Origin of the sequence: Rhodococcus sp. RS1C4, assembly GCF_002258225.1 — a bacterium.
Classification (GTDB): Bacteria; Actinomycetota; Actinomycetes; order Mycobacteriales; family Mycobacteriaceae; genus Rhodococcoides; species Rhodococcoides fascians_E.
The window spans coordinates 1-56398 of the sequence record NZ_NOXZ01000010.1; the positions used below are offsets into that span (position 1 = coordinate 1).

A 56398-nucleotide genomic window follows, 5' to 3' on the forward strand; every position below is an offset into this window, starting at 1 on the left:
GCCCTGCACTCCGTGGACCCCGACATCGCCGTGAACATCGAACACGAGGACACCGCCTACGGCCCCCTCGAAGGGCTACAGATCGCCGTCGACACCCTCAACAAAGCCAAAGCGAACCTCTGATCGCACTGTCCCGTGTACTACCCGCTCGATTTGAAAAGCCCTCCCGGAGAATGTCTCCGGGAGGGCTTTTCAAGTGGTCACCATGGAAGTCGCGCCACTGCGTTACCTATAGCACTGTCTCGAACTCTTCTCCTCTTCATGCAAATCCTGGTCGAGGCTGTGTCCTTCGACGCCTCCGCTCGGGCACGATCACCGCGAGGATTGGTGAACACTCGATTGCCGCAGCGGCGATGCTCTCCCACTGTGTGTGAAGTGCACGTGGATGCGCCAAGGCTATTGGGGGCGCGACGGCAGGAATACTGCTGCGATGACGGCGCCGATTGCTGTGACAGTTGCTGCGACGTAGGAGCCTGCGGTGAGGCCGTCGAGAAATGCGGTGTTGGCAGCGGTGGTGATTGCGTCCGCTGTGGACGAATCGCCCGCTGCGCGTATCTGTTCGGAGGCGATGACGGCGCCGCCTATGGAGTCTTGTACGGCGGATGTGGCGTCGTCGGACAGGTTCGATGCGGTGTCGGATGTGGTCAGTCCGGAGGTGTACAGCGAGGCGTAGACGCTGCCGATGACAGCGACGCCGAGGGTGCCGCCCACTTCTCTGGTGGCGTCGTTCATGCCGGAGCCGATGCCTGCTTTCTCTTTCGGGACGGCGCCCATGATGGCTTCGGTTGCCGGTGCCGATGTCAGGCCTAGTCCGAGTCCGAGGGGAATCATCTGACCGGCGATTTCGAGGTAGCTGGTGGCGGTGCTGAGCGTGGAGATCCATGCGAACGCCGAGGTGAACAGGATCAGGCCGACGGAGACGACGATTTTGTTGCCGATGCGCACTGCCAGGACTGTGCCGAGGACGGAGCCGACAGCGATCGATGCTGCGACGGGTATGAACTTCAGGCCCGTCTCCAGTGGACCGTATCCGCGTACGAGTTGGAAGTACTGCGATATGAGGAATATGAAGCCGAACAACGCGAAGTAGGCGAAGGTGACCGACGCGCTTGCGGCGGTGAATCGCATGTTGGCGAAGAGGGTGACGTCGATCATCGGGTCGTTGTGATTGCGTTCCCACAACACGAGAGCGACGAAGAGCGCGGCTGCGAGGGTGAATCCTGCCAATGAGGCGATACTGGCCCAGCCGTGTTCGGGGGCTTCGATGACGGTGTAGACGAGGGTGCCGACGGCGAGCACGGACAGGACGAGGCCGCCGACGTCGATGCGCGGTGTGCTCGGGTCACGAGAGGTCGTCACGATGACGAGCACTGCGGTGATGGCTCCGAGGGCTGCAACGGCAAGCGCCAGGAAGACGCTGCCCCACCAGTAGTGTTCGAGTAGCCAGCCGCCGAGGATCGGTCCACCTGCGACGCCGACTCCGGTTGTTGCGCCCCAGATTCCGATCGCTTTCGCTTTTGCTGCTCGTTCGGTGAAGACGTTCGAGAGGATGGACAGGGTCGTCGGGTAGACGAATGCGGCACCGAGGCCCATCAGAGCTTGCCAGGCGATCAACTGTGCGGCGCTGTCGGCGAACGAGGCCCCTACTGCTCCGCCGCCGAAGATCGACAGGCCGAGGATGAGGGCGCCTTTGCGGCCGTAGCGGTCACTGAGGCTGCCGAATGCGAGGACGAAAGTCGCGAACAGGAGATTGTAGGCATCGACGATCCATTGGAGCTGTCGGTTGTCGGCGCGCAGTTCGAGCGCCAGAGAGGGGAGCGCGACGTTGATGGCGGTTGTGGCGAGGCTGATGGCCAGCGTCGCCGAGCACAGCACGATCAGTACCGGTAGGCGGGAGGGGGCTCGCAGTTGCAGTGGGGAGGTCACCGCTTGATTATTTCAAGTACAAGGTTCAGAAAGTCAAGTGTAAGCTTCGATCGTGAAGTCCTACGGTGAATTCTGTGCACTCGCTCGCGGTCTCGATGTGGTCGGTGATCGATGGACGATGTTGGTGGTGCGGGAGTTGCTGATCGGGCCGAGCAGATATTCGGACTTGCATCGGTCCCTGCCTGGTATTGCCACGAATCTGCTGGTTCAGCGGCTTCGCAGTTTGGAGGAAGCGGGAATTGTGGTGTCCACCGAGGAGGCGGCGCCGGTGTCGTCGCGGGTCTACTCGTTGACCGAGTGGGGTAGAGGTTTGCAGGCGCCGTTGGTCGAACTCGCCAGGTGGGCGTCGCCGCTCATGTCCGCCGGTGCAGGCGCGGATCACAGCCGCGGTCGGTGGCTGGTGTTCTCGGTCATGGCGCTGTTTCCGAAGCCCGAAGCCCTCCCTGCGAAGAAGCGGTTTCCGACGGTCACTGCGCGCATCGACGCTGACGGTGAAAGCGTGCTTGTGACGTCGGACATGTCGGGAGTGAACGCGACCGTCACGTGTTCTGGTGCACCTGCTGATGTCACCGTGACCGGAACGTCGGAACAGGTTTTCGCGACGCTGTCGGGTTCGACCGCGCGGCGCCCGCAGGCTGTGGTGTCTGGACCGGACACCAAAGTCGGACTGCTACGTCAGCTGACGGCGCTCGCTCTGACGGCATAGCCTGCGTTACCGCGTCGCGTCTCGCGCGGTGAGCGTGCCTCGGTCGCTCGAGCTTGATCTCGGCGCGTTGTGCCGGGCTTCATGACGGTGCTGCGTGCGAGGCGAGTTCTACTGCTCGCGGGATCACATTGTGGCGAAACCCGATTCGGTCGGTGATGGGACGGATGAGTCCGGGTATGCGGGCGGCGAGGGCGTTCGAGCGGGTGGGGACGATCATGTCGGATCGATTCTCGATTCCTGTCACCGCGGCGGCGACGACGGTGTCCAGTGGGATCATCTTGAACAGGCCCGCGCGGTTGCCGCCCCACAACGTGGTGGCCACTGGGTCCGTTTGCACGGCGTCCATCATCGGTGTCTGGAAGAACGTCGGGTGAAGGCTTCCGACCCCGACGCCACGGTGACGCAGTTCAAGGCGAGTCGCGTCGCACAGCGCCCAGACGCCCGCTTTGCTTGCGACGTACGGGCCGTTCAGTGGCGAGTGGACGAAGGCGGCCATCGAGGAGATCGCCAGCAGATATCCGCGCCGCTCGACGACGTGGGGCAGCGATGCTTTGAACGTTCGCCAGACTCCACTGAGGTTGACGTCGATGATTCGTTCCCACAGGGCAGGGTCCATCGATTCGAGCGGTTGCACAGCGGCGATGCCCGCGTTGGCAATCACAACATCGACTCGCCCGAAATGTCGGGCCGCCGAGCCGACCGCCGACTGGATGCTGTCGAGGTCGGTGACGTCCACGGCCCACCCCCGGGCAACGGCCGCCGGGCCGAGAGTGCGAGCTTGTAGGGCTGCCGCGTCGCCGTCCAGGTCGAGAAGGGCCAGATTGGCGCCGCGCGAGCGCAGTGCTGTCGCCAGGGCGGAACCGAGTCCGCCGGTGGATCCTGTGATGACGACTGTGCGGCCGGCAAGGTTGTAGTCGATCACGCTCGTGTGCCTTTCGTTTCGGTGTCATTCTTTTCGGTGACGGGAACGTGCCGACCCAGGAAGTCGAGTTGGTCGGCGATGTTGCGCTCGAAATCGGCACCGACGTAGATGTCGAAGTGGCCGGCGTCGTAGAGCTTTATCTCCGCGCGTGGAGAGCGTGCGGCGTACCGCTGGGTCGGGATCGGCGGTGCAACGCTGTCGCGCTCGCAGATGGCGTAGAAAATCGGGCACTTCACTTTGCTCGCACTGCGTCCCGGGAAATGGCGGACGATGTCGAGTCCGAATCGAGCTGCGACGTCTCGGCGTACGTCCATGCCCGGTGGGATCAGCGCAGTGATACCGGCAGCGCTGTCCGGACTGGTCATGAGCGAGGTCGACCCAGGCGGGCCGTAGGTGTCGATCATCACCGGCGGTCGGCCGAACTTGGCCCCGACGGCATCACGCACCGCGCGGCCGGTCACTTTCGCGGCGACAGGGAGGGGGATGGCTCGTGCTGCGGCGAGGCCGTCGGTGAACGGGCACTGAGTGATCACTGCGGCGACATCGGGGTTGCGTGCGGCGGTGACGATGACGTGTCCGCCGCCGAAGGAGGTTCCCCACAACACGATGCGGGCGGGGTCGACGGTGTCCAGGGTGCGCGCGTGGGCGATTGCGGCGTTCCAGTCGCCGAGTTGCGTATCGATGTCGAGAAGTTGCCGCGGCTCGCCGGTGCTTTCACCGAAGTGGCGGTAGTCGAACACGAGGCACAGGTAGCCCATGGCGGTGAACCGTCGAGCGAAAGCGTCGAGTCCCATCTCCTTGATTCCCCCGAGGCCGTGGCCCATCACGATGATCGGACGGCTTCTGCCGCCCTGGTGGGGCTCGTCGGTCGGTGTGTACAGCCAGGCGGCGCACTGGCCGTCGCCGGACGGGAATCGGTCGTCGGTGCGTGTCATAGGCACACAATATGTAAGAGGTTCCAAAAATGGAAGTAGTTACATGAATTGAATGGGCTACAGTTACGCGGTGATGGCCGAAACAGGAACGACGCGCACTCAACGGCGCGCAGCTGCCAACCGCCGGTCGGTGCTCGAGGCCGCACGCAGCATCATCGCTGCTCATGGCGTCGGGGCGCTCACCCTCGAGGCGGTAGCCGAGCAGGCGGATGTCGCTGTACAGACCATCTACAACCGTGTCGGGGGCCGCTCGGCGCTACTCACCGCAGTAGCGGAGGAGGCGCTCGACGAAAGTCGCGTCTACATGGACGCTGCGTACGAATCGGAAGGGACGGTGGAGGAACGCCTCCTGCTTGTCGCCGCCGCCTACGCACGGTTCGCGCGAGAACGTCCTCACGAATTCCGGATTCTGGTCGAACCGCCCGATGAATCCGACGCGGTCGAGCGGATCGCAGCGCTCACCCAGGCTCAGAACGCCCGCCTCGCAGAGGTTCTGAGGGAGGGCGCCCGCTCCGGATCGGTCAGAGCCGACTTGGATCCGGACGACCTCGCCACCACCCTGTGGGCGGCGTTGAACGGTCTGCTCTCGCTCGCCTGGCGACCGGGAAACCTGGGAGCCGATCCCGCGACGATCGACAGGCTCCTCGCCGTCTACCTCATGGCCGTTCGCGACGGGCTACGGGACCACGACCCGAGCTAGCAAAGTCCCGACGCACGATCCATTGCGGCGGCTGTGGCATACGTGCGCGCCCTACCGGTGTCGAGGGCGGGGCAGTAGCGCGAACGCATTTTCGGCGATCGATGTCATCCGGGCGGGGCTGTGGCCATGTGCGCCAACCACATCGAGTCCGCGGACGATGCTGATCAGAAGGTAGGCGAGGTCGTCGGGGTCCGCGTCGGCGTCGATGTCGCCGTGGCGTTGGGCGGCGCGCACGCATTCGGATACCGCGGTCACCATCGTCGAGAAGCAGGCGTTGGCAACGCGTTCCAACTCGGGGTCGGAGCTGCCCAGCTCGAGGGCTATTTTGGCGGCGAAGCACGCCGCCGCTGCTCGGTCGGGCGCGGGCGGAACGTCGGCAGCGAGAGGGACGCCGTTGACGGCGCGCAGCAGGAATTGGTGCAGCCGTTCTAGAGCACCGTCGTCCGGTCCGGCGAGCGCCTTGGGGACGAAATGCGCCAGCCGAGCGGAGTATCCGGACAGGGCTTGAAGCAACACGCCGTGCTTGCCGTCGAACGCGGCGTACAAGCTGCCGCGGCCCAGGCCGGTAGCGGCGCTGATGTCGTCGACACTCGTGCCGTTGTAGCCGGTGGTGCGGAACTGACGCTCCGCGGCATTGAGGACGTGTTCTCGGTCGAACGTTCGTGGTCGTGCCATGCCTCGAAGGTAGGCCGCGCCCGAGTAATTGACAAGTCAGTACAGAACCGCCTACGTTATGGAACATTGAGTACATAACCGAACGGGACCGACTCGCCCCTGGTTTGGGTCCACGGTCCGGCCGACCGCATCGGCCGCTGCACCGGTTCGCGCCCTCATGTGATTCGACCCCCGATACGCACTGTCAACCGACTGGCCCGCAGATTCGGACCCTTCTATCTCAGGAGTAACTGATGCCTTTACTTGCGAGAACACCCGTCACAGATATGTCGACTCCCTACCCGCGGCGGTGGTGGGCTCTGCTGGTGCTGTGTCTTAGTCTGCTGATCACGGTCATGGCGAACACGTCGCTGATCGTCGCCGCCCCCGATCTGACTGCGGATCTGGGCTTGAGCAGTAGCGATCTGCAGTGGGTCGTCGATGGATACACCGTCCCGTACGCGGCGCTCATGCTGGTGCTGGGCTCGATCGGTGACAAATACAGTCGACGTGGTGCGCTGATCCTGGGGCTGTCGCTGTTCGCCGGTGGTTCGATTATCGGCAGCATGGTCGACGAGACCACGATGCTGATCGCAGCCCGGGCAATCATGGGTATCGGAGCCGCTGTCGTGATGCCGGCCACGCTGTCACTGCTGGTAGCGACGTTTCCCCGCGACGAACGAGGCAAGGCCGTCACCGCATGGGCCGCAACATCCGGGGTGGCGGTTGCTGTTGGACCCCTGGTCTCGGGCTGGTTGCTGGAGGACCACGGTTGGGGTTCGACGTTCTTGATCAACGTCCCGATCGCGGCCCTCGCCGTCGTTGCAGCGCTCGTTCTGGTTCCGCCGTCGAAGGCCGAGAACATGGGCCGCATCGACTACGTGGGTGGTCTGCTGTCCATCGTCACCCTCGGTTCCTTGATCTACGGCGCCATCGAGGGTCCGCATTCGGGTTGGGACGCAGGCCCCGTCGCGGCCATCGTCGTTGCCGCTGTCGGTCTGGCGGGGTTCGTTGCCTGGGAGTTGCGTCATCCGCATCCGATGCTGAACGTCCGTAAATTCGCGCTGCGGCCGTTCACCGGTTCGATGCTCGCGGTGCTGGTCTTTTTCTTCGGAATGTTCGCGGTGCTCTACTATTCGACGCAATTTCTGCAGTTCGTCCTCGGTTACGACGCTCTCGCTACGGGCGTACGCCTGCTGCCGTTGGGCGCCGCTGTTTTTCTCGGATCTGCGATCACCGGGAAGTTCACTCCACAGTTGGGGGTCAGGGCGATGGTCGTCGGCGGATTGATCATCGGAACGGCAGGGATGTTCCTGCTCACCAGGATCGACGATGGCTCGACGTATATCGACTTCCTCACTCCGTTGCTGATGCTGGGCTTGGCTCTTGGCGTGAGCATCGCGCCGGCGACCGACACGATCATGGGGACCTTCCCAGAATCCGAGTTGGGCGTCGCAGGAGGTGCCAACGACACAGCGCTCGAACTGGGCGGGGCGCTGGGCATCGCAGTGCTGGGATCGGTGCTGGGCACCGCATATCGCGACGAACTGACCGACCTGGCGGCAGATCGGCTTCCTGCCGAAGCGATGCAGATCGCCAAGGACTCGGTCGGTGGTGGATTGGCGGTCGCAGAGCAGGTCGCGCAGAGTTCCGCTGCCGGACCCGAGACTGCCCGAGCAATCGTCGAGGCCGTCCAACAGTCCTTCGCCTACGCTGTCTCCCACACCAGCCTCATCGGTGGCATCGTCATGGCCACCGGAACAATGATCGTCCTCGCTGCTCTACCGGGCCGACGAACCCTCACGCCCACGAGCGTCGAGCCTCCCGTCGAGAGCTCTGTGACCGCTCGCCCAACCGACCCGACGCCCACCACACCAGTCAGAGGGTGACCCTGGATATGTCGAACAACCGGAGGCAGGAAACCATGACCGCTACGACACCGACTTACCAGAGTGATGCCGTTGCCGAGGAAATCGTCGATGTGGTGGTGATCGGCGGAGGCGCCGCGGGGCTCAACGGAGCACTGATACTCGCTCGTTCCCGGCGCTCGGTCGTCGTGATCGACAGCGGATCCCCGCGCAATGCACCTGCAGCGTCGATGCACGGGTTCATCGTCCTGGACGGAATGGCGCCGCAGGAGATTCTCCGCCGGGGCCGAGAGCAGGTGCGCCAGTACGGCGGCCTCGTCGTCGACGCCGAGGTGATGGCAGCCGAGCCTGCGCCCCCGTCCGCGCGCGGGGACCTGCGGTTCACTGTGACTCTCGCCGACGGTCGAACCATCACTTCCCGTCGCATTCTGATCGCCACCGGACTCACCGACGTGTTGCCGGAATTGCCCGGGCTGGTCGAACACTGGGGCGATAGTGTGCTGCACTGTCCGTACTGCCACGGATGGGAGGTGCGCGATCAGCCCATCGGCATCCTCGCCACCGGTCCGGTATCGATCGTTCACACGTTTCTGTTCCGCCAGCTGACCGAGGACCTGATCTATTTCACCCAGGGCACCGACCTCGACGACGACGACCGTGATCGTTTCGCAGCCCGCGGTATTCGCATCGTCGACACTCCTGTCACCGAGATCGTCGACGACGACAATGGTGCGCTCGCCGGGCTGCGACTGGCCGACGGACAGATCGTGGCCCGGAGTGTGGTGGCCGTACTCGCACAACTGCGAGCCCGCATCCAGGGACTGGAAGGTCTGGGCCTGCCGGTGCATGAACCGCCGAACATAGGTGTCGGTTTCGCCTCCGGCATCGCCGGCGCTACCGAAGTGCCGGGTGTGTGGGTGGCGGGGAACGCCACCGATCTGACTGCCCAGGTCGGTCCCTCGGCGGCGGCCGGTGCACTGGCCGGCGCGGACATCAACAGAATGTTGGCCATCGCCGACACCGATGCTGCCCTGCACGAGAAACGCCGGGAAGCTTGACGACTCGAATGCTGTCTACAGCTTCTCACGGCACAGTTCGACGCAGTTGTGGCGGGATGTGCTCCAACTCTGGTCGAGGTTGAGTTGGACCGGGTGGGGTATGTGTCGGCATGGACGATTACCCCGAAACACATGCGGACGGTGATTCCGGGGCCGATCAATCCACCCCGGTGTTTCAGCCGCCTCGACTTCGAACCAAGGACGATCGTGCCGCAACGCGGCTGGAGCTGTTCTTCGATCTCGCTTATGTGCTGGTTGTTCATCAGCTCGCGATCGGCTTGAAAGACGACCTGGGGTGGCACGGGGTAGCGGTGTTCACCGGACTGTTCGCTGTCACCTGGTGGTCGTGGGTGACGACTACGTTGTACGCCAACAGATTCGACACGAACGACGTTCTCTATCGGGTGCTCAAACTGGCCGCGACGTTCGCGGTCGCGGTGATGGCGGCGAGTGCGACCACGGCCATCGGTGGTAGCGGCACCGTCGCGTTCGGCATCGGATACATCGCGACCCGGGTGCTTCTCGCCGGGCTCTACTTCCGTGCGTGGCGGCATATCGCCGACGTACGGGCCACCATCGATCTCTATCTCGCGGCGACGGTCATCAGCATCGTGATCTGGACGATTTCGCTGTTCGTTCCGTCGCCGCTCACCTACGTCCTGTGGGCGGTAGGCATCGCTGTCGAGGCGGCTGCTCCGTTCGCGGCGACCCGGTGGGGTCAGAACGTGCCGCTTCACCTCGACCATCTTCCGGAACGCTTCGGACTCTTCGTCATTCTCGTCCTGGGTGAATCGGTTTCGGCCGTCGTGCTCGGGATGCGTGACACTTCGTGGGCCTGGTCGTCATTGTCGGTGGCAGCACTGGGATTCACCATTGCGGCTGCCGTGTGGTGGATGTACTTCGACATCGCCGGTGCGGAAGCCAAGTTCGAGATCCAGGACGACGATCGGGCGGTGGAAAGCGGTCGCGCCGATGGGTATGTCTACGGCCATCTTCCTGTTGCTCTGGGGGTCGCGCTGCTCGGTGTGGGGATTCAGCAGTATGTTCTGCATCCCGTCGGAGAGCTGACCGACGCGGGCCGTTGGATCCTGTGCGGCGGGGTCGTGCTGTTCGTCGTCGGGATCTGTTCCATCCTCGGGTGGAGCTCGGGTGATTGGAAGACTGTGATGCCATGGCCGGGGCTGGCGATCCCCGCCGTCCTTGCGGTGGGCGCCGTGGACGGCGCACTCCCGTTCGCATCGGCCGTCGTGCTCGCTGTCGGTGCCATCATCGCCGTGGTCACGGGGATCGTCCGGCGCCAGCGAAGTCCGATCGAGACAACGGAAACCTGACGCGCCGGTAGCGACACGCGACGTCCCGTCGCACACCCCTCGATGGTGACGATCATCTCTGACCGGAATACCTGACTGTTCTCCGACGGTTAGCCGATGTAAGTATCGCCCCCGTCTGGAAAGAGTCGAATCAGTGAAGTTGTTTTCTCCGTTGACGCTAGGTGCCCTCGACCTCGAGAACAGGCTTGTGATGGCTCCGCTCACGCGGGTGCGGTCCGGGCGTGACGGAGTTCCCGGCCCGCTGGTGGTCGAGCACTACCGTCAGCGTTCCTCGCTCGGTCTGATCGTCACCGAAGGCACTTATCCGTCGCACGCGGGTCAGGGATTCCCCGGCCAACCCGGCCTCGTCACGCCCGAGCAGATCGACGGCTGGAAGAATGTCGCCGACGCCGTGCACGCCGAGGGTGGTCTGATCGTTGCTCAGGTCATGCACGCAGGCCGTGTCACGCACGAGGCGACAACAGGCGGCTACGAGGTCGTCGCCCCGAGCGCGATCGCCATCGACGGTGAGACACGGACCTACGACGGGAAGAAGCCGTACCCCGTGCCTCGCGCCCTGACGACCGACGAACTTCCTTCGGTGATCGAGGAATTCGTCCAAGGAGCCAAGAACGCCATCGCAGCAGGATTGGACGGCGTCGAGATTCACTCCGCCAACGGTTACCTGCTGCACGAGTTCCTTTCGCCCGCATCGAATCAGCGTGACGATGCCTACGGCGGCACACCCGAGAACCGCGCGAAGTTCGTCGTGGAGGTCGCACAAGCGGTCGCCGACGCCATCGGAGCCGACCGCGTCGGAATCCGAATCTCGCCCGAGCACAACATTCAGGATGCGCTCGAAACCGACCGCGACGACGTACACGCGACTTACGCCGCCCTGGTGAAGGGGATCGCTCCGCTGGGTCTGGCGTTCCTGAGTGTGCTGCACAAGGATCCGTCGGGTGAGCTCGTCCAGGATCTGCGCCGCACCTTCGGCGGTCCTGTTCTCGTCAACAGTGGATTCGGCGAAATCACCAGCAGGGACGAAGCTCTGTCGCTGGTCGACGACGGATTCGGTGACGCTGTCGTGGTAGGCCGTCCCGCCATCGCCAACCCGGATCTGGCCCGCCGATGGAAGGAAGACCTTCCACTGAACACTCCGGACCAAAGCACCTTCTACTCGGACGGTGCAGAGGGATACACCGACTACCCGGCACTACAACACTGAAACGACCTGGGGGGAGGAGCACCCGTTCCTCCTCCCAGGTTTGCACTGGGACTGGACGTGCCTTGCAACGGATGTGTCGCAAGGTATTCGGGTGCCGTCGCGCCGCTAGGACAGCTCGCGTCGCACGAGGTCGGTCCCGGCGGCGAGCGTGCGCATCTTTTCTCGCGCGACCCGTCGATCGAGAGGCGCCATACCGCAATTGGTGCTCGAATACAGTTTGTCCGCGTCGACGAACGGGAGGGCGCGTCGAAGGGTGGCGGCGACTTCCTCGGGCGTCTCGATGGTGCTACTCGCAACATCGATCGCTCCCAGCATGACTTTCTTGCCCCGAAGCAATTCGATCACGTCGACCGGTACCCGCGAATTGTGGCTCTCCAGCGACACGATGTCGATCGAAGACTGTCGCAGCAGTGGAAACGACTGCTCGTATTGACGCCACTCTGCCCCGAGCGTCGCCTTCCAATCGGTGTTGGCCTTGATGCCGTACCCGTAGCAGATGTGCACGGCAGTCTCGCAGCTCAACCCGTCCGTGGCACGCTCGAGCATCGCCACGCCCCAGTCCTTCAGTTCATCGAAGAACACGTTGAACGCAGGCTCGTCGATCTGGATGATGTCCACGCCTGCCGCTTCCAGGTCCTTCGCTTCCTGATTCAGCGCCGTCGCGAACTCCCACGCAAGCTTTTCGCGGCTCTTGTAGTGGTCGTCGTAGAGTGTGTCGACCATTGTCATCGGACCGGGCAGGGCCCACTTGATCGGCTGGTCGGTTGTCGCTCTGAGGCGGGCGGCGTCGTCGGCGAACACAGGCCTTTCGCGGCTGACTTCGCCGATTACCGTTGGAACACTTGCGTCGTAGCGGTCTCGAATTCGTACGGTCTCGCGTCGATCGAAGTCGACGCCGCTGAGGTGCTCGATGAACGTGGTCACAAAGTGTTGACGGGTCTGTTCACCGTCGCTGACTATGTCGAGCCCGGCTTGCTTTTGCTCGTGCGCCGCAAGGGCTTGGGCGTCGAGTTTCCCTTCGCGCAGTTCGTCCTCTCGCAACTTCCATGGGGACCACAGCTTTCCGGGCTCGGAAAGCCAGGAGGGCTTGGGCAGGCTACCGACGATCGAGGTGGGTAGGAGGGTGTTCATCTCTGGTACCTTTCGGTTCTGCGGGCTCAGGCCGTCTGCGCGAAAGCCCACCGTTCGAGAACGGCGCCGTACGGTTCGATGAGATTTACCTCGGTGAACTTTCCTTGGGTGGTTGCGAGGCCGGTGCGCTCGACACGGTCGTAACTCACCTGTGGCAGTGAGTAGTTGCCGTTGTCGAGGCTGGGCCGATATACGTGCGCCGCTGCGGTATTCGAATTGTAGATTTCGGGGCGGTAGATCTTCTGAAACGTTTCCATCGTCGCGATCGTTCCTGCAAGCGCGAGTAACGAGTAGTCGTTGAGCAAGTCGCCGCGGTGGTAGAAGGCAAGTGGAGCGGCGGAACCGCGAGGCATGAAGTATCGCGCGCGGAGCCCCATCTTCTCGAAGTACCGGTGGGTGAGCGACTGCTCGTCCGCCACGTACTCCACCCCGAGAATCGGATGGTGATTGGAAAGTCGGCGGTACGTCATGGACGTCGAGACACTGATGCAGATGACCGGCGGCTGCGAGAATCGTTCGCGATACTCGTCGGACTCGACGAAACGCTGGAAGACCTGCCCGTGCAGGTCGCCGAAGTCGCTGGGGATTCCCGTCGCCCGGTGCCCCGGGAGCCGAACACTGAAATCGTAATCACGAATGTACGACGAGAAGTTGTTCCCGACGATTCCCTCGGTGCGGGATCCGGTCTCGATGTCGACGATGTCGACATCGAGCACTTCGATCACCGGGAATGCGGATCCATCCCCGGCCGACGCGAGATGCAGGTCTACGGAAACGATGTCGAGGTCGAGCCTGTAGCGGTCACCACGGGGGTTGTCCCAGTGCACCAACTCGTTGACACGGGTATTCATCATCGTCACCGCATTGCGCAGATTCTGTCGGCGACCCTCGCCCCGTGCGAGATTCGCGAAATTCGTCGTACTGCGCGAGCTGGTCGACGGTGTGTAGTCCTCGTCGAAGCGTGTCGTATCGATGCTGAAGGCACAGTCGTTCGTCATTGTGGAGAGTTGCCCCGATCATGTGCGGTAACTACAGCGACGAGGGCGTCGCCGCACGGCTGATTGCTTGGTTCTGTGCAGCACTTCGGCCCACCGCATCCTCTTGCCCCAGATGGACTCTCGGGCCGAGATACTCGAAGATCGGGGGCGCAAAGTGACGCGAAAATGAGTGTAGACAGACCGACCGTCATAGGCTAATTGCTTCGAACGATAGCTGGATATAGCGAATGGCTATCCCAGAAGATCGACTCCGAATCCTGAGACGACGTCGCGCATCTCCAGCACGAATCGCCGGGCCTGAGCGGTCAAGGACACCGAGGCATGACCGATCCAACCGATCTCGATTCGTTCGTCCACGTCCAAAGGTACGGCGACGATGGACGGATCGAGATCGTCCGAGACGATGCCGGTAGAGATCGTGTATCCAGCCAGACTGATCATGAGGTTGAAGATGGTCGCCCGATCACTCACCCGGATGTCCTGCTTCGACGAACGGGTGGAGAGGATCTCTTCAGCCAGGTAAAAGGAGTTGTTGGCGCCCTGGTCGAAGGTGAGCCGGGGCAGATCCTCCAGATCACTCAGCGTCACGCTCGTTCGTTCTGCGAGCGGATTCGTGCGGGCGACGAAAATGTGCGGCGACGCCAGAAACAGCGGCGTGAACACCAGTCCGGCTTCGCGAATCAACTTGTCGATCACGTTTGCGTTGAACTCGTTGCGATACAGCACACCGAGCTCACTTCGCAGTGTGCGAACGTCCTCGATGATGTCCCACGTACGGGTCTCGCGAAGAGTGAACGCATATTCTGCCGCTTCGGATGCCTTCACCATCCGGGCAAAGGCGTCGACGACGAACGAGTAGTGCTGAGTCGACACGGCCAGCAGCCGCCGGGAGGGTCCGCGGCCCAGATAGCGTTGTTCCAGGAGCTCTGCTTGCTCGACCACTTGACGCGCATAGCCTAGGAATTCCGCCCCGTCCTCGGTGAGCGTCACGCCGCGGGTCGAGCGAAGGAAGAGCGTACGCCCTACGCGATTCTCGATGTCTTTCAATGCGGACGACAGGGTCGGTTGCGCGACGTAGAGAAGGTCGGCCGCGGCACTGATGGATCCCTCGGCGGCCACTTCCACGAAGTACCGCAACTGCTGAAGGGTGATTCCCCGCGCCGTCCCTGCGATGCCACGCGCCATAGCGAGAACTTATCGCATTGGTACACGACGCGGACGCTGGTGCTGGAGTCACGCTGTGTTCGTGTCCGCGGGTTCTCGAAGGCGTCCATCTCGATTGCGATACGCCGCGCGAGTAAGGGGTGGACTCGGCAAGTCGAACCTCGCCCGACGACACCGCTGCGAACCCAAACGGCCGACTCATCCTCGGCGTTCTGTGTGCACTGCCCAACGTCCGAGCGCGTCGATCGCTGTGCGCAGGGCATGTCCGCGTTCGGTGAGTGCGTAGGCTCTTGTGTTGTGCTTCAACGGAAGACGGGTCAACACGCCTGCGGCTTCGAGTTCGCGCAGACGGGTCGCGAGCATGTTCGTCGGCGTTCCGAGATCGCGCTGGAGATCGCCGTAGCGTTGCGGCCCGTCGAGCAGTCGCTCCACGATCAGTAAAGCCCACCGAGCGCCGACGACGTCGAGCGCTGCGGCGAGGTCGCTCATGCGGGCGTGTCGACGTCCGGCTTCATCCAGAACGGGGAGTAGTGATAGCCGTCGGGGTCGTCGAACTGGCGCTGGTACATGAACGGGTAGTCGTCGGTGTCACCGATTCGACCACCGGCGGCGCCTGCACGTTCGACGAGTTCGTCGACGGCCTCGCGGCTGGCGAGGTCGAAGGAAACGGTGACCTTCGACGGGGTACCCGGCCCTCCGATCAACTCCTCGGTACCTCCGACGCTTGCGTACATCTCGCGGCTACCGAGCATGACGTATTGCCCGGGCGTGATCGAGAAGCACGAGACGTTGTGGTCGGACATCTCTGCGTTGAGGGTCCAGCCGAGGGCGGTGTAGAAGGTGGTGGCGCGCTCGACATCGTCGACTGGGCAGGTGATGAAGAGGCTCATGCCGTTAACACTTGCAAAATGCAAGTGTGCTGTCAATGGACAGTGCACAGGCGATGGCCCTCAGTCGCGCCACAGCGCTTCCGGGAACCCTCCGATCGCGGGACACCTATCCGATCGGCCGCCGCGAGATGGCAGTCGGGGATACTCGTTGTGAGCCGGCCATCGAGCTGGACGCACGCCGATCACGTGCAACAGGCCTGAGGAGGCAGAACGTGCTGCATCTACGCGTCATCTCGCCGAGCGCGCGAACAAGCGATCTGCTGCGCGTGCTGTCCGAGGAACCCGCGGCTACGCACAAAACCCTCGCAGTCGGCGCGGCGATCGATCCACCCGGCGATGTCGTCGAGGCAGATGTAGCGCGCGCCTCCGCCAACGACGTGCTGATTGCGCTCAGTGCGCAGAACCTACCGAATATCGGTGCCATCCTGCTCGAGCCGACCGGAACCATGCTGTCCGAAGCCGGAGATCGGGCCAACGCGGCGGCTGGTCGAACACCGGACAGGGCAGTGGTGTGGGAACGGTTGCTCGGCCAAGTTCGTGAGGGCGCGAGGCTCACTCCTACATTCGTCGCCTATCTGGTCATTGCATTCTTGCTGTCGGCAGTGGGCGTTGCCACCGCGTCACCGTTGATCTTGGTGGGCGCGATGGTGGTCGGGCCGGAATTCCGCCCGCTGGCGGCGATGTCCGTGGGTCTGGTCCGCCGTGACACCACGTTGATACGCACCTCGGCACGCACTCTCGCGATCTCGTTTCCCGTTGCCGCCGTGATCACGGCTCTGGCAACACAGCTTTGGATCCGCCTCGACTGGATCGGGGTGGGTGACGTCGAGGAAGCACGCGCATTCGACTTCATCTACCAGGTGGGTCCGTTTTCACTGGTGGTGGCACTGCTCGCAGGCGCCGCGGGAATGCTGGCTGTGGTTTCGTCGACGTCCAGTGTTCTGGTCGGCGTTTTCATTTCCGTGACGACGGTGCCCGCGGCCGGATTGGCCGTCGTCGCGGTGTTCGCCGGGAAATGGAACGTGGTGTGGAGCTCTCTAGCCCAACTCGGTGTGAACCTCATCGGCATCGTTCTCTCCGGCGTGGCCGTGCTGCTGGTGTTCTCGTTCGCGTCGCCGCGTACCGACCGGTCATCGATCAGCCGCGCACTGCCCCAGGAATAGCACGTGCCACGGCACGATGAGCCGTACACACGCCGAGATCACCCGGCTGGGCACCGGTTGCGCGGACCCGTCGACGCCCACCACGACCGCGGTGGACTGTGGAAACGGTGGGTAGTGCACAGCGGTCTCCTCCATGACCTCATGGTCGCGGTTCGACGTCTGTCGGCACAGAGGCATCGGTCCTTTGTTCGGTGGCCTGCTACGAAGGACCAAGGTCTCGAAGGGCCCCTCGTTACATAGTGCCTTTGTGCTCTGGGGACGAAGACGACCGCCTTGCACGCTGAACACAGTCAGCGTCGAACGGCGTTCGCTCTACTAAGAATCGGAGACCGACCATGACGGTATGGAGCAATCATCGACAGATCGTGGTCGGCATCGACGGTTCCGAGAACTCGTTCGGTGCATGCCGATGGGCGGCCGACGTAGCAGCGCGGTTGCGATTACCCATGCATCTGTTGAGCGCGATCGAATCTCGGGTAATGGATTATCGAGAGTTCGATATCTCGGGACGTGGAGATTGGGACGACCACGCGCAACACGCCGCGCGTGCCTTCTTGATCGAAGCCGAGAAGATCGTCTCGGATCGTGCGCCCGGCGTGGAGGTCACCACCGAGGTCTCAGGCGACTTCGTCACCCGAGCGCTATTGAACAATTCAGATCACGCCCACATGCTCGTGGTGGGGCGGTCGGGACTCGGATCGTTGGGTGGGGCTCTTGTGGGATCGACGACCCAAGTGGTTGTATCCAGAGGGCAAAGTCCAGCGTGTGCTGCGTGAGGGGAGCCCGGCGCACACCCTCATGCACGCAAGCGAGGACAACCAGCTCATTGTCGTCGGGAGTAGAGGACACACGGGGCTGGTGGGTGCGATAGCTGGTTCGACAAGCAGAAACTTGCTGTACCAAGCGAAAGTTCCTTTGATGGTCTGTCGGCCTCCGCGGAGGTGAGTCCGTACCGCCCCGGCACACTATAGGGCTGATCACAGGTGACAGAGCACTGAATCAAGCATCGGAACCACCGAGGGACAGCGAATGGAGAGAGCTCGCGGAGAGTTGTTCGGGGTCCGTGACATGTTGCTCGCGCATCATCTCCCGGATTCGGTCTTCGACCGCACGAAGCTGCTCCGCGAGGGGGGCTGCGCATCAGCGCTCTCTCGTGGTCGAGATGGCGCGTCCACGCTGTCAGCGCCTGAGCGATCGTCAGAGGTTGCCCACAGAATTCGAGATTTCGACCACGCTGGGGATCGTCGAGATCGGACATGCGATCGGTCTCCTCGCTGCACGAGGGAGTATCCCTTCGGTGCGTACAACGACGCTACGAACGGAGCCTCGAACCTCGGCAGAGCACTAAGTCATCTGATGAGATCCTGTTGTCCCGAGCAGCTCCGTGAGGTAACGACCCGCAGATCCGGACCAGTTACATCACGATGACGCCCGCGCCGGCGAAACGTCCGTGTTTCAAATCGTGGAGAGCAACCGGAACTTGCTCGAAATCGTAACGTGTAGTGGTCACGTCGAGATGCGTGTCTCCGCATCGCTCCAGAAAGGTTCGGGCATCCTCCCGCGTATTCGCCTCGATGCTGAGAATTGTCTTTTCGTGAAACAGATGCTGTTCGTGGTTCAGCACAGGAACATCACTCATGTGGATCCCGGCCAACACCAGGGTGCCGCCCGGTGCCAGTGCCGCGAGTGCCGCAGGGACGATGTCTCCCACCGGAGCGAAAACAACGGCAGCGTCGAGCTTTTCGGGTGGCGAGTCATATGTGTCCTGTGCAGATTCGAGTCCGAGAGACAAGGCAAGTTCCCTGGCGGAAGATTCCCGGGTCATCACGTGCACAATCGTGCCTTCGGAGTGCGCGAGTTGGCCGACGATGTGGGCGCTTGCCCCGAAACCATACAGTCCGAGTTTGTAGCATGGTGGGAGATCGGCTCGAGACAGTGCTCGATATCCGATGATTCCTGCACACAACAGCGGGGCGAGTTCCGTTGTGGTGTAACCGTCGGAAAGTGCAAGGGCATAGTCCTCAGGCAAAGTGCAAGGGCATAGTCCTCAGGCACGGTCGTCCAGTCGGCGAACCCGCCGTGCTCGTCCCAACCGGTGTATCTGGACTCACTGCACAAGTTCTCATGTCCTGTCCTGCAGTGCGGGCAAGTGCCACACGTGTAGCAAAGCCACGGGATTCCGGCCAACTGCCCGACCTGGAAGTCGGACGCGGTCGCAGGTCCGATCTCCGCGACCCGGCCGACCACATCGTGGCCCGGGGTCACGTGAGGCCGATGAACAGGAAGATCCCCTTCGACTCAGTGCAAGTCTGTCCTGCACACACCACACGCCTCGACATCGACCAACAGTTCACCCCGACCGGGTTGCGGCCTCCGGTTCCGATGGTGCACGACTTTCGCGCCCGCACACGAACGTATCGACTCGTCTCGATCGATGCAGCCGCCGAATGTCCTCTCGTCGAGAGGAATTGGTCATTCGAAACCAAGTGCTTCGGGTCCTCGCCGAGTTGGTTCGCCTTTCAGGGCGTGCTGCGGCGTTGGACCGGAGCGTGCGCAGCATCTTTCTGCTCATGACGAATCCGATCGGTTCGACGAGCGAGTGGCCGAAAGTAAGGCGACTGGCCAACGACCCACCGTGCGCGTATCTTCCTCGTTCGATCAACCTCGTTCCACCGTCGGCGGCGGGTCGGAGATGGAACGACCACAATGCGCTGTCCAGCAGTGTTGGACCAGGGCCGACCAGAACCAGCGTCGTCTCGTGCTCGATAATCGTCACCGTCAACGGCGGTGATTTCGGGTGTAGTGCAACGAGGTCGCCTACATCGAGGTGTTGAAATGCCGGATCGATTCCCTCCGCATGGGTGATGTGGCAGCCGACCATGTTCTCGAGAGTGCGATAGCTGTAGAAACCCGCGCGTTGCTGTCCTATCTGAACCAACCACGGCCACAACTGCCGCGCCGAGCAGTCGACGGTAACCGCATGCGTGTAGGTCCAGGACGGCGTGGGTACCGAATCATCACCGGGCAACACCTCGCCTATCTCCGAGATGGATGCGCCCCACGTTGTTCGCCACCGCCGCAGCGGCTTTGCTGCGATCAGATGAAAAGCGATGAGTGCCGCACCGCCGAGGGACTGGAGAGTACTGTTCGTCGCCAACCCGATCCGCGATCTTCTCTGCGTGGGAGCGAGGCTGGAGCCTGACGGTCCTCGGCGGTTATGCATCTCGGCGCCGGAGCAAGTATGCGGCGAGGCATATCAGCGCTGCTGCCCAGATCGCCGCGACTCCGAATCCCTGCCACGGTGACAGGAGATCGCCGGGCGCCTGCATGGGTGAGGCGATCAAACTGCCGGCCTGAGAGGGCAGATAGGCTTGGATGTGGTGACCCACAGTCCCCGGAAGCAATTGAGCCAATGGCGCCAGCACGAGGACGAAAGCGATTATCCCGGTGACGGCCCCGGCAGTGTGTCGGACCATCGCGCCGATCGCGATAGCCATCACGCCGAGCAGTGAAAGATACAGTCCCGCACCGATCACCGCCCTGAAGACGCCCGGATCGCTCAGAGAGACCGAAGCGCGCGAGCTCATCAGCGCGGACCCTAGCAAGAACGCTGGAAACGCGGCGATCGCGCTGACGACGAAGACAACGGCCATGAAGAGTACCGATTTGGCCACCAGCACGGGGAGTCGCTTCGGCACGGCCATCAGACTTGCTCGGATGGTGCCGCTGGAGTATTCGCTGGTGACGACGAGTACGCCCAGAACACAGACGGCGAGCTGTCCGAGTTGAAAGCCGGCACCCAGAATCTGTCGCGCAGGGTCGGCGACGATTTGTGTCTGTGCTACCGGATCCACGTTGTCCCAGTAGGCGATTGTGAACCAACTGAACAGTGCCGTGAAGCCGATGGTGATCAGAACGAACAGAGCGAGTGACCACACAGTCGATCGCAAGGATACGAGTTTGGTCCATTCGGATTGCAGCAGGGCATAGATCTCGGAACTGCGTCGAACCGACGGAAGCGAATCGGCCAGAGATACGGTGGCGCTCATCTCGTTTGTCCTTCGAAGGTCGCCGATACCAGCGGGGGCAGTTCATGTGGGTAGGGGGATGCGTGAGCGCCATGAATGCGTCTTCCAGCGTGGCTTCCACGGGCCTGAGTTCGTAGACCACAATGCCGTGCAGGTCGGCTAGTTCACCTACGCGGCGAGCCGATATTCCGCGCACGGTCGATGCGTCGTGAGACTCCATAGTGGCACGGCCGCCCTCTGCCGCAATGAACTCGGCGAGTCCGGAGGGATCAGACGATTTGACCACGACAGATGCGTGGCTGGTGCGTGCGATCAACTCTTCGGTGGTGCACTGCGCGATGAGCCGCCCGTGCTCGATCACGATCAGATTGTCCGCTGTCTGCGCCATCTCACCCATCAGGTGGCTGGAGACGAATATCGTCTTCCCTTCACTTGCCAAATGTCGCATGAGATTGCGCATCCAGTAGATCCCGTCTGGATCCAAACCGTTGATGGGTTCGTCCAGGATGTATACACGCGGATCGCCCAGCATCGCAGCCGCGAGTCCCAACCGCTTGCGCATACCCAGGGAAAATGACCCCGCGCGTTCGTCCCGGACCTCGCGTAGACCGACCAGTTCCAGGACCTCGTCGATGCGGGATGTCGAAATCAGTTGTGTTCGAGCGAGAAAGAGAAGGTGGTTGTAGGCCGATCGTCCCGCGTGTACCGCCTCGGAGTCGAGCAGAGTGCCGACAGTGCGCAGCGGATGGCGGAGCTGAACATAGTTGACACCACCGATAGAGGTCGAACCGTGAGTGGGGTGGTCGAGCCCGACGATCAAACGCATGGTGGTGGACTTGCCCGAGCCGTTCGGCCCCAGGAAACCGGTCACGGCGCCGGCCTCGACGACGAACGAGAGATTGTCGACAACGATCTTGCCGCCGTAGCTCTTGCTGAGTTCTCGCACTTCGATCGGATGGCTCACCTGATGCATGACGGACTCCCCTTCGGTCGGTGACACGATGGCGTCGAGTGTCGTCGTCTGCATCGCACCCGAGTAGAGGCTTTGTGCCCTCAGAACCATCGGTGCCTGATCAGGGGAGCGGCGCTGACCAGGTGAGTTTTGTGCCGCCCGTTGCGTTCGCGGGTCCGGTCGTCATGCTGCCGCCGTTGTCGACCGCACGTGAGAGCATGTTCTTCAGACCGCTCGTCGCTGCTCCGTCCGGGATGCCGACACCGTCGTCGGTGATCTCCATTCTGAGGTCGTCCGCGACGTCGAATGCGATGACGAGATTTCGGGCGTCGGCGTGACGGACGCAATTGCTGATGGCCTCGCGTAGGACGGCCAGCGCGTGTGTGGCGAGGGTCGAGTCGACGGCGGAGAGCGGGCCGGTGACGCGTACCGATGTTCGTAGCTCGGTGCCGGCGGTCATTTCCTCGACGACGTCGTTGATCTGCCGCCTCAATCCCAGAGTGGCGTCTGGGGTCTGAAGGTCGAAAATGGCCGATCGGATGTCGTGGACCGTGTCCTGCAGATCGTCGATCGTTGTGGACAGGCGTGTCCGAAGTGCGGGGTCGGCTGTTCGTTGCACGGTGCTCTGCAGCGACAGTCCGGCGGCGAAAATTCTCTGGATGACCCGATCGTGAAGGTCTCGGGCGATGCGGTCGCGTTCGGCCAGAACGTCCAATTCCCGCAACCTCCGTGCGTCGGTGGCCATCCGAACAGCGACCGCGGCCTGATCTGCGAACGCAGATACCAAATCGAGTTGATCGTCGTCGAAGGGGGTTCGGTTGGACCTTCGTAGTACGACCAGCACTCCTGCGACGCGATCCGACGCCTGCAGAGGCGAGATGAGTGCGGGGCCGTACGCGGCCTGCGTGGCTGCTGTGGCGTTGTACTCGAGTCGGTCGACTCGCAGGGGTGAACGGCTGCGGAACGCCGTACCCGATGTCGACCCGTAGACCGGAAGCGCGCTGCCCAGGATGTTGTCCGGGTGATCCATCGGGGAACCGGACGCGATCCCGATCAAGAGTTCGGTGACGTTCTCCGGGGACGCGTCCGGGTCGTCGGGTGTCGCGATGAACGCGAGGTCGGCGTCCGTCAGCTCCCGGGCTTTGTCTGCGACGGTTTGCAGGCCCACATCGGCGTCGGTACCGCCGAGCAGTTCGGTGGCGATGTCGCGGGTGGCTTCGAGCCACGATTGACGGGTGCGAGCCTCGTCGTACAGGCGCGCGTTCTCGATGGCGACGCCCGCCGCGGACGCCAGGGCCTGGATGACTGCCTCGTCGTCGTCGGTGAATGAGTGCCCGTTGTTCTTCTCGGTGAGGTAGATGTTGCCGAACACTTCGTTGCGCACACGAATCGGGGCGCCGAGAAACGAGTTCATCGGTGGGTGGCCGGGAGGAAAACCGATCGAGGACGGGTGATCGGAGAGGTGGTCGAGACGGATTGCGCGGGGTTCGTCGATGAGCAGGCCGAGAACACCACCGCCGGTGGGCAGCGGACCGATACGCGCGGCGCTTTCCTCGTCGATTCCATGAAAGATGAAGGCACTCAGTTCATGATTGTGGCCACGTACTCCCAGTGCTCCGTACCGGGCATCGACGAGTTCGGTCGCCGCCACGACGATCGTCCGCAACGTATGTTCCAGATCGAGCCCTTTGGAGACGACGAGCATTGCATGCAGCAGGCCGTCGAGTTGTTCTCGGGCGTCGACGATTTTGCCGATTCGCTCCTGAACTTCGCCCAGCAACTCGCGCAGGCGCAGCTGCGACAGCGTGCCTTTCAATTCACCGGTGTAATTGTGCCCGGTGTCGTACGGGTTTCCGACCACGCGGACAGTATGCGCGTCACGACCCTCGGATGTCGCTTCATGCCACTATGTGTCCAGTTTGGACGCGTACACCGCCGCCTGTGTGCGCCGCTCCATCCCGAGTTTGGCCAGAAGGCGGGAGACATAATTCTTGACGGTCTTCTCCGCCAGAAACATTCGCGCGGCAATCTGACGGTTGGTCAGACCCTCGCCGAGCAGAGCGAGCAGCGCCCGTTCCTGGTCGGTCAATGCCGCAAGTGGGCCAGGCAACGCCACTTCCTGCGATGCGCGCAATTTGTCCATCAGTACTGCGGCCGCGCGATTGTCGAGTAGGGACTTCCCGTGACCGACGTCCTTGATGGCAGCCGTCAGGTCCATTCCCTTGATGTCTTTGACGATGTACCCGCTGGCGCCGGCCAGGATGGCGTCGAGCATCGCCTGGTCCTCGGTGTAGGACGTGAGCATCAAAGAACGAAGCTCGGGTACGACCGATGTCAGTTCGCGGCAGAGTTCGATCCCGTTACCGTCCGGCAATTGCACGTCGAGCACAGCGACGTCCGGTCGGAGAGCCGGGATACGTGCCAACGCGTTGCTGACAGTTCCTGCTTCGCCGACGACGGTCAACTCCGGGTCGGAGTCGATGAGGTCGATGAGGCCGCGTCGTACTATTTCGTGGTCGTCGACAAGGAAAACAGTGATCACGACGGCTCCTTCCGTGCTCGGTCCCGCAAGCTTACTGTCGACCACTGGTGGACCGCGTGGCACAAAGCCCCTCGATTCGAGGACGATCGGCACTGCCGAATCGCTCCGCCGAACGCCGAGACTGAGCCTCGACAGCGTTGACGGCCACGCGCACTGTGGGGTCCGCAGACAAGGGGTATTTCGATGTTCTCTCATCCGGATTCGTCGGTGGTGCAGATGATGGTGGAGCTGGCCTGCCGGGCGCCCTCGGTACACAACAGTCAACCCTGGAAGTGGAGTTACCGGGACGGCTACCTCGACCTCCATACGGACCGATCCAGATTGCTCGACACGATCGATCCCACCGGACGGCAACTTGTGATCAGTTGCGGAGCGGCGCTCGACCATCTCCGGAAAGCTGCGGTCACCTTTCGCTGGTCCGCGGACGTTCTCGAGCTTCCGATCCCTGGTCGACCTGATCACCTCGCCCGCATTCGATTCGTGCACGGCGCGCATCCACAATCGCACGAGTTCGACCTGTTGAGCGCTATCAACAGGCGGCATTCCGATCGACGACCGTTCACTCGAGCATCCGACAGCCTGGTCGTCGGTGCGGCCGCACGCGCCGACGCCGCCCAGCGCGGAACGACGGTTTCCGTCCTGACGCCACAGTCACGCCGAACCCTTGCCGAGGCGTCGATGTCGAGCGCAGGAGTGCGCAGGTACGACGCCACCTACCAGGCCGAACTTCGTTGGTGGGCGGGCCATTCGTTCGCCGGAACAGGTATCCCGGACCGTGCGCTGGCCGATCGATCGGAAACGACGAATGTGGCTGTCGGTCGTAGCTTTCCGGCGCCGCACGACGTCCGGAATCGGGCACCGGGGGCTGATGTTCTCGACGAATCGACCGTTGTCCTACTCAGTACTCCAACAGATCATCTGCTCGATTGGATGCACTGCGGGCAGGTGCTGTCGTCGATTCTGTTGGAAGCGACGGTCGACGGGTTGGCTACCTGCCCCCTCACTCACATGACCGAACAGTCCGGTAGTCGTGCTCTGGTCGAGTCATTGGCTCCGGACAGCGGGGTTCCGCAGGTACTCGTTCGGCTCGGTGCAGCACCTGCGGGACATGCACCGAGACCTACTCCGCGATTGCAACTGTCCGCCATTCTGACCACAGAGAACGCGTACCCGTCCGGTCGCGATCGGCCCGCGTCGAGGTGATCCCTGTCGGCGCGGGACCAGAGCCCCTGCCGCCGAGGACCAAGTGCTCTGTGCAGCAACGGCGTTGTCGACGTGGAATGGAACCCGCACCCAAGCCGGGATGCGATTCGGAGCGGGCAAGGCTCAGGGACAGACGAGCCTCTCCCCGCACTCGACACGAGGAGTGTTCATGATTCTTGCCAATCACCAGCGAGTGGTCGTGGGAGTGGACGGCTCGGCACACAGTACGCGCGCCGCTCACTGGGCAGCGACCGCGGCCGTGCACCTGAACTCGCCACTCCACATCGTCAGCGCCGTCCAGGACCCGACGTTCTACATGGCCGAATCCGCGGTGGTGATTCCAGCCGATGTGTGGCAGCAGCAGCGGCGCACAGCCGAGGGCACCGTGGCCGCCTTGGCTGCAGCCATCCGAGAGAGTCATCCGGACTTGGCCGTCAGTACCGGAGTCGACACGGCGCCGGCTGCCGACATGCTCGTTGCCCTCTCACATACGTCGCGACTGATCGTGGTCGGCAGTTCCGGATCCGGATTGTTGACGTCAATCTTGCTGGGGAGCACAGCGAGAGTCGTTGCAGACGAGGCCCATTGTCCGGTTGTGGTGTGGCGCGATTCCGACACCGGTGACCGATCCGAACAACCCGTAGCGGTCGGGGTCGACGGCAGTGCGACCAGCGAAGTTGCCGTCGAGTTCGCCTTCGACTTCGCATCCCACCTCGGTGTGCCACTGGTCGCTGTGCACGCCTGGGATGCAGTGTCCCGTACGGGGGGCGTCACGCTTCCCGGTCTGATCGACTGGCCCGCACTGGAACTGGAAGAACGAGCCGTTCTGGCCGAGAGCCTTGCCGGGTGGTCGGACAAGTATCCCGACGTAGTGGTCGAACACGTGGTTCGGCAAGGCGGCGCTGCTCGGGCATTGACCGATCTGTCCGCGACGTGTCAGCTGGTCGTAGTCGGTAGTCACGGACGGCGCGGTGTTGCACGACTCGTGCTGGGGTCGACAAGCAGCAATCTCACACACCACGGGCGGTGTCCGGTTCTGATCTGCCGGACCGGTGAGTAGTCACCGCACCTGAACCATTCGGACGAGCCGACGCGCGCGCCAAGGGGCGCGTCCGTCGGCTCGCGGCGTCAGGTAGCGGGCACTATCATCGTCGGGATCACCGAATGATGGAGGACGGCGCGGCTCGTCGAGCCCATCACCAGGGGAGGTAAAACTCCCCGGTTTCGGGCCCCGACCACGATCAACTGGGCGTGTCCGGCGCAACCGAGCAAGGCATGCGACGGAATGTCCTCGACCACGGACGTCGACACCTGCACAGGCGGGTATCTCCGAGCCCAGGGCTCGACGCGTTCGTCGAGCCATCTCTTGGCGGCCGTGATGGGATCGTGATGTGGTGCGCGCTCGACAATTTCGCTGAACACCGCGCCGGCATCAGGCCCGTCGCACGCGTGCACGACATGGACTCTGGTGTGCAGGCACGCAGCTTGATCGAACGCGGCCTCGAGCACCGCATCATCGTGTGGCGAATGGTCGACTCCGACGACGACCGATGCTCCGCCCGCACTGTCGCTCGGTGTGAAGCGTTCGGGAACTACCACGATCGGGCACCGTGCGGTCGAGGCGACAGCTGCACTGACCGAACCGAACACAGCCCGCGCGAAGAGACCTCGGGTGTGGGAACCCAGCACGATCATTCGCACTGTCGACGCCAGTTCGGCCAGGGCCTGAGCCGGACGGTCGGCTTCGAGCACCGTCTCGATCTCGAGAGACGTGTGAGCAACCGACTGCGCGACGACTCTGGCCGTGGCCAGAGTCGATCGCGCTTGCGCTCGCGCGCTCGACGTACGCCCGCTGCGAAGATTGACCGCATCGGAAAGCGAGGTCCCCGATGCCACCCCGGCATGCATCAAGACCAGCGTGCTCCCACTTGCATCGGCGTAGGCGGCGGCCCATCTGACCGCGACCCGGGATGAAGCCGAGTCGTCGACTCCGACGACGATCGTGTTCGGGTGTGTGGTTTCCGGTTGCGTCATGGGTTCGATCTTTGCGTCGACCCGGACTCCTCGACAGGGCTCTTCTGCGCACGAGTGGTCGGTAAATGTCCCCTTCTCGGGGGCCTTTCTGCCCTGTACGGACCACCCGGGTCCAGGCACGCTGGCCGTGTATCAGTCGACACGGAAACCGAAGGGACCTCGCGATGAGAGCGCTCCAGTACCGACGTGTGGGTCAAGCACCTGAGCTGGTCGACATTCCCGACCCAGTGCCCGGCCCGGGCCAGGTCCTGCTCGACATCACTGCAGCAGGGGCCTGTCACTCGGACGCGTTCATCATGGGTCTGGGAGAAGATCAGTACACGTTCGGGCTTCCTCTCACTCTCGGCCATGAGGGCGCGGGCCGGGTTGCGGCAGTCGGCGATGGTGTTGCTGACTTCCCGGTCGGAATGGACGTCATCGTGTACGGACCGTGGGGATGCGGTCGATGCCGACAGTGCGCCCGAGGGATGGAGAACTATTGCGGGAGGGCTGGCGAACTCGGCATCTTTCCACCTGGTCTGGGTTCGCCGGGAGCGATGGCCGACAAGATGCTCGTAGATTCGCCACGGCATCTCATCCCGATCGGGGACCTCGACCCCGTCGCGACCGTTCCATTGACCGACGCAGGCTTGACTCCGTATCACGCGATCAAGCGGTCGTTGCCGAAGGTTCGGATCGGTAGCACCGTTGTCGTCATCGGGGTAGGTGGACTGGGCCATACTGCAATTCAACTTCTGCGGCACATGACACCGGCACGGATAGTGGCAGTGGATGTGTCTCTGGACAAGCTGCGGTTAGCCGAGAAGGTGGGCGCACACGAGACGATTCTGTCCGATGCCGATTCTGCGCAGAAGATCCGTAAGATCACAGGATCCGGGGGCGCTGCAGCAGTGTTCGACTTCGTCGGCTACCAGAACACACTCGATCTGTCGATGGCGGTTGCAGGAACCGAATCGGACGTGTCCATCGTGGGGTTGGGCGATGGACACGCAGCCGCCGAGGTCGGATTCTTCCGCGGCGCCTACGAAACCAATGTCTCCGTCCCGTACTGGGGCGGCCGAGACGAACTGTTCGAACTCGTCGACCTTGCGAAAGAAGGAATTCTCCGGATCGATATCGAGGAATTCGCGCTCGACGACGCAGCCCAGGCCTACCGTCGGCTCGCCGAGGGCACTCTGACCGGCCGTGCCGTCGTGGTCCCATGAACCAGCTCTCGGGTTCGATTGACAGGGCGATCAGGCTCCTCGCAGTGCCGCGACGATGCCGGCGGCCCACCCCGGAGCCGAACCTTCAAGAGGAGGCGTGATAGTCGTGGCGTCGACGCCTGCTCTGGTCAGGACCCACGAAACAACCGAGTTCGAGTTCCACATGTCACCGGTCCCCAGTTCGTCTCGGCCCCATGTCGATGTCGGTACCTCCGACACCACGCGGTGTGCGCGCACGCATTGTTCCTCGTCGACCGTCAATCGCCGGGGACTCTGCACTGATTCGGATTTGTCTGCGATAGTTCCGCTTTCCCAGCGATGGATCTCGTAGCGGAACCACGATGATTGCCCCAGCATGCGCAGTCCGACCGGTCCCGTTGCGACTACACCCCGGCCGAGTTTCGATCGCGGCCGGACGGGGGTCATCTCGATGACATAGCTTGTCGTCGGTAGGTGCACGACGAGTGCCGAGTGATATAGATCGTGCGGAGAACGGTGCTCGATTCGAGCGTTGATCCACTCGAAAATGCGGCCGTTCCATCGAACGGAGTGTCCGCCCGCTCCGAGCGGGAGCCAAAACAGGTCGATGTACGCAGAGTCGACTTGCAAGCTCGGTGTCATCCTCGGCTGTCGTCTGTCTGCGGTGACATCACCCCGAGCCGGGTTACCGCCGCGCGTGGTGATCTGGACGGGCATACGTGCTCGTGGATCTCTGATGCCAACCCCTCAACTGCTTCGGTCAGTGCAGTGTTCGCTTCGATCATCTCCCGCAAAGTCGCGGTGTTGGACAACGTGTGCACGGCAACCTCACTGCTTACCGAGTCTGCGCGTTTGGCAGAGATGAGCAATATGGCCCCTTGCAGGCCTGCGACCATGGACAGAAAGAGATTGAGGAGTATGAAGGGGTACGGGTCGAACCCGTCGTTGCCGTTGTACGCAGCCCACACACCCATCGTGGTGAGGAACGCAAAGACGAACGGCCAGGAACCCATGCCGTTCCGTACGTAGTCCGCGGCACGCTCTCCGGCGGTCAAATCATTTCCCGTTCGAACGCCGGGATGTGTTCTCCACCTGTTCATCTCGAACCTCCGCGGCATTGTATTCTCGGTCGCCGCACCACCCGCACACCATCGTGTGGCGTAGCCTTCACGTGACTGTTGCCGTAGGGGTCGAGGCGGCAAGTCGTGCACCGATTTCGCGGGCCCAGGCCTCGACATCGTCGCGCGAGCGGTCGTCGCCGTCGCGTGCGCGGATAAGCCGGACGACGAGACGCTCGCGGACCGAGAGCGTCGACAGGTCGAGCTTTCCCCCGAACACTCGGTGCTCCTCGGCCCAGGACGCCTCGTCCCATGATGAGTGTGGCTCGGAGGACCCGCGTGCGCCGATCGGACCACTCGAAATCAACCAGACGGGTCTCGTCTCGAGCTCGGCCTGCTCGCGGGCGACCAGCTTGCGCGCGCTTCGCAACCATCGCCCCATGTAGACCGCGCTGCCGATGATCACGGCATCGTATTCTGCGATGCTGTCGACGTCGGCGACATCACGCACATCGATGTCAGTTTCCAGGTCGGACCGGGCGAGCGCCTTCGTCAACGACAACGAGATCCATTGGGCGATCTGTCGAGTGGATCCATGGCGGCTCGCGGTGGCAATCAAGATTCGCATGTCGGTGTGCTGCTTTCTTCGAAAGGGTATGCAAGGACGGACGGTTCCAGGCGTGATCGAAGCCGAGCGGTTCAAGTCACCACTCGAACGAGGTTTCGGACTGTCTCGACGCCGGCCGCGCGCCGCGCCGCGCGTCCGATTGCGTTGCATTCGGCGACGGACCGAGCTGTTCCCGCGAGCACGACATGACCCGCGCCGTCGGCCGAGATAGAGATGCGGTGCATCTCGTCGGCCATGTCGTGCTCGAGCTCTGCTTCGATGTGGCGACCGATGTGCTCCGCCGCTGCCGACGGACTCACCTCGATGGAGTTGCGCACCCGCCGTACACCGGGCACGGATGCTGCCGCGCGTTCTGCCGCGGCGGACTGAAAGTCCCATGCGACGACGCCACCGAGGAACACGCATCCGCGCGTGACGGTGGAGTGCACTGCACCGGCGGGGATTGCCTGGACTTTGCCGAGCGCTACCGCCAGATTGTGCGCGATGTCAGTATCGCTGACCGGAATGCTGTCGTTCATGATTCCGATGTCCTGTGCCACCGCAACCACCCCCGGCACTTTCCAGGTCGCGCGTTCGGCAATTCCGATCTGAGAGAAGTCCACAACGCTACCGGTGAGCGTGACACTGCCGTCGGCGACAGCGACCTCGATGAGTGTTTTGTCCAGGCCGGGCGCCCACTTGAGTTCCAGCTGTATACGATCCTCGAGCTCGGCGTCGCTCGTCCTTGTTGTGGTCATGGAGTCAGCATCGAGCACCGACGTGCGGTCACACAGAGTCGTTGGTCCTCTTTCGGTCCTCTCGTCGGCCCTGCATTCGAGAAGCTTTCGACCCTCGCCGCGGCCGCAGGCACGGAGCAGTCTACGAGCTGTACGTATCGACTCGAGGGAGGCACACGTGGATACTCGCGACACTGTTCGGCGCACGGGAGTCGAATTTCTGAAAGATGCTGCAGCCGAGACGCTTCTGCTGACGGGCGTCGCTGCTGTCGGCCTATCCCTGACCGTATCGGCCGCGGGAAGGACGGGCTGGGGTGCCATCGCGGGCGGAGCCGCAGTGGCTGCGCTGGTGTCGGCCGCCCTGACCTTCAGAGCGGGTCGGGGCCGTACCCGGGATGGGGTGAAGGCTGAGGAACCTGCGCAGGACGAGTCGACGACGAAGGGGGAGGGGAACGAACCTGGCCACCTCGACACCGACTCCATCACGCTCGCTTTACCCGACAGTGCGTCGGCTGTCGTATTTCCGGTCACCACCGTGACCCGACGAGGTGTGGTGGTCACCGTGATCGTCGGGGAATACGGCCCATCCGGGGGCACAGCACCCGAGGGAAGCGGGCTGCGATCATCGGTACTCGGCCGATGGCCACAAGCTCGGGTGTTCGAACGCCGATCGACCGGGGACAGTGGCGCCGATCCTCGTAACTACGAGGCGTTCTATGTCGAGTTACTCCACGACGGCACCCGCCGCGACGTCGACCATCAGGAGGTGTTCGCACTCGCCCGGTGATCGAGCACGGGATGCGTGCGGTGTTCGGTGACACTTTTCAGATCTGAAAGAGGGTAGCCGGACGGAATCATGCACCTGTTCCGGTAGCGTCACGGGAGGGGCGCTGATATTACTGACGAGGTTGACAGTGGCTGATGTTCACAGTCGCGATGCTGAACCGGCGGGAGACGTCGAAGGCATCGTGCTGCGCGCCGTCGATCGTCTGCCGTCGATGATCGGCTGTTGGGACCTCGATCTTCGTAACATCTTCGCCAACCGCGTCTATACCGAATTCTTCGGAATCACTCCGGAAGAAATGCGTGGAATGCACATCGAGAACGTGCTCGGCTCGGCCGTCTACGCGCTGAACTTGCCGTACATCACCGGGGCCCTGGCCGGTGTGGTGCAGCAGTTCGAGCGAACGTTGATCGACGTCGCCGGCAACGAACGTACGACGCAAGCAACGTATGTCCCGGACTACGTCGACGGTGAAGTTCGCGGGTTCACCGCGCTGGTGGTCGATGTGAGTGGGCGCGTGAGAGCGGAGAGAGAACGCGACGAGGCAGTACGCATGTTTCGAATCTCGATGGAGAACGCCCCGATCGGTAAAGCAGTGGTAAATGTTGAGGGTCGATGGTTGCAAGTGAACAGAGCACTGTGCGAACTGACCGGATACAGTTCGGACGAGCTGTACGCCAGGTCTTTTCGAGACATCACGCATCCAGACGATCTCGCGTCCGCCGATGCAGACCTATCCGCTCTGGTCAGCGGCACGGCAGTGCAAGTCGCCTCCGAGAAGCGGTACATCCGTAAGGACGGAACGGTCATCTGGGTACAGCGCAATGCGACGATCGTTCGCGACACCGGAAGCGGAGACGTCATCATTGCGCAAATTCAGGACATCACAGCTCGAAAGGCTGCCGAGTGGAACTTGGCACGGCAAGCCGTCACCGACGAGCTCACCGGACTGGGGAATCGCCGGCACTTGATGTCCGTGCTGAACGACGCCGCGGCGCAGACAGCGCAGGAGGGGTCGATCGGAATCCTCTACATCGATGTGGACGACTTCAAGCTCATCAACGACACTCTCGGTCACACTGCGGGTGACCGCGTCCTGATCGAACTCGCACATCGTCTGCAGGACAACGTGCGTGCGTCGGACGTTGCGTGCAGAGTCGGCGGTGACGAGTTCGTCGTCGTGGTTCTCAGCGCGGACACCCACGACGACGTCGCGGCACTCGCTGAACGAGTCGACCAGCTTCTCCGTGGTGCCTACCATCTGCCATCCGGCGAAGTCGATGTCAGTGTCAGCGTCGGTTTCAGCTGGATTGCCGAACCGGACAGCGATCGTCTGCTCAGCGACGCGGATCGGACGATGTACCGGCTCAAACGGTCACCCGAGAAGCGTTCGGGAGGCCCGAGGAACGAGATACCGGGCAGCCGGTAGTGGACGAGTAACGAGACCTTCAATGTTTTCGCCTCCGACGTGCACCAGAGTTCTTCTTGTCGAACAAGTCGCCGGATGACCGGCTCAACTCGAAAGAAGAACACCATGAGCGCAACTCCTCGTCCCGATCTTCAACTCTCGCATGCAGTGGTCACCGCCGACGTCACTGCGCCGCTCGACTTCGTCGATATCGAGCAGTGGCTCAAAACCCTTCCCACGCATGAGTATCAGCGCTGCGCACCCGGGGATCACAAGGCCGCCGGTTACACCGTCGACGACGACGGCACCCCGATGTCGATCAATGTCGAGATGATCGGCACCGGTCTCGTCATCCAGCAGTACCGTTTCGAGGTCGCCAGCAGGCACTACTGCAAGATGGTCTCGATCTCCGACGTCTTCTCGGCAGCCGGATGGACCACCACTCAGGTGATCTGGGAGCTCGGCATCGAACAACTCGACGGCGACAATCTGCGCTACATCAACACGGTCACCTCGCACCCCACCGAGGAATTCCTCGAGTTCATCACTTCGAGCGGACAGACCTTCGAAGACGCCGCAGCAGCGCGGCAGAAGGCGTCGGGGCAGCACTGCGAACTCGAGACCCCGCACTACGCCCAGAGCATCGCCAACTTCGCCAAGGCTCGTGCGGCTGAAGCCGTCGCGGCGGGCAACGCCGGGTAGCACGCACATACGTCGACGGACCCGATCATCAACGGATCCAATCGTCGACGGCCCTGCATACGTCGGCCGAGGACTCGATCGGCGCCAGGTGTCCGACGCCGTCGAGTGTGATCACGGCCGGTTCTCCCGGTAGCGATTGCCGAAGCCGGGTTGCTTGCTCCACCGGTATCCAGGGATCATCGGTGCCCCAACCGATTCGAGTCCGACAGCGAACTTCCGCCAGTTTGCGGACCAAGGGCTGGGTGTGGTCGGGGCGCAGGGCGGCGATCTGTCGGTAGAACCCGGGCTGTCCGACCTCCCCGAGCCAGGGCCCGGTCAGGGTGTCGAGCCACTCGGAACTCAGCGGCCGCCGGACAGCACCGGCGATGTATTCGCGCACGAGCGCAGCGTGCAATGGTGCGGGAAGCGTGCCGAACACGTCGGTGTGCTCGGCGACGAGCTTGAAGAATGGCGACCCCCAGGGGTCCAGTGTGACGATGTCCCACAGAAACAACGATGCATAGTCGACGCCATGCAGTACATGTGCGCCGAGTGCGACCGCGCCGCCGATGTCGTGAGCGATGACGTGCGGACGGTTCACTCCCCACAGTGACAGCAGCCGAGCCAATCTCGACATCTGGGTGTGGAGATCGACTGCCGCGTCCAGGGTTCTGGACCGGCCGTAGCCCGGCATGTCCCAGAGGTGAACCCGATGATCCGGGCTCAGGTGGTGGGCGACGCGTGCCCATACTGCTGCAGACCACGGCGTCCCATGGCAGATGACCACATCGCCGACGGCTTCTGTCGGCGGTTCGAGCACGTACGTCGCGATCGAGACTCCATCCACGACGACTGTCTCGGGTTGCGGCAACGTGCCGTCAGGAGTCTCCACGGGTGTCCTGTTCTCGTCCGCCGAATACGCCCGCGCGTGCCGCTGCTGCTGTTGCTCGCACTGCTCGGTCGGCGTCTGCTGCATCGAGTGGCTTCGTGGTGGTCATGAATTGGTAGTACAGCGGTGCCGACAGATATCGAACGACTTCGTCGGCGTCGGTGTCGGAAGGCAGGTCGCCACGTTCGACGGCGTCGGTGACTGCTGCCGCCCACTCCGACACGCGCGTTCGATAGAAATCCGCCAATGCTCGCTTAGTGTCCGCGTCGTGCGTCGAGGCGGCGATGAGCGCGGAGAAGAGTCTGCCGGTGCGGTGATCGGTCAGGGTTTTCACGACCAGTTCGGCGTTTGCCGACAGGTCGGCAGTGAAATCGCCTGTCCGCGTTGCACCGACCGATCGAGCAGCCATGTCGTCGAGAAGGTCCGATACCAACGCTTGCGGAGATCCCCATCGTCGATACACCGTCGTCTTGCCTACCTTTGCGGCGTCGGCGACGGCGGGGAGCTCGACACCGGCGAACCCGTACTCGATCAGCGCATCCTCGGTGGCTGCGAGCACTGCGCGGCGCACAAGGGCGGTGCGGCCGCCCGGGCGCGCTGTCGCGGTTGCGGGTTTGCCTTTCGTCGCAACGGTCATGGTGCCCGATCGTACGGCATTGCAGCCACTAACGGTACTGCAGTTCCGTTTTGTTGCGAACCGTTGTATGGTCTTAACGGAAATACAGTCCCGTTAGAAAGGTTCGATATGAGGTATCGACGAGTTGGAAGCTCCGATTTGGTGGTGTCCGAGTACGGTTTCGGCGCCGCCACGTTCGGCGGACGCGGTGATTTCTTCGGAGCGTGGGGGACTACCGGCGTCGACGCCGCCCGTGCACTGATCGATCAGTGCCTCGACGCCGGCGTGAACCTGTTCGACACCGCGGACGTCTACTCGGACGGTGCATCCGAGGAGGTTCTCGGTGCCGCGCTTCGTGGACGACGGGACAAGGTCGTGATCTCCACCAAGGCAGCGCTCCCGACCGGGGACGGTGCCGGCGATTACGGCACCTCGCGTCGGCGACTCGTTCAGGCGGTGGAATCGGCGCTACGCCGACTGGGAACCGATCGGATCGACCTGTTCCAGCTCCACGCCTACGACGCCTCGACGCCGATGGAGGAAGTCGTCGACGTACTCGACGAGCTGGTCCGGAGCGGCAAGATTCTGTACACGGGGGTGTCGAACTTCTCGGGATGGCAGCTGATGAAGATGCTGTCGACCGCCGACGAGCGTGGAGCTGCACGGCCGGTGGCTCACCAGGTGTACTACTCGCTGATCGGTCGGGACTACGAGTGGGAACTGATGCCGCTCGCGGTCGAAGAGCGAGTCGGGGCGATCGTATGGAGCCCATTGGGGTGGGGTCGAATGACCGGACGTGTCCGCCGTGGTGTCCCGCTCCCGTCGTCCAGCAGGCTGCACGCCACCGCCTCTGCCGGGCCGCCGGTCGACGACGAGCGCCTCTACCGCGTCGTCGACGCGCTGGATCGCGTTGCTCACGACACCGCCAAAACCGTTGCGCAAGTAGCCCTGAACTGGCTGAGCGATCGGCACAGTGTCTCCAGCGTGATCATCGGCGCGCGCAACCGGGAACAACTCAACGAGAACCTCGGAGCTGCCGGATGGTCGCTGAGTGCTCCGCATCGCGAGTTGCTCGACAACGTCTCCGACACCGACGCGCCGTACCCCTATTTCCCGTACTACCGGCAGGACGGATTCGCGCGTCTGAATCCACCGCTGTACCCGGCGGTGGCTCGGGATTGCTCCTGAAACGTCGGTACCGACGAATTCCGTGCTGGTTCGAAGTCGGAACTCACGAGAATGTCACCGTGGACGGAGGAACAGTATGAACGCAATGCGACGCACGATAGCCAACGTCTCCCTGACTCTGGATGGACGAATCACCGGCCCCGGGGGTAACGACGATATGGAGTGGGTAATACCCCACGCGTTCAGCGACGCCATTCGGGAATCTTTGGTCGATACCGTTTCCGGGGCCGACGCAGTTCTTGTCGGGCGCACCAATTACGACGGTTTCAGGTCGGTGTGGCCAGCCGTTGCCGAAGACCCGGACGCCGACGACCGGGACCGAGCATTTTCCACGTGGCTCAACGGTGTTCGGAAGATCTTGTTCTCGCACACGGACGCGAATGCGGATTGGACCAACACCGAACGGCGAGAATGCAGCCCGGTCGACGTCGTACGAGAGCTACGCTCCGAACCTAGCGGTGACATACTGATCTTGGCGAGCATCAGCATCATTCACGAGCTGCTCGACGCAGGTGAACTGGACCGACTCGTCGTGTCGTTGATGCCCGAGCTGGTGGGAGGAGGGCGGCGATTCCTCGACCTCGGCGACGTGTCGCGCAGTCGGTGGCGGCTGACCGACCACGCCGTCGGCGACACGGGGGCGATTTCGTTGTGTTACGACCGCGTCGATTGTTGACACCTTCCGAATTCACCGATCTTGGAAGGGTGGCTCGTCAGGCCAAGTCCTCGGGCCTGATTTTCAGTTTTTCCGAAATGCGTGCCAGGGCTTGCTGATCCTCGTCTGTCAGTGGGTCCAGCACGAACTGTCGAACGGCAGCGACGTGTGTCGGGGCTGCGGCGACGACGACGTCGTAGCCTTTCTGGGTCAGTGCGGCCGTGGTGTAACGACCGTCTTCGGGGTCGGGTGAGCGTTCGACCCACCCTTTGTGCTCGAATCGCTTGACCACGTTGGACAAGCGTGACAACGATCCGTTTGCCAGATACGCGAGTTCGCTCATTCGAATTCGCCGATCCTGCGCCTCGGAGATGTGGCTGAGGGTCAGGTAATCGAAGAGAGTCAAGCCCGCCTCCTGCTGGAGTGGTGCCTCGAGCCGTCCGGGCATCAGCAGGACGAGCGAGACAAGGCCGGTCCATGCTTCCTTTTCCGACGCGGTGAGCCACAGCGACTGCTTGCCGTCGCTCTCACCCGAAATCTCCATCTGCGCCATCCGCTCACCATACCGATCGGGCCCCGTCGGCCATTTGACTTCAAGCATGAAGTGATGCACTGTGGAAATTGACTTCAAGATTGAAGTCAATACACACGCGAAAGGTCGAATCGTGACTACACCTCAGTTCTTCGCCACCCCGGGTTACGGAGACACTCAGCTGACGAACATGCACTACAACCAGGCCGTTCGTATCGGCAACCGCGTCGAGATCTCCGGGCAGGGCGGGTGGGACGACGAGTTCAACTTCCCTTCCGATCTCGAGGAAGAGATCGTCGCGGCATTCGACAACGTCGAACGCACATTGCAGCAGGCAGGTGCCACGTGGCGCGACGTCGTGTCGGTCGACTCTTTCCACGTGCCCGAGGTTGCGGGATACATCGGCGAGACCCACGGACGGGTGATGGTGGAGCAGATGCGTCGACGTATGGGCGACCGTGCACCGATCTGGACCGAAATCGGTGTGCAGGCCTTGGGAGCCTACGGAATGCGTGTGGAAATCCGCGTTGCCGCAATCCTGGACGAGGACCCGGCGCGGTGAGCTGATCCGCCGTTCTCAGGGCGCGCCGAGAGCGAGGACCGCAACGTCGTCCTGAAGCCCGGACCCGAAGCTGTTCAACAGGCCGATCAAATCGTCGACGATTCTCGCCGCGGTTGTCGGGGCCGCGTCGTTCGCGAACGTTTCGAGTGCTCCGGCGTCGTCGTAGCGCGCCTTCCCCGGTCCGACGTGCGCCTCGGTGAGACCGTCGGTGTAGAGCAGAAGCACGTCTCCAGCTTCCAGGATTACGTCGGCGGCCCTGAATTGTGCGGTTCGAAGTGCTCCGACGAGTTGGCCACCGATGGTGTCGATGTACTCGGCACTGCCGTCGGCCCGCAGGTGCAATGCCGGGGGGTGACCGCCGCTCGCGAGCCGGATGGTTGTCGTCTTTTCGTCGACTGCTGGGGTGATGGTGCCGAAAAGCACTGTGCAGAAGCGTGGGTCGTCCCCGCGAAACTCGTGGTACAGAACGGTGTTGAGATTTTGAAGAACAGTGATCGGGTCGCGGTCGAACACAGCCGCCGCCCGGAGCGTGTAGCGAGTCAACGACGTCACCGCTGCCGCTCCTGGGCCTTTGCCGCTCACGTCTCCGAGGAAGAATCCCCACGTGGACTCGTCGAGGGGAAAGACGTCGTAGAAGTCGCCGCCGACTTCCTCGATGACCGCGTGGTGATAGTAGGCCGCGACGTCGGTTCCTGGCGGGGAACTCAACACCGGAGGAAGAAGGGTGCGCTGCAGGGTCGTCGCGAGAATCTGTATCTGCGTGCGTTCGGCCTCGGCGACCTTGCGCGCGTCCTCAGCAGCTTCGAGCGCGTCCTGCGACCGTGTCAACGCGTCGGCGGTGGTGGCCTGTGCGGTGAGCGCCCCGTCGCGGGCCTCGATGAGGGTCTGTTCTCGAATTCGGTGCGAGGTCGCACTGTGCAGAGTGAATCTGATGGTGCTGTCGTCATCCTGGATGTCTCGATTGGCCATGACCAACATCGACAGGACCGAATCCGGACCCGTGACCAAGTCCGCGGTGGCGCCGATGGGAGTCTCGGTGTCGGCGTCAGGGCTCGCGGTGAGCAGGGCCGTCACGGTATCTGCACTGGAGTCCGCGAAAAGATCGTGAACGCGGCGCCCGACGACGTCGGACGGTGCTCGGCCGATCGTCCGGCACACCGTCGCATTGGCGTATACGACGCACTGGCTGCTCGCCCGTATCGCCAGGTAGCCTGCCGGGGCGGTATCCAGAAAGCGCAGCGTGTCTGCGGGCATCACAGAAAGTCACTTCTGTACTGACAGCACTGGCTGGGCCCGCTGGTGCCGAGCGCACGAATTCGATACGCGTTCACACATTTGTTCTATCAGATCGGCGTGTGTGACAGCAGCCGACTGGCAAGGCGTCATCGCTGGGAGCGGTCGAGGTTCCAGGTCAGAGTGGTCGAAGTGCCGGATCCGTGATCGACGGCAACGTGATCGGTGATCGCGTCGGCGAGTTCCAGCCCGCGCCCGCGATGCGGGGTCGGCTCGGCGGGCTTCCAGGAACCGGTATCGGACACCGTCACCGTGAGCGCGGAGGCCTCGTGCACGGCGGTGAGTGTGAGCGGGCCAGGTGACGACAAGTCGCGGTAAGCATGTTCGACGCTGTTGGCCATCACCTCGTACGACGCGAGCACCACGTCAGGGGCGATATCGGAGAGATGTCGCGCGTCGAGCCATTCATGGAGATTACGCCGCAGCTGGGCGGCGAGGTCGGCGGTCGCGGGGTCACTGTGGGTCCACCGAGCCGAGGTCGGCTCGGGTGGTTCGACAATCACACGGGGCCGGACGGAGATGTTCGTAAAGAAGCCATGACGCCCGGTTACCCGAAAGTCGGCATTCGACGCATCGAGCGTGCGTGCAATCCGAAGAGCGTGTGCAGAAACTCGCTACGCGTAGCGTCGAGTCATGGTGAACGAGCCTGCGGGCGAGGCATTGGCCGTCGAATCGTCCGAGCAGGACGGTGTCACGGTGCTCGCCGTCACGGGCGAGCTGGATCTTGTCGGTGCGCCGATGTTGGCGGACCGCGCCTATTCGGTCGCTGCGCAGGCGGTGCACGGACTCGTGATCGATCTCACCGGCGTGCATTTTCTGTCCTCGAGCGGAGTCAGCGTGCTGGTTCGTACCGTCGATTCGTTACCGTCCGGCGCCATGGGCGTATTGGTAGCCCCACATGCGGTTGTGCAGCGACCCATCCTGCTCAGTGGCCTGGATCGGGTGATCACGACAGTCGCCGACCGCCCCGCAGCGTTCGCGGCGATCGCCGCCACTCGGACGTAGATGTCGGCACCTCCTTGTAGGCTTGTTCGCGCGTGGTCTAGCCCGGTGCCCGCATCCTCAGACCCGACACGCTTCATCGCCACAAGGGAGTACACGTGCCCGCTCGAGACAGCACAGCTCGCTTCGACATCGGACGCGAGGTCGTCGGCAACGCCGTCGTCGTCGCCGTCACCGGCGACATCGACCTGGGTACCGCACCGTCCTTCGCGTCGGAGATCGACTCCGCGCTGACGCCCACACCGGCAGCACTGATCGTCGATCTCACCGGCGTGGGATTTCTCGGATCGAGCGCGATGACCGTCCTGGCGGCAGCGCACGACCGAATGGGCGAGCTCACCACCATTACCGTGGTCGCCGACGGCACCGCCACTCGTCGCCCTCTCGAACTGCTCGGGCTGGGGTCCGTGATGGCCATTCACTCGACGCGCGAGGACGCGCTCGCTGCTGTCGAAGCCGGCTGATATCTCGGCTCGCCACGCCGAAACTCATTCATCCTGAGCCTGGCCGCGTACTGCGCGACCACATCATCGCGGCAACCCGCCGCGGACTTTCGTATGCCCAGCTTCAATGGGCGTTATCGTTCCGTTATTTTTCGTTATACATCTGTTACATACGTAGAGACGAGTCCGACATGCCGCGTCGACACAGTTGGTGGGGAAGAACGAAGTTGGTCGGCGATCGATACAAGTCCGATGCCGGCTTCATCCGAACGCCCCGTGCGAATACGGGAAACGAGACCGACTACGGCACATGACATCTCGCTAGGAGTCCTACATGACTGCAGTTCTTTTCGGGTCCATCAGCACGCTGGCCGACACGTCGGAACTTCAGCGCCGAGCATTCAACGAGGCGTTCGCGTCGCACGACCTGGATTGGAACTGGTCGCGCGAGGACTACTCGGCGATGCTGACGAGTAACGGCGGCGCCGGACGGATCGCCCAGTTCGCCTCGTCTCGTGGGGAGCAAGTCGATTCCGACGCCGTCCACGCAACCAAATCCGATATCTTTCAACGTCTTCTGGCAACCGAAGGTATCGAGCCCCGCCCAGGCGTCCTCGACACCGTAGCCGGCGCGCGAGAGCACGGGTACAAGCTCGGCCTCGTCACGACCACATCCACGGAAAATGTCAGTGCGCTGCTGAATGCATTCGAGAAACTCGGCACCGAGTCCTTCGACATCGTCGTGGACAAAACCTCCGTGTCCGAGGTCAAGCCCGACCCCGAGGTGTACCGGTTCGCCATCGACGGCCTCGGCGAGAAGGCAGACGATTGTATTGCCATAGAGGACAACGTCGGTGGAGTCGAGTCGGCGACGGCGGCGTCCGTCCGATGCGTCGCTTTCCCGAATGCGAACACCGTCGGCGGAGACTTCTCGGCAGCGTTGAAGACTGTCGATCGGCTCGAACCCGACCAGCTCGCTCAGTGGGCCAAGGGCGGCGCGTGAACGTTCGACGCGAGAACGAAAGGACATCCCGATGAGCAACATGCAAGCTAGCGTGACGGCATCCGACCGGGCGTTTCACGTCGAAGGGTACGAGCGGATCGAATACGATCTGGTGTACGTCGACGGCGTCTTCGATGTCGCCAATACCGAACTGGCCGAGAGCTATCAGCCGTACGGTCGGTGCCTGATGGTTATGGACGAGGCTGTTCGTTCGCTGTACGGCGACCGCGCCCAGGCGTATTTCGATCACCACGGCATCGCGCTGACCGTCGTACCGGTCACCATTGCCGAGACCGCCAAGTCGCTCGAGACCTTCGAGCGCATCGTGGGCGAATTCGATGCGTTCGGACTGGTCCGCACCGAACCCGTGCTCGTGGTCGGAGGTGGCCTCACCACCGACGTTGCCGGGTTCGCGTGCGCCAGTTATCGACGCAACACCCCGTACATCCGCATACCCACCACGCTGATCGGCCTGATCGACGCGAGCGTGTCCATCAAGGTCGCCGTCAACTACAACAAGCACAAGAATCGCCTCGGCGCTTACCATGCGTCGCAGAAGGTTTTGCTGGACTTCTCGTTCCTCGCGACCTTGCCCGAGGACCAGATCCGCAACGGCATGGCGGAATTGATCAAGATCTCGGTGGTCGGCAACCAGACCATCTTCGACATGCTCGACGAGCACGGACCCGAATTGTTGGCAACGAAGTTCGGGCACTCGGGCGGTACGCCGGAGATGCGCGACATCGCACATCGCCTGACCTACCAGGCGATCGAGACGATGCTCGAGCTCGAGGCGCCCAACCTGCACGAGATCGAACTGGACCGTGTCATCGCCTTCGGCCACACCTGGAGCCCGACGCTCGAACTGACGCCTCCCCAGCCCTTCTTCCACGGGCACGCGATCAACATCGACATGGCGTTGTCCACCACCGTCGCCGAGCAACGAGGTCTGATCTCGACGGCCGACAGAGATCGCATCCTGGGCGTCATGAACCGGCTTGGTCTGGCGTTGGACAGCGATCATCTGACGCCCGAGCTGCTGACCGCGGCCACCGCGTCGATCCTGAAGACCAGGGACGGCATCCTGCGCGCCGCGGTTCCCGATCCCATCGGTTCGTGTCGATTCCTCAACGACCTGACCACCGACGAGCTGGCGGACGCCTTGGCCTTGCACAAGAAGGTCTGCCTCGATTTCGACCGTGGGGGAGAGGGAATCGCCATGTTCACCGGTGGTTCCGATGACTGATGGGGTTCTGCGTACCTCTCGACCGGTGACACCGACGACGATCCTGGGCAGGGAGCTGCGCGAACTCGTCGAGGCCTACGACAGCGGAGAGACCGGCGAGGACTTCGCACAGCGGTTGCGTCGCGCCCGGGACCTGGCAGACGGTCTCGATCCGTACCTCGACACGCACACCACTCCCGAATCGCCCGCTCTCCAGGACCTTTCCCGGCGTACGCAGGGAATGGACTGGGATTCCCGGACAGTGGTGTCCGGATCCGGTCCGTTGGAGCAGGAGATGCTGTCCGGGCACGTCGAAGGTCAGGTGCTCAAGTTCCTGGTGCACACGACCGGCGCTCGACGGGTCCTGGAGATCGGTATGTTCACCGGATACTCCGCGCTGGCCATGGCGGAGGCGTTGCCCGACGGCGGCACGGTGGTCGCGTGCGAGGTCGACCGGTTCGTTGCGGACTTCGCACGTGAGTGCTTTTCGTCGTCGCCGGTCGGTCACCGGATATCGGTCGAGGTAGGGCCGGCACTGGACACCCTCGGCAGACTTGCAGCAGAGTCGGCTCAGTTCGACCTGGTGTTCATCGACGCGGACAAGACCGGATACCTCGAGTACTACCGTCGTCTTCTGGACACCGATCTACTGGCACCGGGGGCGGTGATCGCAGTCGACAACACGCTGCTTCAGGGCACTCCCTATGCGGACCCGGCGCACCGGACCGTCAACGGCGACGCCGTCGACGCGTTCAACACCTTCGTGACCGAGGATTCGCGCGTCGAGCAGGTTCTCCTTCCGCTACGCGACGGTGTCACGTTGATACGACGAGTGGAGGCTTAGCCCACCATGCAGTTCAGAGCCTTGGCTCGCACGGTCGGTGCACTCGGTGCGCTGACGGTCACCCTCCCCATCGATCTGATCGTCGTGGCGTTCGCGCTGCTCGATCAGCGTCGCGTCGCCGCCCCGACGTCGGGACGCACGGTCATGGTGAGCGGTGGAAAAATGACCAAGGCTCTGAGCTTGGCGCGCGCTTTCCACCGCGCGGGCCATCGTGTGGTCCTCGTCGAGTCGTCGAAGTATCGGTTCACCGGCCACCGGTTCTCGCGCGCGGTGGACGCGTTCCACTGTGTTCCCGAACCGACGGACCCCGGGTATGCGCGCGCCCTGCGAGATGTGGTGCTTCGTGAGCAAGTCGACGTCTTCGTCCCGGTCGCGAGCCCTGCCTCCAGCGTGCCGGACGCCGATGCTGCGGCGCTGCTCGGCGATCTCTGCGAGGTGGTGCACGCCGACCCCGAGACTGTGCGCATGTTGGACGACAAATCCACCTTCTCGGAGGCAGCCGCGTCTATGGGTCTGTCGGTGCCGGATTGGAGGCGCATCACGTCGGTCGACGACATCGCCTCGTTCGACTTTCCTCCCGGGCGCGAATACATCCTGAAACAGATCGCGTACAACCCCGTCGGCAGAATGGATTTGACGCGTCTGTCGAGCGCGACACCGCAGCGAAACATCGAATTCGCACGCACCCTGGACATCTCCGAGAGCAACGCGTGGATCCTGCAGGAATTCATCTCGGGACAGGAGTACTGCACCCACGGCACCGCCCGCGACGGGAATCTCACCGTGTACGCGTGCTGCACATCATCCGCGTTCCAGGTGAATTACGAAATGGTCGACGTGCCCGACATCCGGTCCTGGGTCGAGACTTTCGTCGGCGAACTCGGTGTCACCGGGCAGCTGTCCTTCGATTTCATCCAGGCCGCGGACGGCCGGGTGTACGCGATCGAGTGCAACCCGCGCACGCACTCCGCGATCACGATGTTCTACGACCAGGACTTGCTGGCCCAGGGATATCTGGGACGAGTCGAGTCGGCAGTGCTTCCGACGCGCGAATCCAAGCCGACGTTCTGGACCTACCACGAGGTGTGGCGATTGCTGACCGAGCCGAATCGTCGGCACCGGCTTCGCATCATCGTGGAGGGGACAGACGCCATCTTCGCGCGGTGGGATCCACTCCCGTACTTGCTCGTTCACCACCTACAGATTCCGGTCCTGCTGGTGAAGAATGCAGTGTCCGGGCGCAGTTGGTCTCGAATCGACTTCAACATCGGAAAACTCGTCGAGCAGGGAGGAGACTGATGCCGACGACTGTGCTCGTACTGGCGGGCTCGCCCGTCGACCAGTTCCACGTCGATCTCTCCACGGTCTACGCTAAGGGATTTCTGAACGCGATCGACGGTAATCCCGACTACCGCGTTCACATCGCCGTCGTGACACCGGGCGGTCACTGGCAGATCGTCGATCGTCTCGACGCGCTGAATCAGGCCCAGGTGAGGACCGTCGGGCAAACAATGGAGTGGGTGAACACAGCAGGCATCGACGTCGTCGTTCCACAGATGTTCTGCCGACCCGGAATGACCAGCTACCGAGCGATGTTCGACTTGCTGTCCATCCCGGTTCTCGGCAATCGACCGGAGACAATGGCCATGACCGCGGACAAGGACGTCGCGCGAGCGATCGTGGAGGCGGCAGGCGTTGCGGTACCGCGCGGTGAAGTCCTCCGATCGGCCGGAAGCACCACGGTGCCGTTCCCGGTGGTCGTCAAACCGGTGGACGCCGACAACTCGGTAGGTGTCGAGTTGGTCAGGGATGCCGGAGGTCTCGATGATGCCGTTCGTGCTGCGCTGGGTCACTCGGACGGTGCTCTGGTGGAAACGTACGTTCCGCTCGGCCGGGAGGTCCGCTGTGGAATCCTCTCTCGTGACGGTGAATTGATGTGTCTGGCGCTGGAGGAGTACGCAGTCGGTGAGTCGAACCCGATTCGAAGTTCCGCGGACAAGCTGAACCGCACCGACGAGGGTGACCTGTACCTGGTCGCCAAGGATTCGAGCAAGGCCTGGATCGTCGACGTCGACGACCCGATCACGGAAAAGGTATGGGCGGCTGCCCGTGTCGCCTATCGCGCTCTCGGTTGTCGACACTACGGATTGTTCGATTTCCGCATCGATCCCGACGGCAATCCCTGGTTTCTGGAAGCCGGGCTGTATTGCTCCTACTCGCCGGGCAGCGTCGTTGCGGTCATGGCTCGCGAAGCAGGGATCTCGGTGACCGAACTGTTCGAGCTGTCGCTGCGCGAACTCGACAGAGAAAGGGTCCGATCGTGAACAGTGAAGTTCTGCACCCTCTGGGAGTGCGCGTCACCGACGTTGCGGTCGGCCCACTCGGCCCCTCGGACGTCGATGCTCTACGGCACCTGCTCGCCGAGCACGGCGCCGCCGTACTGCCGGGCCAGCATGTCGGGAACGACGAATTCGCGGCCTTCCTCGAAAGCCTCGGGGACTTGATGTTCACCGAAGGCGAGACGCCCGTCGAGGGATACCCGGACCTCAATGTCATCACCAACGTCGGGCGGACAACCCCGCCGAAATCGACCTTTCACGTCGACACCACCTACATCCCCGTCCCACCGGCGTACACCGCTCTTCGAGCGGTCGAAGTACCGAGGGACGGTGGGCAGACACTGTTCAGCAACCAGTATCGCGCCTACGACACACTCGCCGCCGAGGACAAGAAACTCGTCGAACACGCGACCGTCACCCACACCGTCACCGGACTCGACGGCATCGAAGGATCAGCCGAGCATCCACTGGTTCTGAGGCACCCGGTGACAGGTCGCACAGCGCTGTACCTCACCGCTCCCGCGCGTTGTACTGCCGTGTCCGGGTCGACGGCCGACGAAGCGTCGCACCTCATCAGGCGCCTCGTCGACCACTCGACCCGTGAGGACAACGTCCTGCGCCATTCCTGGTCCCCTGACGACGTCGTCATCTGGGACAACCGATGCGTCATGCACAAAGCCGATCACACCGGCGTCGTCGGGAACCGGGTCATGCACCGCGGCATGGCCGGCGATCGACATATCTGATTACGCCAAGGGTGGCCCTCAGGCCGCGCCGGCCTCCGGTTCGGCCGGTTCTTCCTGCAGCGCCCGCACTTCGACGCGACTGTCGAGCGCGTGGGACGCCTTGCCTGCCCAGTCGACGGCAATGTCCTCGTCTGCAGCCTCGATGACCCAGAACCCGCCCAGATACTCGGGCGCTGTCACGTAGGGGCCCGCTGTGCGATCGCGTCGGTCCCCTCGGTGATCGACGGTTACTGCCGTTGCGGGCGGGTGAAGCCCACCGGCGAAAACGAACGCACCCGTCGTCATCAGCTCTTCGATGAACGACCCGGCGGCCGCCATCGCGGCTTCGGCTTCGGCGGGATCCATCGTCTCGAGGGTAGGAGCATCGGCTGCGTCGTGTGGAAGGGAGAGCAGGTACTGAGGCATCGAATCGTCCTTCGTCGTAGTGGGTGGTTGTACGGGAATCAGCCTGCTCGACGGGCGGAGAGTTCGGCAGACTCCGATGTCACCGCTCGTGCATGACGAATGTCATCGGTCGTGTCGATTTCCGAACCGATGACAACCGTCACTGCCACAATGTGATGCCGATACTCGACAATGGTTCGGTGATCACAACGGAGCAATGGGAGCGGCGTGCACGCGTCGGTGCGCTCGTGGTTGCCACCGCGTTGCCGCTCGCGGAACTCACTCGCGTCGCCGCGCTACTCGGCCCGCGGAGCCTGTGGATCGCGGCAGTAGCGACGGCGATAGTGCTACCGCTGCACCTTCGGCACGTCGTGGCGGCACTGCGGGGTACTTCCGCACCCCATGGGCGGTGGACTCTGGTCGTGATGGCGTCGGTCGCGCTGGCGGCGACTGCAGCACTCGGCACCGTGTATGCCTTCAGCCTCGCGTCGTTGGTCGTGTCCTGCTTTCTGGTGCTTCGCCCGCCGTGGTCGTACATTGCTGCGGGCGCTGCGATTCTCGCGGGGGTCGGTGCAGAGGTCTGGTCACTCGGGCCGGAGTCGGCCCAGGTGGGAAACTGGCTCTACGTCGCAATTGCCCTGATGTTCAGGGCAACGGCGCAGTTGGTGATCATCGCGTTCGCCGCGATGTTGCACGAACTGTCCAGTACACGTGACGTACTGGAGGAAACTGCGGTTCTGGACCAACGGGATCGCGTCGAACATCATCTTCGAGACGTGCTCACCGGACCGATGACGGAACTGGCGACGCAGGCACATCGCGTCGACGCCTCCATGGCGACGCCGTCCGCTGTTCCTGCCGTGGAGATCACCGACATCAGTCGACGGTCCCGCGAGTTGCTCGAGCGTACGCGGGAGGTCGTGGCAGGCTACCGCGGCCGGAACGACCACGAGCAACTCCAGGCAGCCGGGCAGCTTCTGCGCGGGATCTCACCCCACGCCGCGGCGCCGATCCCGGTGTCGCCCCTCGAGGACGTCGCATCCACGCGGCGGCAGGCAATGACGCTTCTCGGTCTCGTCCTGCTACCGGTGAACATTTTCCTTCTGAGCGTGCCTGCCGGCCTCTTTCAGAACGCGCCCGTGTCTCCGACGATTACAGGTCCGTGGCTGGCGACGACGGCGGTGACTGTCGTACTCGGATCGTGGGCGGCGTTCGACGCAGCGGCCGAACGGCACTCCCGTTCGGCTGAAGTGCGATTCGTCGTGCTGGTGGCGGTTCTACTGGTCTCGATCTTCGCGGTCGGCGTCGATCCGGGCGACGCCAGCCTGGGATTGTGGCTCGTCCTGCCGGCTGCGGCGTATTCGCTTCGCGGACACGCTCGAACCGTCGCCGTCGTCGTACTCGGGACATCGATGGTGGTGGGGTGGATCCTCATGGCGACGGTCGTGTACGGACTGCCGGTCATCGAGATGGTCTGGTTCTTTGCGTACTTCCCTCTGGTGACGGCTGTCGGTGCAGGCGGAATCTATGCCGCAGCATCGATGGTGCCCGTCGTCGGCGTGCTCAGCCGAGACCGCGCCACGCTGGCGGCACGTGCGATCGAACAGGAGAATCACCGGGTGTCCCGCGACCTCCACGACTCGCTCGGTCAGACACTGTCGGCCATCTCCCTCAAAGGTGATCTCGCACTGGCCCTCTTGGGCCGAGACCGCGACGCAGCCAGGCGGGAGATCGCGGAGATCGCGATGCTCTCCTCGTCGCTCACCGACGATCTCGCTCGGGTAGCTGCAGGAGACCGCGCTGTGACGCTCAGGGACGAACTCTTCGGTGCCGTCAAGCTCCTCGAAGGCTCCGGCATCGAGACGCGGGTGGACACCGACCTCCCGGTCGAAATCGGATCCGACGCCGACGCCCTGCTGGGATGGGCTGTCCGAGAGGGCGCCACCAACGTCCTGCGGCACTCGTACGCCGGTGTCGTGACGATTCGCCTGGCGACCGAAGGGCATCGCGTCGCGTTGACGATGACGAACGATGGGGCCGCAGGTCTCGGTGGACTGACCGGGAGTCGTGGATCCGGTCTGGCGGGCCTCGCCGAACGGGTCGGCGCACACCACGGTGCCGTCCAGACGTCGTTCGACACAGGGGAGTTCTCGCTGCGGGTCCTCATTCCACCGACCGAGTCGCACCCGGCCGTCGAACTACCCGTCGAGTCCGATTCGAGTGCATCATGATTCGAGTGCTCCTGGCCGAGGATCAGCACATGATTCGCGGTGCTCTCATTGCGTTGCTCGGTCTGGAAGACGACATCGAGATAGTTGCCGAGCTCGACCGTGGTGACGGCATCGTCGAGGCTGCAGGCAGAACGACGCCGGACGTCGCTGTCCTCGACATCGAACTTCCCGGAATCGACGGGTTGACAGCGGCGGGCGAACTTCGTCATGTGGTTCCCGACTGCCGCGTATTGATACTGACCGGCCTGGCCCAACCGAGTCACTTGCTGCGGGCACTCGAACTTCAGGTGCGGGGATTCGTCCCCAAGGATGCGCCCGCACACGAACTTGCGTCAGCCATCCGTCGGGTTCATGCCGGTGAACGCGTACTCGACCCGACCATGGTGTCTGCGGCCCTCGCCACAGGGCAGAGCCCTCTCACCGAGCGCGAGTCCGACGTACTCCGCGCTGCATCGGGTGGCGGCACCACTGCCGACATCGGCGCTCAGCTGCATCTCTCACCCGCAACCGTTCGTAACTACATCTCCAATTCGGTCGCCAAATTGGGCGCTCGCAACCGACTCGACGCCATCCGCATAGCGCAGGACGCCGGCTGGCTGTGAGTCAGAATCCCACGCGACGACGATCCTCCTCGTTCACCGACGAGTTCTGCCGTCGGTGCCGGTCGGTACCAGCACGGAACAAGTGGCTGCACGCTGTAGGGAGTGAATGTAATGGGTGACGTGGAGAGGATCGAACAGGAGCTTCGTGCTCTGTCGAGTCCGGACCAGGTGGATCTGATTGCCCGTCGTGTCGATCGGAACCAGATCATCGGGGTTCGCATGGGATCGGTCTTCGGTCTGGCGAAGGCGAACTGGCGGCTGGACTTGGGCACGGTCCGAGAACTCGTGCAGTCCAACTGGTTCGAGGTTCGCATGGTCGGGGTCAGCATTCTCGACGCACGTGCACGGAAAGGCAGTGCGGCCGATACCGAGCGGACGGACTTGTACGAGCTGTACCTGGACGAGCACGCGCACATCGATACATGGGATCTGGTGGATCGAGCTGCGCCGCGCGTGGTCGGACAGTATCTGCTCGACAGGCCGAAGGCGCCTCTGTACGTCCTCGCCGACTCGGCCAACCTGTGGGAACGGCGGACGTCGATCGTCGCCTGTTACTGGCTGATCCGAAACGGCGAACTCGACGATCCATTGCGCATTCTGGAAACCCTGATCGACGACCCGGAAGTGTTCGTCCACACCGCGCTCGGAACTGCGTTGCGGGAAGTGAAGCGCGCAGACCCGGCAAGGGCGGACGAGTTCCATCGGACGCTCGGCAGCCGGCTGCACCCGGCCGCTCGACGCGCGATGAAGGTCGGCCGCACATGAGCTGTCCGTCGGCGTTAGGCGCATGATGCATCTCGGGTGGTTCTTCACAACCGGATTCGGTGTCTACGGCTGGAATCAGCCATGGTCCGGCAATGTACCTGCCGACGTCGGGCGGCCGGATCTGTTCGTCGACGCGGCGCGCAGTCTCGAACGGGCGGGCTTCGACTACATCATGCTGGAGGACTCCTCCGTTCTGTCGGACGTGTATCGCGGAACGTTCGAAAGTTCGGTGCGTCGCGGCACCACCGTCCGATTCGATCCGATGCCGCTCGTACCTCTGATGGCCCAGGCAACCGAGCGAATCGGAATTATCGCCACCGTCGCAACGACCTTCTATCCGCCTTTTCTCGCTGCTCGCTTGATGGCAACGCTCGATCATGTGACCAAGGGCAGGATCGGCATCAATCTGGTGACGGCAAGTGCTGACGGTGCTGCCCAGAACTACGGCTTGCCGAAGCAGATCGAACACGGCCTGCGGTACGAGATGGCCGACGAATGGATCGACGTCGTGTCTCAGCTGTGGGACTCGTGGGAGGAGGACGCCCTGGTTCTCGATGCCGAATCCGGCGTCTTCGCTGACCACGAGAAGATTCACAAGGTGGGGTTCGAAGGGAAATATTACGCCTCCCGCGGTCCCCTCAACGTCCCACGTGGACCGCAAGGGCGTCCGGTCATCTGTCAGGCGGGCGGCTCGCCTGCAGGTCGCGCGTTCGGAGCCAAGCATGCCGACACGATCATTGCCAACGTGCGCGGACTCGATGCGATGCGCGAGTATCGCGAGGACATCAGCAAGAGGTTGCTCGAGTACGGACGCAAACCGGACGATGTCAAGGTGCTGTTTCTGGTCAGCCCGATCATGGCCGACACCGACCAAGAAGCGGCAGTCAAACGGGACAGAATGCGCGAGGTCCAGAAGAACAACATCGACGGAGTATTGGCTGCGATGTCCTACCTTTCGAGCACCGACTTCTCACAATTCGACATCGACGCGCCTGTACCGGATCTGACGAAGTACAACGGGCACAAGAGCACCCTCGAGGACATGGCAAAGTCAGGCAAGACATTACGCGAGATCATCGCCAACTACCCGACCGTGGAGTCCATCGAACTCGTGGGCACCACCGAATCCGTTGCAGCACAAATGGACGAGGCGATGGACTACGTGGGCGGCGACGGATTCCTCATCGCGTCTCCGGTCACTCGCAAGGTGATCTCCGAGATCAGCGACGGGCTCGCGCCGGCTCTCCGGCGCCGCGGTGCGATCCGAGACGGTTATTCGAAGCCGACCTTTCGCGAGAATCTCGCAGCGTTCTAGCCGGCGCCGAGTGCGCAGAGGGCTCCGCGCTGGCGGAACGGTTACATGTACGAGGCGGCGAACATCAGGAACACCACGAACAACGCCGTTCCGCCGAGTGCGGCGCCGATCATTGCCTCGCGCCCATTGGTGGCCGTTCCGTCGACGGCGCGGCTGAGGCCGACCCATCCGCACACGACGGCTACCAGGCCCGCGGGGATCGCGAGATAGTCGCCGATGAAGGGGACGAACGCGCAGACGACTGCAACGATGCCTGCAATCAGCGCGACGCTCCCGGCGCCATCACGGTACAGGGACCGTGCAGCCGGTTTCTTGCCCACAGCTCCTCCAACGGGTTGCACCGAGTCGTGCGTTGCCGCCGAGCGGGTTCTTTCGGCACCCTCGGCGATCTCGAAGATACGCGCATTCGGGACAGCCGGCCGCTCGATGAGCGCGAGCATTCACTGCCGGTCTATGTGGCGTATTCCGGCTTTGGCTTCGTACAGCGCGATGTCCGCTCGGGTGAGCAGGTCTTCGAGAGTGGAGAGGCCGGTGTTGCGGGCGATGCCGATGCTCAGTTCGATGTTGATGGTGCACTTCATGAGCTGAATCGGTGCCCGCGCTGCGATGCGAAGGCAGTCCGCGATGTCGGCCGGGTCGACGGGGCTGCCGAGTTCCGTGTCCGGGAACAAAGCGGCGACGAATTCGTCGCCGCCTATTCGGCCCAGGACGATGTTGGTGCCACACTGCTCGGAGAGTCGGGCGGCGGTGATCCGTAGCACCTGGTCGCCGATGAGGTGGCCGTGTGTGTCGTTGATCGTCTTGAAGTCGTCGACGTCGATGAACAGGACGGCTGCGGGGGCGCCGATCTCGGTGCTGATGCGATCGATCCGCTCGAACAGTGCGGCCCTGTTGAGGACACCGGTGAGGTCGTCCAGTCGAGACGCGCTCAGCAACTCTCGGTAAGCGCCGAGCAGGTGGTCCATCGTGACGGTCACGGCGGTGATGTCCCGGAAGCTGACGGCGACGACTCCGTCGACGTAATTGGCCGTGACCTCCACGATCGTGCCGGGAATGAAGAGCGAGGGCACTTCGATCCTGATTTCTCCTCGTGTTCGGACTGCGTCACGGTGAAGGTCGTCGAAGTACGAGCCCTTCGTGGTGGGGAGTGCCTCGTGGAGATGTCGGCCGAGCAACTCGGACCGATGGGCACCGAGGTGGTGCTCTGTCTGCGCGTTCACGTACCGGATGATCAGGTCGGTGTCGAAGATGGCGAAACCGAGGGACACACTGTCCAACGCGGCGCTGAGCTGTTGGGTGGGTTCGTGCGGGTGAACTCTCGACACCACGCCGGTCAGGACCTCCGGAGTGCCGTCGGGGGTGTACTCGATGGACACGCTGCGGGTCAGGACGTGCCCGATACTTCCGCCGGGCAGAACGATCCGGTAGATGCACTCGGCACCGATGTTCTCGCTGGCGTCGCCGTACAGATCGACCAGTAATTGGGCATCGTCGGGGTGCACCCGATCGCGCCAGATGTCGATCGGGGGCCGAGGATCGGCTCCCGCAGCGAAGATGTCGGTGGCACGGGCGTCCCATTCGAGGAGCCCGTCCGCGATCCGAAAACGAGTGATCCCGATCGAGGCGGTGTGGGCATCGATGTCGGATACGCGCGGCCCCAGGCCAGTGAATTCTCGACGTGACTCGGCCACGATGCGTACCCTCCTTCACTTCACCGACCCGGTACGAAGTCTGCACCACACCTGCCCTCTCGCACGGCGAAACAAGCGCACGAAGCGCCCGACGTCGACGGCCACGGTGTGGTTACCGGTGCGTGCCTGGGCGCGGATTACGATGAGGATCGGATCAAAGCATGGTGGGAGGTGATCGGACGTGGCCGAGGCAAGGCACGAGTTCGTTGCTCGGCAACTCCGTTCGGCCATCACCAACGGTGAATACGCTGTCGGAGATTCCTTGCCGAGCGAGAGTGCACTGTGCGCCCAGTACGAGGTCTCACGAGGCCCGGTCCGTCAGGCACTGGCGTCGTTGTCGGCCGAAGGCCTCGTGCAACTGTCGCAAGGCCGCCCCGCAGTGGTGCGGAGCAACGATGCGGCGCAGACCCTGGACACCTTCACCCCGTTCTCCCAATGGGCCAGGAGAACGGGGCGCGAGGCGGGAAGCAAAACCCTGGAAGTGTCGCGTCGTCGGGCATCTCCATCGGCCGTCACGGCGCTCGGAATCGAGCCCGACGATTTCGTCGTCGAGGTGGTGCGTGTTCGGTACCTGGACGGCGAACCGACGATGATCGAGAGAAGCGTCTTCGTCGACGCCGTCGGCTCACTGCTGTTCGAATTCGAGACCGACTCGGGCTCGATCACCGATTACCTCACCGGTCGGGGAGTGCGTTTCGAGTCGATGTCACATGTGCTCGACGCTGTCTCGGCCGATTCGGTCGATGCCGACAGCCTCGGGATCGCCGAGGGTAGTCCGTTGCTCCGAGAGCGTCGGACCTCGCGTGACCAGTACGGGATCGCGTTCGAATACGCGGACGATCGCTATCGGTCGGATCAAGTGGTATTCAGCATCGTCAACTCACGGACCGTCGACCCGCGGATGATCGCTCCCGACAACTCCGGTAGCTGACCGAGCCGCTCAGTCGGCGGCAGGCATGCGATTCCAGTGCGGCAGCAGGAGCAGCATCGCCAGGAACGCTGCGCCGGCGAAGCCGTAGAACAGTGTTGTCGTGTCGAGGTAGCCGGGCAGGAGCCCACCGAAGATCGCACCGATGGATCCACAACCGTTGACGATGCCTGCGGCTGCTCCAGCATGTTTCGAAGTTCCGAAATCCACCGCGGACACACACGAGATCATGGCGTCGGCACCGTAGATGGTCAATCCGATGACTGCGAGAACGGCCACCATGATCCAGACGTTCCCCGCTGCGGTCAGTGGTGTGAACAGTGCCAGGACCATTGTCAGGGCAACGAGACTCAGTACGCACGCAGGTATACGTCGTGCTTTGAACACCTTGTCGGAGATCCTGCCGATCAGGATGGGCGCGAGCACGCCTGCGATGCCGAATGCGATGGGTACGGTGATGGCGACGAAGTTGTCCGCACCCTGCAGCCGTTCGGCGACGATGACCGGACCCCACAACAGGATTGCGTAGCGAGCGGGTTTGAGCAGGAAGTAGGCCGCGCCGAGCGTCATCACCATACGGTCCTTGATCACCACGGCGAAGGTTTCACGAACGGACCGGGTCGGTTCGGCAACAGCGGATTCGGCCTCGAGTGGGGCAATGTCCGCACTGGGGTGATAGTCCTCGATCGGTGGCAGCCCCACATCTGTCGGACTGTTTCGTTGGAACACCAACACGAGAACGAAGACCGCGGCCACGATAAGCGCACCTGTCGTGAACGCCGCCCGCCAGCTGTCGAAGAGACTGTATGCGAACCACCCCAGCACGGGCGCGGCGACGAGGCCACCGAATGCGTAGTTGGTACTCCACAAGCCCAGGACGCGGCCGCGTTCGGAGATGGAGAAGAACTGCGACATGTTCTTCAAGGTTCCTGACCATCCCGTGGATTGCGACAGGCCTTGAACGATCATGAGCGGCAGCAGAAACACAAGCGCGGGAAGCAGTCCCATGAACAAAGTCGCGACAGCGGAGATGGCCAGACCTCCGAGGACGACAATCCTCGGCCCGTACCGGTCGGAGACCGATCCCCACAAGAATTGGCCGGCCGCGTACGCAGCCAGGTAGACAGCGTCGAGATTGGCCAGGGTGGACTTGGTGAGAGTCACGGACAGCACGGGGTCTTCGAGAATCCCCAGTTTGGCAACGGAGAACGCCTGTCTGGTGAAGTAGAAACCGGCGTAGGCAATCCAGGTGATCGCAAAGATCTGGAACCGCC

The 56398-nt window shown here is 63.0% G+C and carries 59 protein-coding genes and 3 pseudogenes (1 of these 62 cut by a window edge); 33 read left to right on the forward strand and 29 right to left on the reverse strand.

Features of this window, described 5'->3' with window-relative positions:
* Positions 1-123, forward strand: a pseudogene (locus tag CH289_RS03210) (sugar phosphate isomerase/epimerase); the annotation flags it as partial.
* Positions 124-396: 273 nt separating this feature from the next.
* Here the strand turns inward: CH289_RS03210 and CH289_RS03215 are convergent.
* Positions 397-1926, reverse strand: a complete 1530-nt coding sequence (locus CH289_RS03215) for an MFS transporter (protein WP_094727245.1) — start codon at positions 1924-1926, stop codon at positions 397-399.
* Positions 1927-1978: 52 nt separating this feature from the next.
* On the opposite strand from CH289_RS03215, the gene CH289_RS03220 reads away from it, so the two are divergent.
* On the forward strand, positions 1979-2632 hold the full coding sequence (locus tag CH289_RS03220; protein ID WP_037161701.1) for a winged helix-turn-helix transcriptional regulator: 654 nt from the start codon (positions 1979-1981) through the stop codon (positions 2630-2632).
* A 79-nt stretch (positions 2633-2711) separates the two neighbouring features.
* Here the strand turns inward: CH289_RS03220 and CH289_RS03225 are convergent, their stop codons facing one another.
* The gene (locus CH289_RS03225) at positions 2712-3554 is read right to left on the reverse strand and encodes an SDR family NAD(P)-dependent oxidoreductase (RefSeq protein ID WP_037161703.1); all 843 of its coding nucleotides are present in this window, start codon (positions 3552-3554) and stop codon (positions 2712-2714) included.
* A complete protein-coding gene (locus CH289_RS03230; protein ID WP_037181708.1) occupies positions 3551-4489 on the reverse strand; it encodes an alpha/beta hydrolase in 939 nt (312 codons plus the stop codon). The genes CH289_RS03225 and CH289_RS03230 overlap by 4 nt, the downstream gene beginning before the upstream one ends.
* A gap of 73 nt (positions 4490-4562) precedes the next feature.
* On the opposite strand from CH289_RS03230, the gene CH289_RS03235 reads away from it, so the two are divergent.
* A complete protein-coding gene (locus CH289_RS03235) occupies positions 4563-5189 on the forward strand; it encodes a TetR/AcrR family transcriptional regulator (protein ID WP_037161707.1) in 627 nt (208 codons plus the stop codon).
* Between the two features lie 51 nt (positions 5190-5240).
* Here CH289_RS03235 and CH289_RS03240 read toward each other — a convergent pair whose 3' ends face one another.
* Positions 5241-5864, reverse strand: coding sequence for a TetR/AcrR family transcriptional regulator (locus tag CH289_RS03240; RefSeq protein ID WP_037181712.1), 624 nt, complete (start codon positions 5862-5864; stop codon positions 5241-5243).
* A gap of 233 nt (positions 5865-6097) precedes the next feature.
* Here CH289_RS03240 and CH289_RS03245 point away from each other — a divergent pair, with 233 nt between their 5' ends.
* The 4 genes from CH289_RS03245 to CH289_RS03260 all read left to right on the forward strand — a co-directional run bounded on the left by CH289_RS03245 (position 6098) and on the right by CH289_RS03260 (position 11307).
* Positions 6098-7732, forward strand: a complete 1635-nt coding sequence (locus tag CH289_RS03245) for an MFS transporter (protein ID WP_037181714.1) — start codon at positions 6098-6100, stop codon at positions 7730-7732.
* 35 nt (positions 7733-7767) lie between these two features.
* Entirely contained in the window at positions 7768-8769 is a 1002-nt protein-coding gene (locus CH289_RS03250; protein WP_037181949.1) for an NAD(P)/FAD-dependent oxidoreductase, read from the forward strand.
* Between the two features lie 110 nt (positions 8770-8879).
* Positions 8880-10100, forward strand: a complete 1221-nt coding sequence (locus CH289_RS03255) for a low temperature requirement protein A (RefSeq protein WP_037181716.1) — start codon at positions 8880-8882, stop codon at positions 10098-10100.
* 133 nt (positions 10101-10233) lie between these two features.
* Positions 10234-11307, forward strand: a complete 1074-nt coding sequence (locus tag CH289_RS03260) for an alkene reductase (protein ID WP_019663366.1) — start codon at positions 10234-10236, stop codon at positions 11305-11307.
* 105 nt (positions 11308-11412) lie between these two features.
* On the opposite strand, the gene CH289_RS03265 is transcribed toward CH289_RS03260, so the two are convergent.
* From CH289_RS03265 to CH289_RS03285, 5 genes are all read right to left on the reverse strand, one after another.
* Complete coding sequence (locus tag CH289_RS03265) at positions 11413-12438, reverse strand: methionine synthase (RefSeq protein ID WP_179276709.1); 1026 nt, start codon at positions 12436-12438, stop codon at positions 11413-11415.
* A 26-nt stretch (positions 12439-12464) separates the two neighbouring features.
* The gene (locus CH289_RS03270) at positions 12465-13436 is read right to left on the reverse strand and encodes a putative oxygenase MesX (protein ID WP_094727247.1); all 972 of its coding nucleotides are present in this window, start codon (positions 13434-13436) and stop codon (positions 12465-12467) included.
* A 231-nt stretch (positions 13437-13667) separates the two neighbouring features.
* Positions 13668-14621: a LysR family transcriptional regulator gene (locus CH289_RS03275; protein WP_019663369.1), complete on the reverse strand. Its 954-nt coding sequence runs from the start codon at positions 14619-14621 to the stop codon at positions 13668-13670.
* A gap of 177 nt (positions 14622-14798) precedes the next feature.
* On the reverse strand, positions 14799-15089 hold the full coding sequence (locus tag CH289_RS03280) for a winged helix-turn-helix transcriptional regulator (protein WP_020111294.1): 291 nt from the start codon (positions 15087-15089) through the stop codon (positions 14799-14801).
* Positions 15086-15490, reverse strand: a complete 405-nt coding sequence (locus CH289_RS03285) for a VOC family protein (RefSeq protein ID WP_037181721.1) — start codon at positions 15488-15490, stop codon at positions 15086-15088. The genes CH289_RS03280 and CH289_RS03285 overlap by 4 nt, the downstream gene beginning before the upstream one ends.
* A 35-nt stretch (positions 15491-15525) precedes the next feature.
* On the opposite strand from CH289_RS03285, the gene CH289_RS03290 reads away from it, so the two are divergent.
* From CH289_RS03290 to CH289_RS28975, 3 genes are all read left to right on the forward strand, one after another.
* Entirely contained in the window at positions 15526-16653 is a 1128-nt protein-coding gene (locus CH289_RS03290) for a DUF389 domain-containing protein (protein ID WP_306427507.1), read from the forward strand.
* Positions 16654-16988: 335 nt separating this feature from the next.
* A complete protein-coding gene (locus CH289_RS03295) occupies positions 16989-17429 on the forward strand; it encodes a universal stress protein (protein WP_037181723.1) in 441 nt (146 codons plus the stop codon).
* Positions 17430-17451: 22 nt separating this feature from the next.
* On the forward strand, positions 17452-17598 hold the full coding sequence (locus CH289_RS28975; protein ID WP_371828313.1) for a universal stress protein: 147 nt from the start codon (positions 17452-17454) through the stop codon (positions 17596-17598).
* A 469-nt stretch (positions 17599-18067) separates the two neighbouring features.
* Here CH289_RS28975 and CH289_RS28980 read toward each other — a convergent pair.
* The 4 genes and pseudogenes from CH289_RS28980 to CH289_RS28610 all read right to left on the reverse strand — a co-directional run.
* Positions 18068-19071, reverse strand: a pseudogene (locus CH289_RS28980) (zinc-binding alcohol dehydrogenase family protein).
* Entirely contained in the window at positions 19004-19810 is an 807-nt protein-coding gene (locus CH289_RS03310) for a hypothetical protein (RefSeq protein ID WP_244164874.1), read from the reverse strand. The pseudogene CH289_RS28980 and the gene CH289_RS03310 overlap by 68 nt, the downstream one beginning before the upstream one ends.
* Positions 19811-19868: 58 nt before the next feature.
* Positions 19869-20702 carry an ABC-2 transporter permease gene (locus CH289_RS28605; protein WP_037161743.1) on the reverse strand — a complete coding sequence of 278 codons (834 nt, stop codon included), beginning with the start codon at positions 20700-20702 and terminating at the stop codon, positions 19869-19871.
* A gap of 385 nt (positions 20703-21087) precedes the next feature.
* Positions 21088-21552, reverse strand: a pseudogene (locus CH289_RS28610) (ATP-binding cassette domain-containing protein); the annotation flags it as partial.
* Here CH289_RS28610 and CH289_RS28615 point away from each other — a divergent pair.
* Positions 21472-21678, forward strand: coding sequence for a hypothetical protein (locus CH289_RS28615; protein ID WP_244164907.1), 207 nt, complete (start codon positions 21472-21474; stop codon positions 21676-21678). The pseudogene CH289_RS28610 and the gene CH289_RS28615 sit on opposite strands and share 81 nt — an antisense overlap.
* Positions 21679-21754: 76 nt before the next feature.
* Here CH289_RS28615 and CH289_RS03325 read toward each other — a convergent pair whose 3' ends face one another.
* Positions 21755-23494, reverse strand: a complete 1740-nt coding sequence (locus CH289_RS03325; RefSeq protein ID WP_052059981.1) for a GAF domain-containing sensor histidine kinase — start codon at positions 23492-23494, stop codon at positions 21755-21757.
* A gap of 45 nt (positions 23495-23539) precedes the next feature.
* Positions 23540-24175, reverse strand: coding sequence for a response regulator (locus tag CH289_RS03330; protein ID WP_037113915.1), 636 nt, complete (start codon positions 24173-24175; stop codon positions 23540-23542).
* Between the two features lie 183 nt (positions 24176-24358).
* On the opposite strand from CH289_RS03330, the gene CH289_RS03335 reads away from it, so the two are divergent.
* Positions 24359-25378: an Acg family FMN-binding oxidoreductase gene (locus CH289_RS03335; protein WP_052059982.1), complete on the forward strand. Its 1020-nt coding sequence runs from the start codon at positions 24359-24361 to the stop codon at positions 25376-25378.
* A 169-nt stretch (positions 25379-25547) separates the two neighbouring features.
* Positions 25548-26438: a universal stress protein gene (locus CH289_RS03340; RefSeq protein WP_037181956.1), complete on the forward strand. Its 891-nt coding sequence runs from the start codon at positions 25548-25550 to the stop codon at positions 26436-26438.
* 68 nt (positions 26439-26506) lie between these two features.
* Here the strand turns inward: CH289_RS03340 and CH289_RS03345 are convergent, their stop codons facing one another.
* Positions 26507-27412 (reverse strand): universal stress protein, encoded by a 906-nt coding sequence (locus CH289_RS03345; RefSeq protein WP_094727249.1) that lies wholly within the window; start codon positions 27410-27412, stop codon positions 26507-26509.
* 164 nt (positions 27413-27576) lie between these two features.
* Here CH289_RS03345 and CH289_RS03350 point away from each other — a divergent pair, with 164 nt between their 5' ends.
* Positions 27577-28617: an NAD(P)-dependent alcohol dehydrogenase gene (locus tag CH289_RS03350; protein ID WP_094727251.1), complete on the forward strand. Its 1041-nt coding sequence runs from the start codon at positions 27577-27579 to the stop codon at positions 28615-28617.
* Positions 28618-28647: 30 nt separating this feature from the next.
* On the opposite strand, the gene CH289_RS03355 is transcribed toward CH289_RS03350, so the two are convergent.
* From CH289_RS03355 to CH289_RS28155, 4 genes are all read right to left on the reverse strand, one after another.
* On the reverse strand, positions 28648-29226 hold the full coding sequence (locus tag CH289_RS03355; protein ID WP_218828441.1) for a hypothetical protein: 579 nt from the start codon (positions 29224-29226) through the stop codon (positions 28648-28650).
* Positions 29227-29234: 8 nt separating this feature from the next.
* A complete protein-coding gene (locus CH289_RS03360) occupies positions 29235-29651 on the reverse strand; it encodes a DUF1003 domain-containing protein (protein ID WP_230593868.1) in 417 nt (138 codons plus the stop codon).
* Positions 29652-29763: 112 nt separating this feature from the next.
* Positions 29764-30282: a flavodoxin domain-containing protein gene (locus tag CH289_RS03365; RefSeq protein ID WP_094727253.1), complete on the reverse strand. Its 519-nt coding sequence runs from the start codon at positions 30280-30282 to the stop codon at positions 29764-29766.
* A 71-nt stretch (positions 30283-30353) separates the two neighbouring features.
* On the reverse strand, positions 30354-31019 hold the full coding sequence (locus tag CH289_RS28155; RefSeq protein WP_179276710.1) for a BON domain-containing protein: 666 nt from the start codon (positions 31017-31019) through the stop codon (positions 30354-30356).
* 157 nt (positions 31020-31176) lie between these two features.
* Here CH289_RS28155 and CH289_RS28160 point away from each other — a divergent pair, with 157 nt between their 5' ends.
* The 3 genes from CH289_RS28160 (at position 31177) to CH289_RS03385 (ending at position 33892) form a co-directional block, all read left to right on the forward strand.
* Positions 31177-31785, forward strand: a complete 609-nt coding sequence (locus tag CH289_RS28160) for a hypothetical protein (RefSeq protein WP_037157854.1) — start codon at positions 31177-31179, stop codon at positions 31783-31785.
* Between the two features lie 127 nt (positions 31786-31912).
* Positions 31913-33211 (forward strand): sensor domain-containing protein, encoded by a 1299-nt coding sequence (locus CH289_RS03380; protein WP_094727255.1) that lies wholly within the window; start codon positions 31913-31915, stop codon positions 33209-33211.
* A 105-nt stretch (positions 33212-33316) separates the two neighbouring features.
* Positions 33317-33892 (forward strand): hypothetical protein, encoded by a 576-nt coding sequence (locus tag CH289_RS03385; protein ID WP_026347480.1) that lies wholly within the window; start codon positions 33317-33319, stop codon positions 33890-33892.
* Positions 33893-33920: 28 nt separating this feature from the next.
* Here CH289_RS03385 and CH289_RS03390 read toward each other — a convergent pair whose 3' ends face one another.
* Positions 33921-34763 carry an alpha/beta fold hydrolase gene (locus tag CH289_RS03390; RefSeq protein ID WP_094727259.1) on the reverse strand — a complete coding sequence of 281 codons (843 nt, stop codon included), beginning with the start codon at positions 34761-34763 and terminating at the stop codon, positions 33921-33923.
* Positions 34750-35397, reverse strand: a complete 648-nt coding sequence (locus CH289_RS03395) for a TetR-like C-terminal domain-containing protein (RefSeq protein WP_037157862.1) — start codon at positions 35395-35397, stop codon at positions 34750-34752. The genes CH289_RS03390 and CH289_RS03395 overlap by 14 nt, the downstream gene beginning before the upstream one ends.
* 108 nt (positions 35398-35505) lie before the next feature.
* On the opposite strand from CH289_RS03395, the gene CH289_RS03400 reads away from it, so the two are divergent.
* Positions 35506-36564, forward strand: a complete 1059-nt coding sequence (locus CH289_RS03400) for an aldo/keto reductase (RefSeq protein WP_027498719.1) — start codon at positions 35506-35508, stop codon at positions 36562-36564.
* Positions 36565-36640: 76 nt separating this feature from the next.
* The gene (locus tag CH289_RS03405) at positions 36641-37240 is read left to right on the forward strand and encodes a dihydrofolate reductase family protein (RefSeq protein ID WP_027498718.1); all 600 of its coding nucleotides are present in this window, start codon (positions 36641-36643) and stop codon (positions 37238-37240) included.
* A 37-nt stretch (positions 37241-37277) separates the two neighbouring features.
* Here the strand turns inward: CH289_RS03405 and CH289_RS03410 are convergent, their stop codons facing one another.
* On the reverse strand, positions 37278-37772 hold the full coding sequence (locus CH289_RS03410; protein WP_020111285.1) for a MarR family winged helix-turn-helix transcriptional regulator: 495 nt from the start codon (positions 37770-37772) through the stop codon (positions 37278-37280).
* A gap of 112 nt (positions 37773-37884) precedes the next feature.
* On the opposite strand from CH289_RS03410, the gene CH289_RS03415 reads away from it, so the two are divergent.
* Positions 37885-38313: a Rid family hydrolase gene (locus CH289_RS03415; protein WP_020111284.1), complete on the forward strand. Its 429-nt coding sequence runs from the start codon at positions 37885-37887 to the stop codon at positions 38311-38313.
* 15 nt (positions 38314-38328) lie between these two features.
* Here CH289_RS03415 and CH289_RS03420 read toward each other — a convergent pair whose 3' ends face one another.
* A complete protein-coding gene (locus CH289_RS03420; RefSeq protein ID WP_143545033.1) occupies positions 38329-39567 on the reverse strand; it encodes a PP2C family protein-serine/threonine phosphatase in 1239 nt (412 codons plus the stop codon).
* Positions 39568-39695: 128 nt separating this feature from the next.
* Positions 39696-40109, reverse strand: coding sequence for an ATP-binding protein (locus tag CH289_RS03425; RefSeq protein ID WP_020111282.1), 414 nt, complete (start codon positions 40107-40109; stop codon positions 39696-39698).
* A 130-nt stretch (positions 40110-40239) separates the two neighbouring features.
* Here CH289_RS03425 and CH289_RS03430 point away from each other — a divergent pair, with 130 nt between their 5' ends.
* The 8 genes from CH289_RS03430 (at position 40240) to CH289_RS03465 (ending at position 47208) form a co-directional block, all read left to right on the forward strand.
* On the forward strand, positions 40240-40611 hold the full coding sequence (locus CH289_RS03430) for an STAS domain-containing protein (RefSeq protein ID WP_019663381.1): 372 nt from the start codon (positions 40240-40242) through the stop codon (positions 40609-40611).
* A 95-nt stretch (positions 40612-40706) separates the two neighbouring features.
* Positions 40707-41072, forward strand: a complete 366-nt coding sequence (locus CH289_RS03435; RefSeq protein ID WP_019663382.1) for an STAS domain-containing protein — start codon at positions 40707-40709, stop codon at positions 41070-41072.
* Between the two features lie 313 nt (positions 41073-41385).
* Positions 41386-42054 carry an HAD family hydrolase gene (locus CH289_RS03440; RefSeq protein WP_094727261.1) on the forward strand — a complete coding sequence of 223 codons (669 nt, stop codon included), beginning with the start codon at positions 41386-41388 and terminating at the stop codon, positions 42052-42054.
* Positions 42055-42085: 31 nt separating this feature from the next.
* On the forward strand, positions 42086-43300 hold the full coding sequence (locus CH289_RS03445; protein ID WP_094712698.1) for a sedoheptulose 7-phosphate cyclase: 1215 nt from the start codon (positions 42086-42088) through the stop codon (positions 43298-43300).
* Positions 43293-44123, forward strand: coding sequence for an O-methyltransferase (locus CH289_RS03450; RefSeq protein ID WP_026347484.1), 831 nt, complete (start codon positions 43293-43295; stop codon positions 44121-44123). The genes CH289_RS03445 and CH289_RS03450 overlap by 8 nt, the downstream gene beginning before the upstream one ends.
* A gap of 6 nt (positions 44124-44129) precedes the next feature.
* Positions 44130-45422, forward strand: a complete 1293-nt coding sequence (locus CH289_RS03455) for an ATP-grasp domain-containing protein (RefSeq protein ID WP_020111280.1) — start codon at positions 44130-44132, stop codon at positions 45420-45422.
* A complete protein-coding gene (locus CH289_RS03460) occupies positions 45422-46447 on the forward strand; it encodes a D-alanine--D-alanine ligase family protein (protein WP_094712697.1) in 1026 nt (341 codons plus the stop codon). The genes CH289_RS03455 and CH289_RS03460 overlap by 1 nt, the downstream gene beginning before the upstream one ends.
* On the forward strand, positions 46444-47208 hold the full coding sequence (locus CH289_RS03465) for a TauD/TfdA dioxygenase family protein (protein WP_094727263.1): 765 nt from the start codon (positions 46444-46446) through the stop codon (positions 47206-47208). Before CH289_RS03460 ends, CH289_RS03465 begins: the two co-directional genes overlap by 4 nt.
* Positions 47209-47226: 18 nt before the next feature.
* On the opposite strand, the gene CH289_RS03470 is transcribed toward CH289_RS03465, so the two are convergent.
* Positions 47227-47613, reverse strand: coding sequence for a YciI family protein (locus CH289_RS03470; protein WP_019663389.1), 387 nt, complete (start codon positions 47611-47613; stop codon positions 47227-47229).
* Between the two features lie 179 nt (positions 47614-47792).
* Here CH289_RS03470 and CH289_RS03475 point away from each other — a divergent pair, with 179 nt between their 5' ends.
* From CH289_RS03475 to CH289_RS03490, 4 genes are all read left to right on the forward strand, one after another.
* Positions 47793-49823 (forward strand): histidine kinase, encoded by a 2031-nt coding sequence (locus tag CH289_RS03475; RefSeq protein ID WP_256976977.1) that lies wholly within the window; start codon positions 47793-47795, stop codon positions 49821-49823.
* Positions 49820-50425: a response regulator transcription factor gene (locus CH289_RS03480; RefSeq protein ID WP_019663391.1), complete on the forward strand. Its 606-nt coding sequence runs from the start codon at positions 49820-49822 to the stop codon at positions 50423-50425. Before CH289_RS03475 ends, CH289_RS03480 begins: the two co-directional genes overlap by 4 nt.
* Before the next feature lie 111 nt (positions 50426-50536).
* Positions 50537-51190 (forward strand): DNA alkylation repair protein, encoded by a 654-nt coding sequence (locus CH289_RS03485; protein ID WP_019663392.1) that lies wholly within the window; start codon positions 50537-50539, stop codon positions 51188-51190.
* Positions 51191-51212: 22 nt separating this feature from the next.
* Positions 51213-52505, forward strand: a complete 1293-nt coding sequence (locus CH289_RS03490; RefSeq protein ID WP_019663393.1) for an NtaA/DmoA family FMN-dependent monooxygenase — start codon at positions 51213-51215, stop codon at positions 52503-52505.
* Between the two features lie 41 nt (positions 52506-52546).
* Here CH289_RS03490 and CH289_RS03495 read toward each other — a convergent pair whose 3' ends face one another.
* Positions 52547-52945, reverse strand: a complete 399-nt coding sequence (locus CH289_RS03495) for a hypothetical protein (RefSeq protein ID WP_020111262.1) — start codon at positions 52943-52945, stop codon at positions 52547-52549.
* Entirely contained in the window at positions 52946-54196 is a 1251-nt protein-coding gene (locus tag CH289_RS03500) for a GGDEF domain-containing protein (RefSeq protein ID WP_094727265.1), read from the reverse strand.
* 181 nt (positions 54197-54377) lie between these two features.
* On the opposite strand from CH289_RS03500, the gene CH289_RS03505 reads away from it, so the two are divergent.
* On the forward strand, positions 54378-55127 hold the full coding sequence (locus tag CH289_RS03505) for a GntR family transcriptional regulator (RefSeq protein ID WP_019663396.1): 750 nt from the start codon (positions 54378-54380) through the stop codon (positions 55125-55127).
* 9 nt (positions 55128-55136) lie between these two features.
* On the opposite strand, the gene CH289_RS03510 is transcribed toward CH289_RS03505, so the two are convergent.
* A protein-coding gene (locus CH289_RS03510; RefSeq protein WP_020111261.1) for an MFS transporter crosses the window boundary here: on the reverse strand, positions 55137-56398 show its 3' portion. Its footprint extends 52 nt past the window's final position; the window shows 1262 of its 1314 coding nt (coding positions 53-1314); its start codon lies beyond the right edge, outside the window; the stop codon is at positions 55137-55139.

Bases quoted from the DNA above. Each gene is read 5' to 3' on its own strand.
- CH289_RS03340 (WP_037181956.1), top strand. From the start codon at position 25,548: ATGATTCTTGCCAATCACCAGCGAGTGGTCGTGGGAGTGGACGGCTCG.
- CH289_RS03245 (WP_037181714.1), top strand. From the start codon at position 6,098: ATGCCTTTACTTGCGAGAACACCCGTCACAGATATGTCGACTCCCTAC.
- CH289_RS03455 (WP_020111280.1), top strand. From the start codon at position 44,130: ATGCAGTTCAGAGCCTTGGCTCGCACGGTCGGTGCACTCGGTGCGCTG.
- CH289_RS03285 (WP_037181721.1), bottom strand. From the start codon at position 15,490: ATGAGCCTCTTCATCACCTGCCCAGTCGACGATGTCGAGCGCGCCACC.
- CH289_RS03265 (WP_179276709.1), bottom strand. From the start codon at position 12,438: ATGAACACCCTCCTACCCACCTCGATCGTCGGTAGCCTGCCCAAGCCC.
- CH289_RS03485 (WP_019663392.1), top strand. From the start codon at position 50,537: ATGGGTGACGTGGAGAGGATCGAACAGGAGCTTCGTGCTCTGTCGAGT.
- CH289_RS03255 (WP_037181716.1), top strand. From the start codon at position 8,880: ATGGACGATTACCCCGAAACACATGCGGACGGTGATTCCGGGGCCGAT.
- CH289_RS28155 (WP_179276710.1), bottom strand. From the start codon at position 31,019: ATGACCACAACAAGGACGAGCGACGCCGAGCTCGAGGATCGTATACAG.
- CH289_RS03345 (WP_094727249.1), bottom strand. From the start codon at position 27,412: ATGACGCAACCGGAAACCACACACCCGAACACGATCGTCGTCGGAGTC.
- CH289_RS03470 (WP_019663389.1), bottom strand. From the start codon at position 47,613: ATGCCTCAGTACCTGCTCTCCCTTCCACACGACGCAGCCGATGCTCCT.
- CH289_RS03250 (WP_037181949.1), top strand. From the start codon at position 7,768: ATGACCGCTACGACACCGACTTACCAGAGTGATGCCGTTGCCGAGGAA.
- CH289_RS03280 (WP_020111294.1), bottom strand. From the start codon at position 15,089: ATGAGCGACCTCGCCGCAGCGCTCGACGTCGTCGGCGCTCGGTGGGCT.
- CH289_RS03445 (WP_094712698.1), top strand. From the start codon at position 42,086: ATGAGCAACATGCAAGCTAGCGTGACGGCATCCGACCGGGCGTTTCAC.
- CH289_RS03295 (WP_037181723.1), top strand. From the start codon at position 16,989: ATGACGGTATGGAGCAATCATCGACAGATCGTGGTCGGCATCGACGGT.
- CH289_RS03275 (WP_019663369.1), bottom strand. From the start codon at position 14,621: ATGGCGCGTGGCATCGCAGGGACGGCGCGGGGAATCACCCTTCAGCAG.
- CH289_RS03335 (WP_052059982.1), top strand. From the start codon at position 24,359: ATGTTCTCTCATCCGGATTCGTCGGTGGTGCAGATGATGGTGGAGCTG.
- CH289_RS03350 (WP_094727251.1), top strand. From the start codon at position 27,577: ATGAGAGCGCTCCAGTACCGACGTGTGGGTCAAGCACCTGAGCTGGTC.
- CH289_RS03230 (WP_037181708.1), bottom strand. From the start codon at position 4,489: ATGACACGCACCGACGACCGATTCCCGTCCGGCGACGGCCAGTGCGCC.
- CH289_RS03495 (WP_020111262.1), bottom strand. From the start codon at position 52,945: ATGCTCGCGCTCATCGAGCGGCCGGCTGTCCCGAATGCGCGTATCTTC.
- CH289_RS03395 (WP_037157862.1), bottom strand. From the start codon at position 35,397: ATGACCGTTGCGACGAAAGGCAAACCCGCAACCGCGACAGCGCGCCCG.
- CH289_RS03235 (WP_037161707.1), top strand. From the start codon at position 4,563: ATGGCCGAAACAGGAACGACGCGCACTCAACGGCGCGCAGCTGCCAAC.
- CH289_RS03385 (WP_026347480.1), top strand. From the start codon at position 33,317: ATGAGCGCAACTCCTCGTCCCGATCTTCAACTCTCGCATGCAGTGGTC.
- CH289_RS03270 (WP_094727247.1), bottom strand. From the start codon at position 13,436: ATGACGAACGACTGTGCCTTCAGCATCGATACGACACGCTTCGACGAG.
- CH289_RS03365 (WP_094727253.1), bottom strand. From the start codon at position 30,282: ATGCGAATCTTGATTGCCACCGCGAGCCGCCATGGATCCACTCGACAG.
- CH289_RS03410 (WP_020111285.1), bottom strand. From the start codon at position 37,772: ATGGCGCAGATGGAGATTTCGGGTGAGAGCGACGGCAAGCAGTCGCTG.
- CH289_RS28975 (WP_371828313.1), top strand. From the start codon at position 17,452: ATGCACGCAAGCGAGGACAACCAGCTCATTGTCGTCGGGAGTAGAGGA.
- CH289_RS03490 (WP_019663393.1), top strand. From the start codon at position 51,213: ATGATGCATCTCGGGTGGTTCTTCACAACCGGATTCGGTGTCTACGGC.
- CH289_RS03400 (WP_027498719.1), top strand. From the start codon at position 35,506: ATGAGGTATCGACGAGTTGGAAGCTCCGATTTGGTGGTGTCCGAGTAC.
- CH289_RS03290 (WP_306427507.1), top strand. From the start codon at position 15,526: ATGGACAGTGCACAGGCGATGGCCCTCAGTCGCGCCACAGCGCTTCCG.
- CH289_RS03450 (WP_026347484.1), top strand. From the start codon at position 43,293: ATGACTGATGGGGTTCTGCGTACCTCTCGACCGGTGACACCGACGACG.
- CH289_RS28605 (WP_037161743.1), bottom strand. From the start codon at position 20,702: ATGAGCGCCACCGTATCTCTGGCCGATTCGCTTCCGTCGGTTCGACGC.
- CH289_RS03460 (WP_094712697.1), top strand. From the start codon at position 45,422: ATGCCGACGACTGTGCTCGTACTGGCGGGCTCGCCCGTCGACCAGTTC.
- CH289_RS03430 (WP_019663381.1), top strand. From the start codon at position 40,240: ATGGTGAACGAGCCTGCGGGCGAGGCATTGGCCGTCGAATCGTCCGAG.
- CH289_RS03420 (WP_143545033.1), bottom strand. From the start codon at position 39,567: ATGCCCGCAGACACGCTGCGCTTTCTGGATACCGCCCCGGCAGGCTAC.
- CH289_RS03440 (WP_094727261.1), top strand. From the start codon at position 41,386: ATGACTGCAGTTCTTTTCGGGTCCATCAGCACGCTGGCCGACACGTCG.
- CH289_RS03240 (WP_037181712.1), bottom strand. From the start codon at position 5,864: ATGGCACGACCACGAACGTTCGACCGAGAACACGTCCTCAATGCCGCG.
- CH289_RS03405 (WP_027498718.1), top strand. From the start codon at position 36,641: ATGAACGCAATGCGACGCACGATAGCCAACGTCTCCCTGACTCTGGAT.
- CH289_RS03480 (WP_019663391.1), top strand. From the start codon at position 49,820: ATGATTCGAGTGCTCCTGGCCGAGGATCAGCACATGATTCGCGGTGCT.